Source organism: Bacillus pinisoli, from assembly GCF_023036475.1.
Lineage (GTDB): Bacteria > Bacillota > Bacilli > Bacillales > SA4 > Bacillus_BS > Bacillus_BS pinisoli.
The window spans coordinates 1-57,671 of record NZ_JAJQKI010000007.1 but is presented as its reverse complement, the minus strand read 5'-3'; the positions used below and the strand labels follow the sequence as shown (position 1 = coordinate 57,671).

56 protein-coding genes (1 of these 56 running past the window's edge) are annotated in these 57,671 nt (G+C 36.4%); 14 read left to right on the top strand and 42 right to left on the bottom strand.

The genetic code is table 11. From position 1 onward, the window contains the following. Positions 1-226: the 5' end (the start) of a phosphotriesterase family protein gene (locus LT143_RS11635; RefSeq protein ID WP_246943168.1), read on the bottom strand. It extends 719 nt beyond the left edge of the window; the window shows 226 of its 945 coding nt (coding positions 1-226); it begins with the start codon at positions 224-226; its stop codon lies beyond the left edge, outside the window. 335 nt (positions 227-561) lie between these two features. Further along, positions 562-1,548, bottom strand: coding sequence for a Gfo/Idh/MocA family protein (locus LT143_RS11630; protein WP_246943167.1), 987 nt, complete (start codon positions 1,546-1,548; stop codon positions 562-564). A gap of 128 nt (positions 1,549-1,676) precedes the next feature. On the opposite strand from LT143_RS11630, the gene LT143_RS11625 reads away from it, so the two are divergent. Next, positions 1,677-2,699 carry a DUF3231 family protein gene (locus LT143_RS11625; protein ID WP_246943166.1) on the top strand — a complete coding sequence of 341 codons (1,023 nt, stop codon included), beginning with the start codon at positions 1,677-1,679 and terminating at the stop codon, positions 2,697-2,699. A gap of 16 nt (positions 2,700-2,715) precedes the next feature. Here LT143_RS11625 and LT143_RS11620 read toward each other — a convergent pair whose 3' ends face one another. From LT143_RS11620 to LT143_RS11605, 4 genes are all read right to left on the bottom strand, one after another. Further along, a complete protein-coding gene (locus LT143_RS11620) occupies positions 2,716-3,165 on the bottom strand; it encodes a hypothetical protein (protein ID WP_246943165.1) in 450 nt (149 codons plus the stop codon). Between the two features lie 83 nt (positions 3,166-3,248). After that, positions 3,249-3,635: a hypothetical protein gene (locus tag LT143_RS11615; RefSeq protein ID WP_246943164.1), complete on the bottom strand. Its 387-nt coding sequence runs from the start codon at positions 3,633-3,635 to the stop codon at positions 3,249-3,251. A gap of 55 nt (positions 3,636-3,690) precedes the next feature. Next, positions 3,691-4,971 carry a sensor domain-containing diguanylate cyclase gene (locus LT143_RS11610; protein WP_246943163.1) on the bottom strand — a complete coding sequence of 427 codons (1,281 nt, stop codon included), beginning with the start codon at positions 4,969-4,971 and terminating at the stop codon, positions 3,691-3,693. After that, positions 4,972-5,157 (bottom strand): hypothetical protein, encoded by a 186-nt coding sequence (locus LT143_RS11605; protein ID WP_246943162.1) that lies wholly within the window; start codon positions 5,155-5,157, stop codon positions 4,972-4,974. It abuts the gene before it with no gap. A gap of 273 nt (positions 5,158-5,430) precedes the next feature. Here LT143_RS11605 and LT143_RS11600 point away from each other — a divergent pair, with 273 nt between their 5' ends. Together LT143_RS11600 and LT143_RS11595 are read left to right on the top strand one after the other, a co-directional pair. Then, complete coding sequence (locus LT143_RS11600) at positions 5,431-6,105, top strand: SOS response-associated peptidase (RefSeq protein ID WP_246943161.1); 675 nt, start codon at positions 5,431-5,433, stop codon at positions 6,103-6,105. A gap of 148 nt (positions 6,106-6,253) precedes the next feature. After that, positions 6,254-7,225 (top strand): CobW family GTP-binding protein, encoded by a 972-nt coding sequence (locus tag LT143_RS11595; protein ID WP_246943160.1) that lies wholly within the window; start codon positions 6,254-6,256, stop codon positions 7,223-7,225. 131 nt (positions 7,226-7,356) lie between these two features. On the opposite strand, the gene LT143_RS11590 is transcribed toward LT143_RS11595, so the two are convergent. From LT143_RS11590 to LT143_RS11580, 3 genes are all read right to left on the bottom strand, one after another. Then, entirely contained in the window at positions 7,357-8,331 is a 975-nt protein-coding gene (locus LT143_RS11590) for an HD domain-containing protein (protein WP_246943159.1), read from the bottom strand. 246 nt (positions 8,332-8,577) lie between these two features. Then, on the bottom strand, positions 8,578-9,555 hold the full coding sequence (locus LT143_RS11585) for a ring-cleaving dioxygenase (RefSeq protein ID WP_246943158.1): 978 nt from the start codon (positions 9,553-9,555) through the stop codon (positions 8,578-8,580). A gap of 215 nt (positions 9,556-9,770) precedes the next feature. Beyond that, positions 9,771-9,998, bottom strand: a complete 228-nt coding sequence (locus LT143_RS11580) for a hypothetical protein (RefSeq protein ID WP_246943157.1) — start codon at positions 9,996-9,998, stop codon at positions 9,771-9,773. 148 nt (positions 9,999-10,146) lie between these two features. Between LT143_RS11580 and LT143_RS11575 the strand changes: the two genes are divergently transcribed. Next, positions 10,147-10,440: a Dabb family protein gene (locus LT143_RS11575; protein WP_246943156.1), complete on the top strand. Its 294-nt coding sequence runs from the start codon at positions 10,147-10,149 to the stop codon at positions 10,438-10,440. 253 nt (positions 10,441-10,693) lie between these two features. On the opposite strand, the gene LT143_RS11570 is transcribed toward LT143_RS11575, so the two are convergent. From LT143_RS11570 to LT143_RS11545, 6 genes are all read right to left on the bottom strand, one after another. Continuing rightward, positions 10,694-11,401 carry an ABC transporter ATP-binding protein gene (locus tag LT143_RS11570; RefSeq protein WP_246943155.1) on the bottom strand — a complete coding sequence of 236 codons (708 nt, stop codon included), beginning with the start codon at positions 11,399-11,401 and terminating at the stop codon, positions 10,694-10,696. A gap of 3 nt (positions 11,402-11,404) precedes the next feature. Continuing rightward, on the bottom strand, positions 11,405-12,202 hold the full coding sequence (locus tag LT143_RS11565; protein WP_246943154.1) for an ABC transporter ATP-binding protein: 798 nt from the start codon (positions 12,200-12,202) through the stop codon (positions 11,405-11,407). Then, positions 12,183-13,478, bottom strand: a complete 1,296-nt coding sequence (locus LT143_RS11560; protein ID WP_246943153.1) for a branched-chain amino acid ABC transporter permease — start codon at positions 13,476-13,478, stop codon at positions 12,183-12,185. Before LT143_RS11560 ends, LT143_RS11565 begins: the two co-directional genes overlap by 20 nt. A gap of 9 nt (positions 13,479-13,487) precedes the next feature. Then, positions 13,488-14,474 (bottom strand): branched-chain amino acid ABC transporter permease, encoded by a 987-nt coding sequence (locus tag LT143_RS11555; protein ID WP_246943152.1) that lies wholly within the window; start codon positions 14,472-14,474, stop codon positions 13,488-13,490. Between the two features lie 138 nt (positions 14,475-14,612). Then, entirely contained in the window at positions 14,613-15,755 is a 1,143-nt protein-coding gene (locus tag LT143_RS11550; protein WP_246943427.1) for a branched-chain amino acid ABC transporter substrate-binding protein, read from the bottom strand. A 360-nt stretch (positions 15,756-16,115) separates the two neighbouring features. After that, the gene (locus LT143_RS11545; RefSeq protein ID WP_246943426.1) at positions 16,116-16,793 is read right to left on the bottom strand and encodes an NAD(P)H-dependent oxidoreductase; all 678 of its coding nucleotides are present in this window, start codon (positions 16,791-16,793) and stop codon (positions 16,116-16,118) included. 310 nt (positions 16,794-17,103) lie between these two features. Between LT143_RS11545 and LT143_RS11540 the strand changes: the two genes are divergently transcribed. Next, positions 17,104-17,535, top strand: coding sequence for a DUF4395 domain-containing protein (locus LT143_RS11540; RefSeq protein WP_246943151.1), 432 nt, complete (start codon positions 17,104-17,106; stop codon positions 17,533-17,535). Positions 17,536-18,000: 465 nt separating this feature from the next. Here LT143_RS11540 and LT143_RS11535 read toward each other — a convergent pair whose 3' ends face one another. Further along, the gene (locus LT143_RS11535; protein WP_246943150.1) at positions 18,001-19,200 is read right to left on the bottom strand and encodes a S8 family peptidase; all 1,200 of its coding nucleotides are present in this window, start codon (positions 19,198-19,200) and stop codon (positions 18,001-18,003) included. 309 nt (positions 19,201-19,509) lie between these two features. Between LT143_RS11535 and LT143_RS11530 the strand changes: the two genes are divergently transcribed. From LT143_RS11530 to LT143_RS11520, 3 genes are all read left to right on the top strand, one after another. Continuing rightward, entirely contained in the window at positions 19,510-19,647 is a 138-nt protein-coding gene (locus tag LT143_RS11530) for a hypothetical protein (protein WP_246943149.1), read from the top strand. A 14-nt stretch (positions 19,648-19,661) separates the two neighbouring features. After that, positions 19,662-19,820 carry a Fur-regulated basic protein FbpA gene (gene fbpA / locus LT143_RS11525; protein WP_246943148.1) on the top strand — a complete coding sequence of 53 codons (159 nt, stop codon included), beginning with the start codon at positions 19,662-19,664 and terminating at the stop codon, positions 19,818-19,820. Between the two features lie 164 nt (positions 19,821-19,984). Then, positions 19,985-20,290, top strand: coding sequence for a MerR family transcriptional regulator (locus tag LT143_RS11520; RefSeq protein ID WP_246943147.1), 306 nt, complete (start codon positions 19,985-19,987; stop codon positions 20,288-20,290). A 47-nt stretch (positions 20,291-20,337) separates the two neighbouring features. Here LT143_RS11520 and LT143_RS11515 read toward each other — a convergent pair whose 3' ends face one another. Further along, positions 20,338-20,715, bottom strand: a complete 378-nt coding sequence (locus LT143_RS11515) for a VOC family protein (protein WP_336296603.1) — start codon at positions 20,713-20,715, stop codon at positions 20,338-20,340. Positions 20,716-20,919: 204 nt separating this feature from the next. Here LT143_RS11515 and LT143_RS11510 point away from each other — a divergent pair, with 204 nt between their 5' ends. Continuing rightward, positions 20,920-21,822, top strand: a complete 903-nt coding sequence (locus tag LT143_RS11510; RefSeq protein ID WP_246943145.1) for a DMT family transporter — start codon at positions 20,920-20,922, stop codon at positions 21,820-21,822. A 312-nt stretch (positions 21,823-22,134) separates the two neighbouring features. Here the strand turns inward: LT143_RS11510 and LT143_RS11505 are convergent, their stop codons facing one another. After that, positions 22,135-22,890 carry an exodeoxyribonuclease III gene (locus LT143_RS11505; protein WP_246943144.1) on the bottom strand — a complete coding sequence of 252 codons (756 nt, stop codon included), beginning with the start codon at positions 22,888-22,890 and terminating at the stop codon, positions 22,135-22,137. A gap of 292 nt (positions 22,891-23,182) precedes the next feature. Between LT143_RS11505 and LT143_RS11500 the strand changes: the two genes are divergently transcribed. Then, positions 23,183-24,112, top strand: a complete 930-nt coding sequence (locus tag LT143_RS11500; protein ID WP_246943143.1) for a DMT family transporter — start codon at positions 23,183-23,185, stop codon at positions 24,110-24,112. A gap of 22 nt (positions 24,113-24,134) precedes the next feature. Further along, positions 24,135-25,073, top strand: a complete 939-nt coding sequence (locus LT143_RS11495) for a phosphotransferase enzyme family protein (protein ID WP_246943141.1) — start codon at positions 24,135-24,137, stop codon at positions 25,071-25,073. 23 nt (positions 25,074-25,096) lie between these two features. Here the strand turns inward: LT143_RS11495 and LT143_RS11490 are convergent, their stop codons facing one another. From LT143_RS11490 to LT143_RS11440, 11 genes are all read right to left on the bottom strand, one after another. Beyond that, entirely contained in the window at positions 25,097-25,873 is a 777-nt protein-coding gene (locus LT143_RS11490; RefSeq protein WP_246943139.1) for a TatD family hydrolase, read from the bottom strand. 153 nt (positions 25,874-26,026) lie between these two features. Then, positions 26,027-27,292 carry a metal-dependent hydrolase family protein gene (locus tag LT143_RS11485; protein ID WP_246943137.1) on the bottom strand — a complete coding sequence of 422 codons (1,266 nt, stop codon included), beginning with the start codon at positions 27,290-27,292 and terminating at the stop codon, positions 26,027-26,029. Positions 27,293-27,315: 23 nt separating this feature from the next. After that, complete coding sequence (locus tag LT143_RS11480; RefSeq protein WP_246943136.1) at positions 27,316-28,755, bottom strand: M20 family metallopeptidase; 1,440 nt, start codon at positions 28,753-28,755, stop codon at positions 27,316-27,318. Next, positions 28,755-29,603, bottom strand: a complete 849-nt coding sequence (locus LT143_RS11475) for an alpha/beta fold hydrolase (protein ID WP_246943134.1) — start codon at positions 29,601-29,603, stop codon at positions 28,755-28,757. The genes LT143_RS11480 and LT143_RS11475 overlap by 1 nt, the downstream gene beginning before the upstream one ends. Positions 29,604-29,725: 122 nt before the next feature. Then, positions 29,726-31,387 carry an ABC transporter substrate-binding protein gene (locus LT143_RS11470; RefSeq protein WP_246943133.1) on the bottom strand — a complete coding sequence of 554 codons (1,662 nt, stop codon included), beginning with the start codon at positions 31,385-31,387 and terminating at the stop codon, positions 29,726-29,728. A 46-nt stretch (positions 31,388-31,433) separates the two neighbouring features. Further along, on the bottom strand, positions 31,434-32,354 hold the full coding sequence (opp4C, locus tag LT143_RS11465; protein WP_246943132.1) for an oligopeptide ABC transporter permease: 921 nt from the start codon (positions 32,352-32,354) through the stop codon (positions 31,434-31,436). A 15-nt stretch (positions 32,355-32,369) separates the two neighbouring features. After that, positions 32,370-33,320 carry an ABC transporter permease gene (locus LT143_RS11460; protein ID WP_246943130.1) on the bottom strand — a complete coding sequence of 317 codons (951 nt, stop codon included), beginning with the start codon at positions 33,318-33,320 and terminating at the stop codon, positions 32,370-32,372. Positions 33,321-33,344: 24 nt separating this feature from the next. Continuing rightward, the gene (locus LT143_RS11455) at positions 33,345-34,355 is read right to left on the bottom strand and encodes an ABC transporter ATP-binding protein (protein ID WP_246943129.1); all 1,011 of its coding nucleotides are present in this window, start codon (positions 34,353-34,355) and stop codon (positions 33,345-33,347) included. Next, positions 34,352-35,365, bottom strand: coding sequence for an ABC transporter ATP-binding protein (locus tag LT143_RS11450; protein WP_246943128.1), 1,014 nt, complete (start codon positions 35,363-35,365; stop codon positions 34,352-34,354). Before LT143_RS11450 ends, LT143_RS11455 begins: the two co-directional genes overlap by 4 nt. A gap of 31 nt (positions 35,366-35,396) precedes the next feature. Continuing rightward, positions 35,397-36,611, bottom strand: coding sequence for a M20 family metallopeptidase (locus LT143_RS11445; protein WP_246943126.1), 1,215 nt, complete (start codon positions 36,609-36,611; stop codon positions 35,397-35,399). A gap of 45 nt (positions 36,612-36,656) precedes the next feature. Next, positions 36,657-37,103: an Lrp/AsnC family transcriptional regulator gene (locus LT143_RS11440; protein WP_246943125.1), complete on the bottom strand. Its 447-nt coding sequence runs from the start codon at positions 37,101-37,103 to the stop codon at positions 36,657-36,659. Positions 37,104-37,419: 316 nt separating this feature from the next. On the opposite strand from LT143_RS11440, the gene LT143_RS11435 reads away from it, so the two are divergent. Next, on the top strand, positions 37,420-38,826 hold the full coding sequence (locus LT143_RS11435; protein ID WP_246943124.1) for a hypothetical protein: 1,407 nt from the start codon (positions 37,420-37,422) through the stop codon (positions 38,824-38,826). A gap of 169 nt (positions 38,827-38,995) precedes the next feature. Here LT143_RS11435 and LT143_RS11430 read toward each other — a convergent pair whose 3' ends face one another. The 13 genes from LT143_RS11430 to glcT all read right to left on the bottom strand — a co-directional run bounded on the left by LT143_RS11430 (position 38,996) and on the right by glcT (position 55,904). Next, complete coding sequence (locus LT143_RS11430) at positions 38,996-39,415, bottom strand: universal stress protein (protein WP_246943123.1); 420 nt, start codon at positions 39,413-39,415, stop codon at positions 38,996-38,998. A gap of 107 nt (positions 39,416-39,522) precedes the next feature. Next, entirely contained in the window at positions 39,523-40,017 is a 495-nt protein-coding gene (locus LT143_RS11425; RefSeq protein WP_246943122.1) for a DinB family protein, read from the bottom strand. Positions 40,018-40,366: 349 nt separating this feature from the next. Beyond that, positions 40,367-42,154 (bottom strand): L-lactate permease, encoded by a 1,788-nt coding sequence (locus tag LT143_RS11420; RefSeq protein ID WP_246943121.1) that lies wholly within the window; start codon positions 42,152-42,154, stop codon positions 40,367-40,369. 209 nt (positions 42,155-42,363) lie between these two features. Further along, positions 42,364-43,143, bottom strand: coding sequence for an IclR family transcriptional regulator (locus LT143_RS11415; protein ID WP_246943120.1), 780 nt, complete (start codon positions 43,141-43,143; stop codon positions 42,364-42,366). Positions 43,144-43,168: 25 nt separating this feature from the next. Then, entirely contained in the window at positions 43,169-43,948 is a 780-nt protein-coding gene (locus LT143_RS11410; RefSeq protein WP_246943119.1) for a fumarylacetoacetate hydrolase family protein, read from the bottom strand. A gap of 74 nt (positions 43,949-44,022) precedes the next feature. Beyond that, a complete protein-coding gene (locus tag LT143_RS11405) occupies positions 44,023-46,203 on the bottom strand; it encodes a malate synthase G (RefSeq protein WP_246943118.1) in 2,181 nt (726 codons plus the stop codon). Positions 46,204-46,297: 94 nt separating this feature from the next. Next, on the bottom strand, positions 46,298-47,761 hold the full coding sequence (locus LT143_RS11400) for an FAD-linked oxidase C-terminal domain-containing protein (protein ID WP_246943117.1): 1,464 nt from the start codon (positions 47,759-47,761) through the stop codon (positions 46,298-46,300). Further along, positions 47,758-49,119, bottom strand: a complete 1,362-nt coding sequence (locus LT143_RS11395; RefSeq protein ID WP_246943116.1) for a (Fe-S)-binding protein — start codon at positions 49,117-49,119, stop codon at positions 47,758-47,760. The genes LT143_RS11400 and LT143_RS11395 overlap by 4 nt, the downstream gene beginning before the upstream one ends. Beyond that, a complete protein-coding gene (locus tag LT143_RS11390) occupies positions 49,120-50,439 on the bottom strand; it encodes an FAD-binding oxidoreductase (protein WP_246943115.1) in 1,320 nt (439 codons plus the stop codon). 242 nt (positions 50,440-50,681) lie between these two features. Continuing rightward, complete coding sequence (gene ptsP / locus LT143_RS11385; protein ID WP_246943114.1) at positions 50,682-52,400, bottom strand: phosphoenolpyruvate--protein phosphotransferase; 1,719 nt, start codon at positions 52,398-52,400, stop codon at positions 50,682-50,684. Then, positions 52,400-52,666 carry a phosphocarrier protein HPr gene (locus LT143_RS11380; protein WP_246943113.1) on the bottom strand — a complete coding sequence of 89 codons (267 nt, stop codon included), beginning with the start codon at positions 52,664-52,666 and terminating at the stop codon, positions 52,400-52,402. The genes ptsP and LT143_RS11380 overlap by 1 nt, the downstream gene beginning before the upstream one ends. 58 nt (positions 52,667-52,724) lie before the next feature. Further along, positions 52,725-54,788, bottom strand: a complete 2,064-nt coding sequence (gene ptsG / locus LT143_RS11375) for a glucose-specific PTS transporter subunit IIBC (protein ID WP_246943112.1) — start codon at positions 54,786-54,788, stop codon at positions 52,725-52,727. 255 nt (positions 54,789-55,043) lie between these two features. Continuing rightward, complete coding sequence (gene glcT / locus LT143_RS11370) at positions 55,044-55,904, bottom strand: glucose PTS transporter transcription antiterminator GlcT (RefSeq protein ID WP_246943111.1); 861 nt, start codon at positions 55,902-55,904, stop codon at positions 55,044-55,046. A 181-nt stretch (positions 55,905-56,085) separates the two neighbouring features. Between glcT and LT143_RS11365 the strand changes: the two genes are divergently transcribed. Both LT143_RS11365 and LT143_RS11360 read left to right on the top strand, forming a co-directional pair. After that, complete coding sequence (locus LT143_RS11365) at positions 56,086-56,853, top strand: DeoR/GlpR family DNA-binding transcription regulator (protein ID WP_246943110.1); 768 nt, start codon at positions 56,086-56,088, stop codon at positions 56,851-56,853. A gap of 1 nt (position 56,854) precedes the next feature. Then, positions 56,855-57,661, top strand: a complete 807-nt coding sequence (locus LT143_RS11360) for an HAD family hydrolase (RefSeq protein WP_246943109.1) — start codon at positions 56,855-56,857, stop codon at positions 57,659-57,661. The last annotated feature ends 10 nt before the right edge of the window (positions 57,662-57,671 follow it).

The window sequence follows — 57,671 nt, the reverse complement described above, 5'->3', positions numbered from 1 at the left end:
TATCACGACCCAGTTCCATTACCGTCGGGTCACAAATTGTTTTAACCCCAAGTTCCTTGACTCGTTTAACCTGTTCAACTGCTTTTATAAATTCTTTATCTTCATCATATAAATGCGGAAACTGTGCTACCACTGCTTCTGAGCGTACACGCATATGCTCGTGTATTAACGTGCACCCTAGCTTATTAGAATCAACTATTCCTGTTACAGTATTAATGAATACCATTCTTTCACTCCTTTAATTTGCTTAGATTATTCATAGAAAAGTGTCAAATCTTGTACTCATTTTTATATTTACGAATCTAGAATCTATTGATGACAAGTATTAAAATATATGCAAATGCTAACATTATAAGACCGTGTGAAAACTAGTGTAATTTTCTTGAATAAGAGTATTCTTCTATTTTTCTTGCTGCACTTTAGTAAAAGCCGAAGGTCAAAGCTTTTATAGAGGCACACGAACTATCACCTTACTTTTCTATCTTATAAAGATAGGAAATAGTTCCTATATACAAAAAAACTAGCTTTTGAGTAAAAAGCTAGTTTCTCATACAGTATAGATTATTTCATATCAGCAGGATAAATTAAGCCCAATTGCTTTCTTGCCATTTCCATTACTCTTGCAGTTTGAAGTGAATTCTTAAATGAATTGATTGTTGACATGGTACTTCCTTCTTTAATTAACTTGATAAACTCTTCTGCTTCATAATACATTTCTGGTTGTTCACGAACGATGCTAATCTTTTCAGTGGTTCCATCCTTATACTTGATTTCAACTTTCTCAGGTGAAGAAATATTATCGTAAATTAGCATGCTACCTAATTCACCTTGAATTTCTGATGGCAAGAATGAGTCATTAATTTTTGAATGCATAATGACTGCATCCATTTCCTCATACTGAGCAAGAATACTACCTGAACCATCTACTCCTGAACTAAGCATAATACCAGTTGCTTTTATGTCCTTTGGTTCTCCAAATAAGGCAATCATCGGATAGATACAATAAACCCCTAGATCCATTAACGAGCCATTTGAAAACTCTGGCTTAAAAGCATTTAGTACCGTTCCCTCTTTAAAGGCATCATAACGAGACGAATATTTACAGTAGCTAGCAAAATAACGACGAATTTTACCAATCTTATATAAATTTTCTTGGATCTGTTTGAAGTTGGGATGGACTGTTGTTCTCATCGCTTCCATTAATAACACTTTGTTCTGCTTTGCCACTTTTATCATTTCTTCTGTCTCTCTTACATTTGATGCGAGTGGCTTTTCACACAATACATGCTTACCATGATTTAAAAATACTTGAGCCTGTTCATTATGCAGTGAGTTTGGACTAGCAATATAAACAGCATCAATTACATTACTTTTTGCCATCTCGTTATAGTCAGTAAATGTATAACGGATGTTATATTTTTCAGCAAATTCGCTTGCTTTTTCTTTTGTTCTTGAATATACAGCCGTTAATTCAAATTCATCTAAATCTTTTACAGCTTCTAGAAAACGATCTGTAATCCAATTGGTGCCAATTACTGCAAATTTCATTCTTTAATTTTCCTTTCTATATAACAAAACTGTTCCTACTTAAAAGATGTATTACAAATAATCTTTTTCCAAATACTGAGATTAATATCCAAATTTATGGAAAATATAAACGTTAAGGAGGTGTTATCATGGTAACACATAATTCACAATTGGTATCAACGGAGATTTCTTTATTATGGACTACATATGTACAAGATTCCTTAGCTACGTATATTATAAAACATTTCCAATTAACGAGCGAAGATCCGGACTTAGATTCTATACTTTCTTACTCTTTAAAATGTTCAAATGAGCATTTAGAACAAATTAAATCCGTTTTTGATCAAGAGAAGATCCCAATTCCTAAGGCTTTTTCTAGTCAGGATTTATGTGAAGATGTACCTAAACTTTTTCCGGATACCTTTATGTATCGTTTCCTTGAACATATGTCTCGTGTCGGTCTATCAAATTATGGACTAGGAAAGTCCACTGTTGTCCGTAAAGATATTCGTAAATTGGCGGGAATTTGGCTTAATGAATCTGGCCACCTTTATGATATGATTATTGATGTAATGACAGAAAAAGGGATTCTAGTAAGAAGTCCTTCAATGGCTTATCCAACAGAAAACGAATTTGTACAGAAATCGCATTTTTTTACGGATGGCTTTCTTGATGAGGATCGACCGTTATTGTCAGTAGAAATTTCTCATCTTAGTACAAACATAGAAGCTAATCATACAGTATCATCCTTATTTTTAGCTTATGCACAAGTTGCTAGAGAACAAAAGCTCCGTTCCCTCTTTTTAAGAGGACATGAAATTGCAGAAAAACATGCTGAAATCTTATCATCAATATTAAAGAAAGAAGATGTTCGTGCTCCTTCTGGTTGGGACAGCAGTTTAACAGATTCCACTACACCTCCTTTCTCGGATTATTTAATGGCGAATAATATCGCAGCTATTATAAGTATAGGTATCAGTTATTACGGCACAGCAATGGGGGCAAGTTTAAGAAAAGATCTGTTAATCCACTACGGTAGACTTTTTGCAGAACTCGGACAGTTTGCTGAAGACCTTGCCGAATTAATGATTAAACATCAATGGATGGAAAAGCCACCTCAAGTGTTAAATAGGGAACAAATTGTAAAAAAAGCCCCGAGAAAGACCGATTAAAAAATCGGTCTTTCTACTATACTTCTTCTTGGTAAATATGAATACGAATAGGAGTTAGCTCTATGGGACGCTTAAACTCTTCTAATTTCTCTATTTGGTGAAAATACTCTATGATCTCACCTTCTGTATCAAAATACCATACTATGGTTTCTAACCCTTCTAAGATAGGTACAGCATCATAAACTAATTTACAGTGAAGTTGCTCCATATGTGAGTAATCGTCTTCATCGTAAACCGTAAATTGCCTAACGAAATCCATATAAAATTCCCCATTATCCATACCACATTGAAATAAAAGTTCTACATCATCCTCTTGTTCGATAGAGATCTCACCAAACTCTTTAAAGATCTCCCAAATTAAATGAGGATTTGTCGTTTCACCTATTTTTTCTTTTACGTATTGTTCTGTTTCTTGAACTGTCAACAATTTAATCACATCCAAATAAAGTAATATCTTTCTTTTCACTCATTCGATTGTAGCTTATCATTCTGCAATCTTAAGTTCAATACAACTAAAAAAAGAAGGGATGGCTTCTCCCCTCCCTTCAATTACATTGCTTTTGATTGTAATTTCCCTTGAGATAATTCTTTACTTAAACCAAACCATATAAACAAAATGCCACCTAAAACGAGTATTGGTTCTAACCAATTAGCCTCTGGACCATTCGTAATCCGATGCAATTGGAATACCCAATGAAACACAATAATGTCAAAACTCAAGAACAACCCAGTTGCTACGATAAAACCTTGAAAAAAGGAAGAAGAAAAAAAGCGAAATGCTATATACATGAACAGTAGAAGCACCAAGATTCCAAATCCTACCGCGCCAATTCGGTCAATCTGTGTTTCTGCCTTCAATCCTGCCGCTGCTGTATGAATGATATGAAAGAAGAAATCACTTAAAAAATATCCGGCAACAGCTCCTATTATTCTCATGATCTAAACACCAATCCTTTATAGACAACTCTTTCTCATTATATAAGATAATAGCCTAACTAAAGAAGGCGTAGTTATTTTTTCCTTGTTCCTTTGCAACGTACATTGCATCGTCAGCACTCTTCTTTAGTTCATGAAGTGTGTGACCATCATTGTGCAATTGTGAAAGACCGACACTAGCCGTAACCTCTAATTGATTTTTGTTGTAAGTCACCGGTTTCTTAAGCGCTTCAACAATTCTCCTTGCCATTATTTCTACTTCATTTCTGCTTAATTGAGTAACAATAACCGCAAATTCGTCTCCACCGAGCCTAGCTACAATTCCATTATCACTTATTACATTGACTAAGCGATTTGCGGTCTCCTTAAGAACATGGTCTCCTGCTAAATGACCGTATTCGTCATTAATAAATTTAAAACGATCTAGATCAAGAATCATAACAAATACATTCTCATCATTCGTTTTTGCCTGTCGAATAATTTCCTCCGCCCTCTCTCGGTAGTGCAAACGGTTGGCAAGTTTAGTTAACTCATCATGATAAGCCAAGAAATTTAATTTATCTTCAGTCTCTGCCTTTTCTAATGCAATTTCTGCTAAAGCTGAAAATTGATTTAGGATTTCCAATTCAGCCGTTGTTGGTTCATGTGATTGTAGACTGTATATGGCAAATGTACCTAAAACCTCTTGTTTTGAAGATAAGATAACTGTTGACCAACAAGATTTCAAATTATGTGCAATAGCTAAATCCCTATATTTTGGACCCCAAAGTGGGTTTGTAGATATATCAGATACAATAACGGTTTCTTTTTTAAATGCAGCAGTACCGCAAGAACCCTCACTCTCTCCTACTTCAACTACTTTTAGACATTCTTTGTATCCACCAGGAAGTTTAGGAGCAGCAACAAGCGTTAACTGATTTTCTTCTTTTTTATATTTTAAGATTGAACAATAAGTGTTGGGTATTTCATTTTCTACATAGACACATATTTCATTTAAGATTTGCTCAATATCACTACCTTTAGCTATGGAAGTAAGAATTTTATTTTGTTCATGTAAAAGCCTTTCTGCCTTCTCCTTCTTTTGAATCTGCTCATCTACTTCAATTAAGTTAGATAGATATTCTGCCATAGTTTGAATGAGTGTTATTTGCTTCGGAGTATAGTGATACGGTATAGAGTCTATAGCACAAAGCGTACCTACTACTTCTCCATCCTTCTTTAATAGCGGTGTCCCTAGGTAACTTTTAAAGAGATTCGTCATTTCCATATTTTTTGTCAAAGGATGTTGTGACAAATCCGGTATAGCGAGTGGTTCCCGACCACTAGTTGAGAACATTCAATAAGTATCTTGCAGATTAAGCAATGCCCCTTCTTTCACTAATTCCTTTTCTCTATTAAAAGCTTGTATAATTCTATTTGTTTTTCCATCATTTAAAGCTATATAAAACGTATTGGTGCCAACTATTTCAGCCATAAGTTCAAAAACATTCTTTGCTGTACTGTATAATTTATCAACGTTCATAATTTATACCTCTTTTACCTTGAGAGTTATTTATACTATAATAATACGGAATTTGTCGAATGGTGTAAAACTGATTTTATACCATTTTTATCAATTTTCATATGAGAACAGGTTCCTATATTACATTTCATATTCTATATACTTCAGTATATTCGTCGTGGATAGCGAGACCCATTGTTGAGGTATAAAGGGCCTAATAAAGCAAGATTGAAAAAGCTCTTTGATTTACTTTTACTTACTTGCTAATATAAGAGCAACTAAGGAGTGAATTTTATGTGTGGTCGATTTACTTTATTTGAAGATTTACATAAAATCTTGAAAAGATTTGAAATTAATTTATCCATAGAAGAAGAGCTTTACACGCAAAGATATAATATAGCCCCAACCCAGTCGGTCCTCTCAGTTATTAATGACGGAAAGAAGAATAGATTAGGCTATTTACGTTGGGGACTAATCCCACCGTGGGCTAAAGATGAAAAAGTCGGGAGTAAACTGATTAATGCAAGAGCTGAAACATTAGCAGAAAAACCTAGCTTTAAAAAGGCTTATAGTCATAAGCGTTGTTTAGTAATAGCCAATAGCTTTTACGAATGGAAAAAGGTAAATGGAAAGAAAACACCTATTTGTATTAAGTTAAAAAACAACGAATTGTTTGCTATGGCAGGTCTTTGGGAAAGCTGGATTTCCCCAACCGGGCAAAAGATACATTCTTGTTCTATAATTACAACGACTCCAAATGAACTAATGAGTAACATACATGATCGAATGCCAGTAATTTTGCCTCCTGAGCAAGAAAACATATGGCTTGACCGAAATATAACAGATTACAACACTTTAAACCATATGTTAAAGCCCTTAGAATCAAAACTAATGGAAGCTTATGAAGTTTCCACGCTTGTTAATTCACCTAAAAATAATACACCCGAGTTAATCCAAGCGATTTGTTAATGAATTTAGAAAAATTACGTAATGGCTAAGTTTAATGAGGGTTGTATTTTATTTTTAGATTTAATAAGATAAGTATTAAAATCGTAATCATTATTATTTAAATATAAAATATGTTATTAAATGATGTATTCCAAAGGAGATTTGTAGAATGCAGACAAAAATACCAACCTATATTATAAGTGGTTTCTTAGGCAGCGGGAAAACAACTGTTCTTAAAAGAATGGTTGAACATGCAAGACATCAACAATTAAAAGTTGGTCTCATCTTAAATGAACTTGGTGATGTACACGTTGAGAATTATATGTTTAAGCAAGAACAAATGGTTGAGCTGCTAAATGGATGCATTTGTTGTTCAATTCAAGATGACTTAAAGGATACCCTTCAGCAGTTTATTGACAACCCTATCGATCTATTAATCATTGAGGGAACAGGTGTTGCCAATCCCAATGAAATTGTAGACTCACTTGTAAGCCCTCCCTTTCATGAGCATTTTGATTTAAAGTCTATTATTAGTTTGGTAGATGCTAGTAATTATCTAGAATACCAAAGTATATTTTCTAGTTCTAAAGAGATTAGGCAACTTCTAAAGGAACAGATTAGCAGTGCTACTCTACTTGTGATTAATAAGACAGATCTTGTTTCAACTAAACAACTTCAAAAGGTTGAAGACTCTATAAAAAAGGAACTAAAAGATTCAACTCATGCTATAAAAACTGCGTTTGGGAACGTTAAGATGGAGGAATTGCTTTTACCAAGGATTCAAATGATTAGTTCCATTGAAAAAAAGAGTTGTTCATGCTCTAAGCATGAAGAGTGCCATCATCACACTCACCATGCTAATATCAAAGCTATTAAGGTAACTGAATTACCACAGTTTCATATAAAACACCTGCAAAAATGGTTAAGAGGCCTTCCACCTGAAGTTATTCGCGCTAAAGGCATTGTACAAATTAGCGGTGAATATGGACTTACAAGTTTTCAATTTGCAGCAAAGCGAATCACATTTGAAAAACTAACAGAAGGAACTTCTCAAGAACCCGTTATTATTTTAATAGGAAATAACCTAGACCAAAAAAACGTTATGGATTATTATGAAAATAATTTACTCTTAAAAACTTAAAAGCAAAATGAAAACGAGTATACAACGTAGTATGCTCGTTTTGTTTTTTACATTATAAAGCATTTGAATCTACTATTTTCTCAATATATATTACTTAAGCTTTTGAGATACGCTTCCCATAGATACTACTATTAATAACTATAATAATATGTTTTCTTTAATGAGCGTATGTGCTCAAGTATATCGTTCGCTTCTGGTAATAATTCGTTTAAAGGGGTGCCCTGTACTAGAGGGGATTTATCGTAAACCTTCTTTACTTCTATTTTTTCAGAACTAGGAAATTCTTCACAGCTTACTCTGATTCTTTCAGGATTCCATAATAGAAGTTCAAGTAATTGATTCACCTCACGTAGATTAGAGTGAATTAGTAACTGCAAGAGTTCATGATTTGTTAAATATTGAATTCTCTTTAACTCAATCTTCATATGGCTAGCATAGATAGAAATAGATTTTGCTAAAATGGCATCCAGGGCTAAGTGAATAGGTTTAAGGAAACTTAAATGATCAGCCAATATTGCTTCCATAATAATTCGACTTGTTGCAAGGTCTGCTTCTACATAATTCTCAGTAAAAGAAATCTTGTCTATGAAATTTGAAGGGTGCTCGTTTAACTTCCCTAACATATATGCATCTCGTAAGAAACTATCCAAATGGTCAGCACTCAAGAATGGTGTTTTGTGAGAAACAGGTGTGTCTATATTTAATAGATCGATTATCGCTGAAGGTGTAAAACCGTGATTCTTTAGAATTGATGAAACTTCTTCAGAAAGAATATATTCCTCTGTTATTATATGGTGATTAAACCCTAGTGTACGTTCAACAGCATGCGAGAATGGCAAATGGCCAATATCATGTAAAAGAGCAGCTATTCTTAGCTCTTCTTCTTTGGGAAAATGATTGGCAATAATAGTCCACACTCCCACCGTATGCTCATACCTTGAATGTTTAGCTGATGTCGTAAAAGAAGCGGTTCCATAATGAGATAAGAATTTTAGCCGTTTAACTGCGCTACTTTGTAATAACTCATATTCCCATGGATGTACTTGAGTTTCCTTTTGATAAAATGGATCATAGATCATTCTTGGATTCTTAAAAATATAGCTCATATTCCCTACTCCTTTTAATGAGGTAATAAAAGGCTCTTTTCATAAATTTTGTTTTCTACCCTACTTCTATAGGAAAACAGCCTAATAAAAAAAGCCGGTTCATATCTAAAAAGATACGAAACCGGCTCACTCTAATAAATGAGGGTGGTTTGCCCACGGTTTATCAGTTCGTAGTTTATTTCAAGTAAATTATACCAATATTATCCAACCTGTCAATGGTTTTATAATTGGCATTAAATGCTGAAATTACTCTTTGTTAAATTCAATCGTACTTCTAACAGTATCAATAGGACGAACTAACTTCTCAATCTGTTCTCGCTTAGGTTCTAAAAATGGTGGAAGAGACAGTTTCTCACCAAGCGTTTCATATGGTTCATCTCCCATGAAACCAGGGCCGTCAGTAGCAAATTCGAATAAAATTTGTGGGGCGACTCTTGAGTAAAGAGATTCAAAGAAATATCGATTCACATAACCTGAGGTTTGAAATCCAAAGCTCTGCAATCGCTTATTCCATTCATCAATTTGAGTCCGATCATCAACTCGAAACGCTACATGATGGACTGTACCATATCCTTGTTGAGCTTGTGGTAGTACATTATTATGTTCTGCAATGACCTGTGCTCCATTCCCACCTTCACCGACCTCAAATAAGTGGTACACCCCTTCGCTCGCGACTTCTTTAAATAATAACACCTTCTCCATCATTTCTTTAAAGTAATCGATATTAGCGACACGGATAAAGATTGGACCGAGTCCTGTGATGGCATACTCAAGTGGTATTGGTCCTTTTTGCCAAGGAGTGCCTGAATCAACACCATTGTTAAGTTCATCAGAAATTAATTGATACTGTTGATCATCAAAGTCAACAAAAGAAAGCGTCTTCTTGCCGAACAATTCTTGTATGCCATCGTGCTTTACTTCTAAGCGTTCAAATCTTTTTAACCAGTATTCAAGTGCAGCATCGCTCGGAACACGGAAAGAAGTCTTGGAAATCTCGTTTGTCCCATGAACACCTTTTGAAATCCCAGGAAAATCAAAAAAGGTCATATCTGTCCCTGGACTTCCCTTATCATCTGCAAAAAATAAATGATAGGTTTGAATATCATCCTGATTGACTGTCTTTTTAACTAAGCGCATTCCTAATACGTAAGTGAAAAATTTATAATTTTCCTCTGCACTGCTTGTAATGGCAGTGACATGATGGACACCTTTTAAACCATTCATTTCAATGACCTCCTACATAACTAATATGTTTTTATCTTTAATTCATTTATCTCAAATTCGAGATAAATATATCATAGTCATCTTTATATTGTCAATAAAAGAAAGGTCCAAAGATAGGAAATAAGTCTTAAAATGGGCCTCTCGTAAATAACGCTGCAGAAAACTTTGATCATCTTCATTTCCTATCTACGTCGGCCCCGGCCCAACTCATTTTCTTACAATTGATTCTTAATCTCATCTCTAATGGCATCAATTAAAGTATGTGACAAGTTAGCGGGAATTGTTTGATCTTCCTTAAAATACCAAGTGTTAACCAACTCAAGATCAGACTTTTTAAATGTAATACTATAATGGTTTTCATTGTACGTAAAATCCGCAGTTACTGATTCTTCTCCTAGAAAATCGTCATCTGCTATCAGATGATTAATGATAAAAGGCTGCATAGTTCCCCTCCTATTATATAAGTATGTATATAGAGTGAGCATAAATAGGAGCTTTATTCATGGAAAGCATAAAATCAACACACTTAAAAATTGCGATTACATGTTTCTAATTGTAATATAAATAGGTATACATAAAGGAGGAAAAAGAATGATTCAACGTACAGTTCTACTAAAATTTGCAGAAACAACTACAACTGAACAGCTTCAAGAAGTCATTAAGCGTTTTACTGATTTACAGAATGTTTTATCTGGTATCGTAGAAATTCATGCAGGATTAAATATAGCTGAAAAAAGCAAAGAGTTTCAGGTAGTTTTAATGGTGAGGTTTGAAAATCAAGCAGCTCTTGATGCTTATACAACTAATGAAGATCACCAGGCTGTTGCAAGCTTTATCCGTGAAGTCGGTAGAGTGGATAGCATCGGTGTAGATATTGAAATCTAAGTATTTAAGCAAAAAAAGTGATAAGGCATAAATCCCTTATCACTTTTTTCATTTAGGCTCTTTTCTAAAACTTTGTTGCTTTTCAATCTTATATTTCAACAATTTCGCCATATTTAATACGATTAAGCTGAATTCTTAAAGATTAGAAAAGAGCAACTCTCTAGATTTAAAGTAAAGACTTTGTACTACCAAGTAAAAATCCGGCTTTTGGGATTTTTACGAAAGCAACCTTCTATATGAAAACAGCCTCCATTTAAGCTAGATATGCTTCCTTAATCTGGTCATCACCAAGTAATTCAATATTAGTACCAGTCATTTTAATTTCACCCGTTTGAATAACATAGCCACGATGTGCTACTTGCAACGCCTGATATGCATTTTGCTCCACTAATAAGATCGTCATTCCTGAATCATTTAACTCTTTAATGATAGAAAAGATCTGATCGACAATAATTGGCGCAAGTCCCATGGAAGGTTCATCTAACATGAGTATAGAGGGGCCACTCATAAGCGCTCTTCCAATTGCTAGCATTTGCTGCTCTCCACCACTCATCGTCCCCCCGCGCTGGTGAAGACGTTCTTTTATTCGAGGGAAGTACTGGAATACCTTTTCCATCCTTTCAGCAATGACTCTTTTTTCATTAACAGAGAATGCACCCATTTCTAAATTTTCTTTAACCGTCAACCTAGGGAAGATTCTCCTCCCCTCAGGTACATGGGCAATTCCTGAGATTACTGTTTCATGAGGTGGCACATCTGAAATAGCTTGACCATTTAGTAATATTGTTCCTTCTTTGGGTTTTACGCCACCACTTATTGTCTTTAAAGTAGTAGATTTTCCCGCTCCATTGCTTCCAATTAGAGACACAATCTCTCCTTTATTAACATAGAGGGTAATTCCTTTTAATGCGTGAATTCCTCCGTAGTATGCATGGACATTATTTAGTTCTAGAAGTGGCATACGTTATCCTCCTATCGTCGAAACAGCTTGTGCAGTAGATGCCCCACTGCCTAAGTAAGCCTCAATTACTTTTGGATTTTTTCGAATTTCATCCGGATTACCCTCAGCAATTTTTTCACCATGATCTAGTACAAAAATATGTTCTGATATTTCCATAACGAGCTTCATATCATGTTCAATTAAAATAATCGTAACATCGAATTCTTTTCTAATTTTATGAATTAAATCTGTCAGTTCTTTTGTCTCCCTTGGATTCATACCTGCAGCGGGTTCATCTAAGAGTAAAACTTTCGGCTTTGTTGCAAGAGCACGTGCAATTTCTAGTCTCCTTTGAGCTCCGTAAGAAAGACTGTCAGCTTCATCGTTTAGATGATCCGCTAATCCAACATATTCAAGTAATCGAAAAGCTTCAGCCTGTGCCTGTAATTCTTCATCTTTAAATTTACGTAATTGCAGAATTGTACCGAGCACACCAACCCTGAGGTGATTATGCATGCCAACCATAACATTTTCTAAGACAGTGATATTTCCAAATAGACGAATGTTTTGAAAAGTACGAGCAATCCCCTTTCTTGATATCGCATGTGGTTTCATACCAACAATGGATTGGTCCTCTAATAAAATTGATCCTTCTGTTGGCTGATACACTCCAGTAACCATATTAAAAAAAGTTGTTTTACCGGCACCATTTGGACCGATAACAGCAGTAATTGAACCCTTTTCTACCGTAAGACTAATATCTTGGTTAGCCACTAGACCGTCAAATCGTTTAGTTAAATTCCTAACCGTTAGGATGGACATAGTTCGTCCCCTCCTTTTGTAGAGTAAGTTCCGTATTATGTTTAGATGTGTTCTTTAAAAGCTCCTTATTAAAAATTGGATTTTTAGCTGGTAAAAGACCTTGTGGTCGATATAGAGCAAATAATATGAGAATGGCTCCGAATATAAATCGTTGCATTTTAGCTGGTGATAGTGCATCAGGAATACTAATTACTCCACTAAGGCTTAATTGATTTAACCAGTTTGTCAATTCAGTTAGTACTTGTAGATTTAAAATAGTCATGATTGATGCCCCTAAAATAACTCCAGGCACAGAACCCATACCTCCAAGAATAACCATAACAAGAATAGTGATAGATTCTAGAAGAGTAAAGCTCGTTGGGTCAACAAATGTTTGTTTTGCTGCGAATACCACTCCCATCATTCCAGAGAATGATGCTCCTATAGCAAAAGCCAAAAGCTTCGTGCGAACTAAATGTATTCCCATTGATTGTGCTGCAATCTCATTTTCACGAACAGCTTTCCATGACCTACCAATCTTTGAATACTCAAGTCTTCTTACTGCTAGAAAGACTAGTAGTAAAATAGCTAAAACAATGAAATAAAACTGACTAGGATAAATAAAAGTTATACCGAATAATTTAGGAGGTGTAATGGATGATAGCCCCATCGCACCGTTTGTGATATTAACTGGACGATCAAGATTGTTAAATACGATTCTAATGATTTCACCAAATCCTAATGTAACTATAGCTAGATAATCGCCTTTTACACGCAGTACAGGAATGCCGAGTAAAACTCCAAATAGCGCTGCAACAAAGCAACCTAGTAAAATAAAAATCCAAAAACTACCACCGCCAAGTGGAAAATTCCCAAACGGCATAAAGTTAGCAGCCTGCGCCGTTGCAAAAATACCATAAGTGTAAGCACCCACCGCAAAAAATGCAACGAATCCTAAATCTAGTAATCCAGCAAGACCTACTACAATGTTAAGGCCAAGCGCCATCGCAACATAAATGCCAACCAGTGTTACTACTTCCATATAGGATTCATAAGCGACACCCTGGCTTGCAGATACAGGTAGGAACACAACTAATACTAACCCTGCTACAATCCATTTTGTTCGTTGACTTAAATGAGTAAAATGCAATAATAACAATGAGCTTAACAACATTAAAAACGCAATGACGGATTTTTGTGATAAATAGAGACTAAGTGTTGTGACGAGAATATAGCTCCCTAAAAGTATGGCCTGTGCTTTTTTGTTTTGTTTAAGGTTCTCAATAAATGTCTTCATTCCCATCACCTACACCTTCTCCGCAACAACTTTACCGAATATACCTTCTGGTTTGAAGATAAGTACGATAATCAAGATCCCAAACGCAAACACGTCTTTGTACTCTGCACCCAGCATACCATTAGACAAGACAGCTAAGTTGGCGGCTGCAAACATCTCTAATAATCCAAGCAGCATACCTCCAAACATTGCACCCCGAATGTTACCGATTCCACCTAATACAGCAGCTGTAAAAGCCTTTAAACCTAAGATGAAACCAATATAAGGATCAATTGTTCCATATTGAATCGCGAATAATACTCCTGTTGCACCGCCTAAAGCAGAACCGATAAAAAAGACTAAGGCAATAATTTTATTTACATTAACCCCCATCAATGCTGCTGTATCACGGTCTTGTGCAACCGCACGCATTGCCACGCCCCATTTTGTTCGATTTACAAATAAATCTAAACAAACCATCATAATAATCGCGACAACAAATACGATAATAAACGATTCTTTAAAAGATGAATTATTAAACATAGTACTAATTGAAGAAGTGTTTAGATCAATACGATCTGTAAACATGCTTGGTCCAGTAAGAATGTAATTACCACGCTTAAGTTCTGTAATAAACCTGACAATGTCCTGCAGTAAGAACGAAATACCTATTGCTGTGATTAATGTGATTAGCTTTGGAGCTTTTCTTAAAGGGCGGTAGGCAACTCTCTCAATCCCCATTCCGATGAAACCTGTAAGAACAGACGTAATCACTAATACAAGTAATAAAGAGAGTAATGCGGGCATCACTGCAATCCATCCAAGCCCAGTTAGTGTGATTAAAATAGCTGTACCTATAAAGGCACCGGTCATAAATATTTCACCATGTGCAAAGTTAATGAGTTCTAATGTTCCATATACCATTGTGTAACCAAGCGCCACAATGGCATAGACTGCTCCCAGTGTTAATCCGTCAATTAATACCTGTGGTAATGTGTATAGTACCTCAGCCAGCATTTCATGCACCTACCTTTTTAGTAGGCTCTTTTCTAAAACGATTTATATGAAAAGAACCTTTTAGTAAAAAGAGGGTATGACCATTGGCATACCCTCTTGCCATTATTTATTTAATAAGTTTATAGAATACTAGATTTCCTATTTACTAACTACTGACTCTTGCTTCGGAGGATACGCTACTTCATCAAACTTGTAGATGAAGATCTGAGCGTAGTCATTATCCCCTTTATCATCAAAAGTTACTTTTGTAACAGCACCTTGGAATTCAGAAACTGCACGAACCGCATCGCGAACTTGTTCACGAGAAGGAAGTTTTCCATCGTTAGCTTTTATAGCATCTTCAATTCCCTTTAGTACAACACCCATTGAGTCATAACCATACGCTGAATAAGATTCTACTTCTTTATTAAATTTAGCTTTATAGTCTTCAGCAAATTTCTTCCCTGTTTCCGTTGCAAAAGTGTCACCTGCAACAGAAGTAATATAAGTGTTCTTAACAGCCTCACCAGCAATTTCTACTAAAGTTGAGGAGTCTAAGCCATCTCCACCCATGAATGGTATCTCAAGTCCTTTTTCTCTACCTTGCTTAATTAATAGACCACCTTCAGAATATAACCCTCCAAAGTAAACAAGATCTGGTGATTTAGATAGAACTTGGTTTAAAACACCATTAAAGTCCTTTTCACCAACTGTAATTCCTTCATATCCAACAATCTCTGCTCCAAGTTTTTCCGCTGCACCTTTAAATGCATCAGCCAAACCAGTTCCATAAGCTGTCTTATCTTGAACAATGAAGATTTTCTTAGCATTTAATGTATTTACAGCAAAGTCCGCAGCAGCTGGTCCTTGGAAATCATCTCTAGCTACAATTCGGTTCGTAGTTTTTAAGCCACGGTCTGTAACTTCTGTAGCAGTATTGGCTGGTGAAACCATTGGGATTGCATATTTCTCATATGTCTCTGATGAAGGAATAGCTACCCCTGAGTTTAAATGTCCGACAACTGCTAAAATGCCCGTATCAGATCCAATTAACTGAGCGTTTGCTACCCCTTTCTTCGGATCTCCCTGATCATCATAAGGAACAAGCTGTAATTCAAAACCTAAATCTTTAAATTTCGCCTGTTGGTCTTCTAGCGAGAGTTGTGCACCAAGCTTAATAGCTTCACCTAAAGTTGCACTACCACCAGAAAGAGGAGATTGGGTTGCAATTTTAATAACGGTTCCTCCACCTTCACCTGATGAAGCCGTCTGACCTCCTCCACACCCTGCAAGTAATCCCATTGCTAACGACGCTGTAGCAAGTAAAGATAATACCTTCGTTTTCTTTTTAACCAATTGACCCACCCCTGTATCTATCTTTATTTTTTGAAACTTAAGAATAATATAAATATTTTTATATTTATTGACAACAATTATTTTTTATAATTTTACAAAAAATATAGTTGACAAAATCATCAACATCCAAACACTAAGATAATAGAGTTTAGTGCTTCGTACACCGTAATTTACACCAGTCGAAATGATTGTTAGATATGTATAAATATGCAAATTCGACAAGTGCCTGTCACCTGTCGATTCTTTTTTATATGGACGTAAAAAAAGCCTTGTTTAAAGGCTTTTGGATTGTCATTCAATCTATATTTATTTTATCCACTTAATGACGTCTTCGAACGGACGTCTAATTTTAGGGTTGGGTTCAATTACACGGTAACCAAAAGCGACCATTACGGAGATACTAAAATTACCGTCGTTTAGTAACCCTTCTTCTTGAAGCAAGTTATTCATTTTCTCAATATCAAATCCTTCGATCGGACATGAATCAATCCCTATTTGCGCAGCTGCCGTCATCATATTCCCTAATGCAATGTAGGTTTGTCTTGAAGCCCATTCATAAAGTAACCGCTCATCATCTAGTAGATTAAAATCTGATTTTTGAAACTCCTCAATTCGTTGTAAGTATTTTTCCATATGGTCCTTTGGAAGTTTTTTTACATTTTGCAAATGATCTCTTAAATAAGGCGAATCGTATTTGGTATCCTGCTTGGTTCTTGCTAATAGAACAACAAAATGACTAGCTTCCGGTAGTTTACCCGTTGCTCCCCATGATGTGTTCTTTATTCTCTCTCTGACTTTCTCATTTTGAATAACAAGAAATCTCCAAGGCTCTAGACCAAAGGAACTCGGTGAAAGATGTGCGATTTCTAGAATAAACTGAAAATCCTCTTCAGGGATTTTTTTATCGGGATCAAATTGCTTTGTTGCATGTCTAAAATGATATGCTTTAATAATCTCTCTTTTTAATTCCTCTTTATCACGCATAGTCATGACCATCACTCCTTATTAATTTTCACTAATTAAAATAGCATAAATATACAATGTACAAATAACAATAAGACTTCTACACATATTTAGAGTTACCTACTTTTAAAAATTGATGTTTGCAGGCAAGTTATTATGAGATGCTTGTTTAGTAATAAGAATAAAATTAAAACGCTGTAAAGTCCTCAATCTATAGGCTCTTTTCTTCTATATTTATTTTAATCCTTTACATTAACTAAACAAATTACTTCCCAACTCGATAAATAAAACGTAAAATACAAATATTACGATAGGAAAGGTTGGAATTAAAATGAGCAAGAAATACAGCTCAATTCCCAGACCGTTAGTTAGGTCAAATCAATGGTTTATTGTCATATCCGTTCTGCTCGCTCTTTTTAGTGGAAAGGTATTTATTTTGCTTTTTCCTCTGTTTGCAGGTCTTTTGGGGGTAATACTAAATTTCAATCCGGTTATGCGATTTGCGAAATTATTTTTAAAGAAGGATTATTCTGAGTATATCCCTGAGGATTCTGAACAACAACAGTTTAACCAGTGGATTGCTATAATATTTCTAACGACCGCTCTCGTTAGTTATTACTTAAACTGGATACAACTTTATTATCTCTTTTCTGTCCTTGTCGCATTAGCTGCCTTTATTGCCATACTCGGCTTTTGTATAGGATGCTATATTCGTTTTCAGTTTGTAAGATATCGTCACAAAAGAAAGCTAAGAAAAGTTTAAAAGTCGTTTCAAACGGCTTTTTTTATGGCTTTGTTAAGGCATGTTTAGAGAACGTGCTACTTAAACCGGGAACACCAGACGATATAATTCACACTCAGATGAGGTTTGAGCAGATATAAACATATATGGTTTCGTATAGACTGTCGCTTTCGTAAATATCCCAAAAAGCCGGATTTTTACTAGTTTTTAGAAAAAGATGCTTGTAAAGTAACAAAGTATTAGAATGGCTTTTTTCGTAAAGATTGTAGCTTTCGTAAAAATTCCAATAGCCGGATTTTTACTCGGTAGTACAGCGTCCAGTACTTTATATTGAGAGAGTTACTCTTCTCTAACAATGATCACTTTGATTTTACGTACAAGAAAAGGTGGGCTTTAGAAATATTAACTTGAAAAGCAATAAAGTTTTAGAAAAGAGCCTATTTAAAAAAGGCCGGTAAAGTCCGGCCTTTTCATGTATTTATAAGGTTAGTATCTTACAGCATCATTCGAATTAATTCTTCCATATGTTGAATACGTACCAGTTCCAGATACTGAATCAGCTGTTAACTCAATTGCTTGGCGAACCTGAACATTAGAGCGTCCTTGACCCTTTAAGAGTGCAGCGAGACCTGCAACATATGGAGATGCCATTGAAGTTCCAGACATATAAACATATCGGTTGCCTGGATACGTTGCGGCAATATCCACTCCCGGAGCAACAACATCTACCCATGTACCATAGTTAGAGAAAGAGGCTTTTCGATTCAAGCTGTCAACTGCTCCAACTGCAATAACATTTGTGTAAGAAGCAGGCTCAAAAGTTGTGCTCACTCCATCATTTCCCGCTGCTGCAACAAGAACTACCCCTTTGTTCCAAGCATAGTTAACCGCATTTTGGAGAGTGGTAGTTGAACAATCACAACCAAGTGACAAGTTTATAACCTCAGCACCAGCATCTGCTGCATAACGAATACCATCCGCAATATCCGTTACAGAACCACTTCCATTTGCGTCTAGTACACGAACTGCTAAGATTCTTGTGTTTGGAGCTGTACCTGCAATACCAGTAGCATTATTCGTTTCCGCTGCCGCTATACCAGCAACGTGTGTTCCGTGCCCGTTAAGATCCATTGGATTATAATCATTATCAACAAAATCATAGCCTTTTATGGTCTTACCATCTAGATCTGGATGTGTATAATCGACACCCGTATCAATAATAGCAATCTCTTGGCTACTGCTACCTTTAGTTACATCCCATGCTAAATTTGTATAGGTATTCTTAATACCATATTGGTAGTTATTATAATAAGTATCATTCGGTGTCCATGTTGTTGTAAATATATAATTTGGTTCCACATATTCTATATTCGGATTTTTTTCTAGATGTTTAATTGCTTTTTCAACATCCTTCACCTTTAGTACTTTAAAATCAGATTTAACTACTCCATCATGTAGGACTTCACCATCTACACTTTGAACAATGCTGGCCTCGTCTGATACCACTACTTTGTCTTTAAATTTAACAATAACTTCTCCACTTTTGTATCTTTTTTTATCCTCTTTTACCTGCTGAACCGGAATTCGTTCAGGATCTTTTTCCTTCGCACTAACAGATGAGCTTACTAGCGGAGAGAGAACAAGAGAAAGTGCCAGTGACATCGTAATCATTTTGTTGATTTTCATAACATCCATCCTCCTTATTCTTTTATCACTGTTAATGTATTTGAATAAGAGAATTTAGATGATTGGGAAAATCACAAAATAAAAAGTGCATTACACTGCTTTTTTATGTGTATTTTTCCCAAGTGAAGTACACAAAAAATAATTGTAACTGGTCACGTTTTGTGTTAATTATAGAGCTCCTACGATTTATTGTTAGAAATGCTAACAACTCTAATGAAACTCATAGATTTTTATAATAAGCTGATTTTAATATCTTACCAACAATTAAACAGATATAAAGATATCCAAAAAACAGAGGAGGTATATAAGGTGAATCAGTCAAAAGAATTAATAATTGCAGAAAAGATTATTGAGTTAGATTTAAAACGAGACGAATTATTTGAAGAATTAATGCTACTATTAGGCAGTAAAGCTTATGAGTTATTAAGAACTGTTCAAAATCATTAAGGAGGCCTGTATGAATGACTAAGCTCCTAATCGCCGTAGAAAGAATGAAAAATTATTATGCACAAAAGCTTGTTGATGCCGGTTTTTTACATGCTTCCGAGAGCAATCTTTACTCATACACACTAAAAGAACTAGAAGAAATGATGAAGAAAATAAATAAGCAAAAAAACTAACCATTATTTTGATGGTTAGTTTTTTTGCCCAAAACCACATTCCATGTGAGGTTTTCTAACATAAAGATTGAGAATATATTACAATAGTTAGATAATAAAAGTAACGTTGATTCTAAATTTTGTACTCCTATGTTGGAAACAGAGACTATTAAGAAGGAGGACAAATGTCTTCTTACAAAGATAAGAAAGTCATTACCATTGGGATTGTAAGTGAGTTAACTGGATTATCAGAACGAAAAATTCGTTATTATGAAGAACGGGGCTTAATATTTCCAGAAAGAACGAAGCGAGGTACTAGAGTGTATTCTTTCATGGATGTAGAAATCTTACTGAAAATTGCAGACAAACGCGAAGAAGGAGTCCAAACAGGAGAAATAAAAAAAGATATGATTAATGAGAAAAAGAAAAGCGATGTTAGAAACCAAATGCTCCGCGGCCAACTAAATGCACACTTTAAAATGAGAAAATAGCTTTGAGGACCAGAGCAAGGTCCTCAAAGCTATTTTCATCTTAGTACTTAGGCAAACAAACTCACTAAGTTACCATCTGGATCTACTATTACTGCATACCTCTGCCCCCAAAAAGCATCCCATGGTTCTCTATGTATCTCATAACCATTTTCAACGATCTTGTTATACAGCTTATTTAATTCCTCGGCATTATTACATTTAAATGCTAGTTCTACACGATGTCCAACAGGAGTTAGTAACTCACCATAAACCATCTTTGCTATTTCCACTGTATCAAACGCAAAGCGAACACCGTCTTGCTCAATCTCCACATGCTGTTCCAAATCGGCTTGTAAAGGAATATCAAAACCAAGCGTACGATAAAATTCTAGAGAAATCTTCATATCATTTACAACAATTCCTACCATATCAAGTTTAATACCCACCATACCCCTCCCTCTAAATTACTGTTTGTTTTACAACTTATATAGTAGCATTATTACCCTTCTCAAGATAAAAAGTTACTTTCCTAATAAACACGTCTATTCTAGAAACTTGTTTAGGAAGGTCCTTTCTTTTGTTAGAGAACATAAAATAAATAGTCTGATATAATTGATTATGAACAGAGTCAAAAGTAAAGGGGCTTAAGAATGGGGATTATATTTGCCATTGTTACTGCATTCGCTTTTGCATTTAGTAATATTTTTATTAAAAGGGGTATGGAAACATCTTCAAAAGATAACGGCTTTTTTATGACTGTATTTCTAAATGTACTAATTCTAGGATTGGTCGCCTTATTCTATCGCCTATTTGTGTCACAAGTCTCCATCTCAATTAATGGTGTAATCCTTTTTGGTTTATCAGGAATTTTCACAACATTCTTAGGCAGAATTACCCTGTTTAAGAGCTTTCGGGAAATCGGACCCTCTAGGGGAGCTGCCATAAAAAATAGTGCGCCTTTATTTACTATTCTATTCGCTGTTATTTTCTTGCAAGAAGTGCTCCATCTGTACCCACTAATTGGAGTTTTGTTCGTACTTTTCGGCTTGGGTATCCAAGGTTATTACTTACTTAAACAAGAAAGGTTACCAACCAATCATAAGAGCTCTAATTATAAAAAAGGGTACTTTCTTGCTTTACTTTCTGCATTTGTCTTCGGAATAGGTCAAGCTATAAGAAAGCCAGGCATGCAAGAAATGCCTGATCCATTTTTTGGTGCGTTTATTAGCTCTGTCGTTGCTTTAATCATCATTCTTTTATTTGAGTGGAAGAAAGGCACAGTTGTTAAAACAATTAGAAATCAATATAAAAATAGAAATTATAATTATTATCTTTCAGGTGTGCTAACAAGTGTTGCCATCTTATCTTTTTTTATTGGGATTACATATACCCAAGTATCATACGTCGCTGCAATTGCTGCTGTAGAACCATTATTAACCATTATTTTAAGCAAAATTCTCTTAAGGAATCAGGAAGCAATCACTCGATACACCGTTTATTCAGCATCGGCTGTTTTCTGCGGTGTAATAACAATTATATTATTTAATTCTTGATCGTCGATGGTTATGCCCTACCCAGTATTATTAAACGTCTGAACATACATAAATTATCTTCGAGATGATAAAAAGCCGTACGATTAGAACGGCTTTTTTTGTCATTTACTCAATTGAAACTACTGTTATTTGTTATCTTTATTTTTGTCCTTTTTGCGTAGTAATGAAGTTGAGATAGCACTAAAAAAGTCGCCAAGTATTGAAAAAATAGCTGCCATCATGATCACTCCTTCTTCTTGAAAATAATAGATTATCTCTATAATACGCTATCTTTAGCTATCACCCAAAGCCACAATCTTTACGGATAGAGAATTATAAATCTATTTCTATACAAACTGGACAATGATCGCTTCCTAATATAGATGAATGGATCGATGATTGTTTTAACTTTTCCTTTAATTTTTTAGAGATAATGAAGTAATCAATCCGCCATCCTATATTCTTTTCTCTAACTTGACTCATATATGACCACCAAGTATAGCGCTCTGCTTGATCAGGGTACAAATGCCTAAATGAATCAATAAATCCTGAATCGAGCAGTTTAGTCATTTCACCCCGCTCTTCTTCTGTAAAACCTGAGTTTCCTTTATTCGATTTATGGTTCTTTAAATCAATCTCCTGATGCGCAACATTCAAATCTCCGCAAAGTATAACAGGCTTATTTTGTTCTAATTTTAGTAAGTATGTTCGTAGCTCTACCTCCCACTGGAGTCTAAAAGGCAGCCTTGCCAAGTCTCTTTGAGAGTTAGGCGTATAAACGTTTACCAAGTAAAAATTTTCATATTCGAGGGTAATAATTCTCCCCTCTGATTCATCTTCATGTTCTCCGACTCCATAAGATACAGAGATCGGTTCTATCTTTGTAAAAATGGCAGTTCCCGAATACCCTTTTTTCTCCGCGTAATTCCAGAACTGAGAATACCCCTTTAGTTCTAGGTCAATTTGACCTTCTTGAAGCTTTGTTTCTTGCACACAGAAAATATCCGCATCCATTTCTTGAAAGTACTCAAGAAACCCCTTTTTTACACATGCTCTTAGACCATTTACATTCCATGATACTAACTTCATTTATTAAGACTCCTATTCTAGTTATTTCGTGGTGATTTAACAGTATAATTACAAATCTCTAAAAATTGCTTAAACAGTTAAGTCTGTTTATCTGTGCCAGTGATCCTCAACAATAATAGGGAAACTAGCAATCTATCTAGATCTTACATTAACTATAAGTTATCTATATACAATTCACAAACCTTTAAACAAGAATAGGAAAGAACTACCTTATCAAAATCAATTATTTCGCAAGTCGAAAAAAATGTTACAATACAACTAACAAAAATTTTAAAAGAATGAAGGTATGAAGATGCAAAAAAAACTATGGCTCACATATGTAATGTTAATTGTTGCCACAGCAACATGGGGTAGTGCGTTTATCGCTGGTAAAATTGCTGTACAGAGTTTTGAACCTTCGACGGTTGCATTTTTACGTTTCTTCGGTGCCACTATTCTTCTGTTTCCACTGATGTGGGTGATGGAAAAGAATCCCATTAAACCTTCACTAAAGGACTATGGATTGTTTGTGATCCTTGGACTGACAGGCATTGCTCTTTATAATATTTTCTTTTTCCTAGCAAGTAAGCATGCCCCTGTCATTAAAAGCTCCATCTTTATTGCGTCTAATCCAGTTCTGATTGTCTTATTATCAGGATTATTTTTAAAAGAGAAGATTACCAAAAATAACATAATTGGCATGTTAATTGCCTTAACCGGTGTAGCCATTATTATAACGGAAGGTCACTTCCTTACCCTTATTAAGATAGGGTTTGAGCCAATTGATTTTGTATTAATTGGTGCCGTAATAAGCTGGGCACTTTATAGTGTCATTGGAAAAATTGTATTAAAAAAGTTTAGCTCCATTGTTTCTACGACTTATGCTGTTGCATTTGGAACATTGATGCTGTTCCCTTTTGCAATTTTGGAGACGTCTTGGCAGGATGTTCAAATGGCAAGCCTTGATGCATGGATTGCCATCATCCACATGAGTGTGTTTGTGACAGTTATTTCATTTGTCATGTACTATAACGGTATTAAAGAGGTTGGTGCAGCAAAGGCATCTATCTTTATTAATGTTATGCCCTTATCTGCAGTCATAATGGCAACACTGTTTTTAGGAGAACAGTTTACTTTTGCCCATGGAGTTGGTGCAGCTTTTGTATTGTCAGGAGTATATATAGGAACCAATACGAAGAAATGGTTTATACGTAAGAGAAAACCTCAACACATTGCTAGCTGACAGAAAGAAAGGTACTGATAAATTGAAGGAAAATAGAAAGGAATTAGACCAAGATGTTTTATCAAGTGCCCTGGACTTGTATGGTATTCAATCCGAGACTTTAAAAAATTTGCATGGTAATGAGAGTTTTGTATATTCATACTCTTCGTCTAAAAAGGACTATATCCTAAAAATTATCCATCATCATCACCGATCAACAGAAGAATTACAAGCTGAAGTGGAGTGGCTATATTATCTTCATAAACATAATGTGCGTGTAGCTCTTCCTATACAATCCAAGCATGGGAATTTTGTAGAGAATAACTTTCACTATTCTATTATTTCCTATGAGAAGGCAAGAGGGATAGAAATCCAGACTAGTGAGCTAACCGAAGAACTTATCCAAAACTGGGGTTCAACCATGGGGAGAATGCATCAGGTAGCAAAAAAGTATCAACCCTTAAGTTGTAACGTCCGAAAACATTGGCATGAGAATCAACATCTAACCATGTTTTCCTCTGCTCCATCCTATATTAAAAATAAATTTGAAAGAGTAAGAAGCAAATTAATCCATTTACCAAAAACGACCGATACTTATGGGTTGATTCATTCAGATTTTCATCACAAAAATTTCTTATTAGACAAGTCAAACATTACCGTGATTGACTTTGATGATGCAGAATATAGCTGGTTTATTAATGATATTGCCAAAACGGTCTATAACGAGACTTTTAACTTTGGGGTACCACCAAAGAACCGGAATCAGTTTGCTTACCAATTCTTAGAAAGCTTTATTAAAGGTTATAAAAGAGAAAATAAGCTAGACCCTTATATGATGGAGCATTTCCAAGACTTCTTAGACTTGAGACAATTATTTGTATTTATGAGAAAATATCACGTATCAGAATACAACATCAAAAGATATCATGAAAAAAAGATACAGGTTAATCTTAAGAATGTTGTTAACGATTTAAAAATGTGACCTGCTAACTTTTGTATAGCGGGTCACTTTTTTGCTTTCTTTGCAAGTTGATAACAAGAAGTGGTATTACGATTAAGTTGTTCAATTAAGATATCTTTAGGTTGATCTCTAAGACAAGATAATGCATCAACAATTTCACTTAAAAATAGCGGAGAAGTTTGTTGAGTAAGAAATCTTTCACTAAAACTCCACGGTCCATCAGTTTCAATTAACAACTGACTTAAAGGAACTTTCGTGGCTAATTTCTGATCACGACTCCTATAGCACACTTCTGGAGTAACAGAGATAAAATAACCGGCATTTATAATTTGCTCCACTACAGGTATAGGTGCTTTTAACCAGTGAAAGTGTGCTGAAGTTACTTTACGTTCTCTAAGTAAATCATAAGCTAATTTTGCCTTATCATGAACCGCATGAAGAACAACTGGTAAGTTATATTGGGTTGAGACCTCCAAGCACTCTGATAAAAAGTCGAGATAATGATCTAATGAATGAGGAAGTTGATTTATTGAATAATGTGGTAGTCCTACTTCTCCTACAGCGACAATACGTTTTCTCTCTAGTCTTACTAAAGTCTTCCATTCTTCAATATCAACTGTTGATGGAAGCCGGCGCTCTGGATGAAAGCCGACAGCCGCATGAATAAATTCCGGAAACTTAGATTGTAGTTTAAGTGTACGATATGAAGAAGAGAGGTCAGTTGACACTGCTATCAAACCGCTAACACCTGCTAGCTTCCAGCTATCAATTTGTCGCTCGATGTTTTCGTATTGTTCCAGATGTATATGTGAATCGAACAAACCTATTCCCCCCTTTTGGTCATCAGCTATCTTATATTCATGTGGCTATTATTTATTCTACAACTCTACTAGGTAATCAACTACTCTATTAACAAATAAAAGAAGAGGTTTTGTCATCACAAAACACTCCTCCATAATGCTCCCTATTACTACTTACACAGTAGCTTGAAAAGCAGCTTGTGACTGTTTTAATACCTTCCCACCTTGAATAACCACTCTTATATTCTCCTGATTCTCTAACGACCGGATATCTGTTAGTGGATTTGACTTACAAATTACAATATCAGCAAGCTTTCCTTCTTCTAGCGTACCAACTTTATCCTCCCAGCCCATACATTCTGCAGCCACTTTAGTTGTTGCAACAATGGCTTCCATTGGAGTCATTCCAATTTCAGTCATTAATGCAAGTTCACGTAAATTTGTGCCATGGGCCATAACACCTGCATCTGTACCCATTGCAATTTTGACACCTGCTCTATATGCTTTTGCCATACTTTCTTTATGTGCATCAATAGCTTCCCTCGCTTTTTTTACTCCCCATTCTGGCATTCCTGCTTTTTCAGCAAGTTCTAACACTGAGACTGGTGCTAATAGGGTCGGCACTAAAAAGGTACCATTTTCAAGCATAAGCTCTATACATTCATCATCTAGGTAAATACCATGTTCGATAGAGTGAATTCCTGCTTTAATGGCATTTTTTATTCCTTCTGCCCCTTGGGCGTGAGCCATAACTTTAATACCTCGACGGAAACGTGCTTCTTCGACCATTACTTTTAGTTCTTCGATTGAAAATTGAGTAAACTCTGGATGATCAGTTGGACTTAATACTCCTCCAGTACTATGTACCTTCACCACATCTGCACCTGCACGAAGAACTTCTCTTACTGTTTTACGGACACTCTCCACGCCGTCACAAATTCCATTTGGCATCCCTGGATATTCATCCAGTAATAGTTTTACCGTTTGGCCTGAAGCTGTCCATGAATCACCGTGGCCACCAGTGGTTGTTAAAGCCGTGATGCTAACCTGCATACGCGGGCCAACAATTAAACCTTTTTCAACAGCCTGCTTTACTCCTGCATCCGTACCACCACAATCTCTAACAGAGGTAATACCTGCATTAATTGTATTTTTCATGTAATCAATAGCTTTATAAAAATTATAAGAAAAAGGTGTTGATAGTCTTTGTTCCACTGGTTCATATTCGAGCATCATATGTACATGTGTATCAATAAATCCTGGTAAAATGGTTCCACCTTCTGCATCAATAAACTCTACTTTCCCTCCAAAACTTGGAAGATCTTTCTCGCCGCCTACAAACAAAATTTTCTCACCTTCAAACGCTATTGCAGCATTAACAATTGGTTCTCCACCATTTCCATCTATTAATATTCCGTTTTTTAAAATTGTAACTGACATATGAATCTTCCTCTCTATCATTATTATTTTTGATTTAATGGAGATGGTTTTACATCAAGTGGAATTGGAGATACGTAAGGTACTCCATCTCGTTTCTCCAATAATTCATGCTTCGCATCCTCAATTACTTGTGGTTGTAAAAATAGATCAAGAGCTGTTTTTGCTAAGACTTTCCCTGAATAAAGCATCCCTTTATGTGCGATTGAAGTGGCTCCTTGTGACACAAGCTGCCATGAATGAAAAGGTGTACCAAATATAAAGCAAGGTCCCCAAAACTGAGCAGTAGGCGTGATCCAACTAACATCTCCAACATCGGTTGAACCAAACATGATTTCAGTAGATTCATAATAAGGTAACACTTCACGAAAAAATAATTCATCCTTCATTTGTTCAGGAAGCTCAGTTCTGTATAGTCGTCTTACTTCTGAAATCGTACTTCGCAAGTCATCCTCTGTAATTTTCTCCATCATTTGATTAGCAAACGTCATTTCAGCCTCATCATAAGATGGTTGTGAGAAAAGTGATAAATTTTCTTGCATGAGCTTCCCAATCGTGTGATTTGGTATGTAGTTTGAGCACGCTTTATCAAATTTCATGTTAACTTCTGTTTCCGTCATCATGGCTGCTCCTCTTGCTATTTTTGAAACTCGTTCGAAAATAGCATTCACCTCGTTCAGTTGTGGAGCACGTATTAAGTAAAGCACCTCGGCTTCAGATTGTACAACGTTAGGAGATAAGCCTCCGCTGTTGACAATAGCATAATGGATCCTAGCTTCTGGGATAATATGTTCCCTTAAGTAATTTACTCCTACATTCATGAGTTCCACAGCATCTAAGGCACTACGTCCTAAGTGTGGTGAATTCGCAGCATGTGACGCGGTCCCGGAAAACTTAAAATATACTTGATAGTTTGCAAGTGTAGTAGAAGTAAACATTCCTGTAAAATTGCCAGGATGCCAGGTTAATGCGACATCTACGTCATCAAACAGTCCCTCTCTTACCATGAAGGTTTTTCCAGAACCACCCTCTTCTCCTGGGCAACCATAAAAACGTATAGTTCCATAAAGATTTTGTTCAATCATCATTTTCTTCACTGCAAGAATCGCTGCAAATACTGATGCACCAAATAAATTATGACCGCATCCGTGTCCATTACCATTTTGCAAGATTGATTCTTTGTTGGAGCTTTGCTTCTTTTGACTTAAACCTGAAAGAGCATCATATTCTCCTAGTATTCCAACAACTGGGTTCCCACTACCGAAACTTGCTATAAAGGCCGTCTCAATCCCTCCAACACCACGTTCAACCTGGAAGTCTTCAGCTTCTAGAGCTTGACATAGAAGTTCAGCAGACTGATATTCTTCAAATCTAGTCTCAGCAATTGACCATATTTGATCACTTATTTTGATAAATTGGTCTCTGTTCTCTTCAATAAATCTGTCAATTTCGGTAACTGTTCTCATCAATTCACTTCCTCTTTAGATGTTTCATTGAGAAATTGACGGACATTTGTCAGATACAACTCATTCTCCTCAGCATGCGGAGAATGACCGCTGTTTTCATAGATAATTAGTGTAGAATTTGGGATTTCTGCCGCTATTTCTTGTGAGCATTCTACTGGTGTCACCCAATCATGTCTACCAACCGAAACGAGTACCGGCACGTTAATCTGTTTTAATTTTTCTTTTACATCGTATTTAGGCTGATTTACTTTAAAGGCATAGTTATGAGTTTCATAGTGGTAGAAGATTGAATTGATTCTTTCTTGAATTTTGTCAGGTTCATATTCAACCGTATATAGAGGAAGTAGAGCTCCAAAAATGTCTTTCAAACCCTGATTGGATTCTGTTTCGCCTTTCCAAAGACGCTCTAAAACATCTTCTGTTACTCCAGGTAGATTAGCTTTTAATGCTGTTTCAGTGGATAAATGGTGATAACCTTGATTAGCAGCGGTATCTCTTAATAAAACATGTGTTACATGCTCTTGATAACGTAGTACGTATTCAAGGGATAAAAAGCCTCCATACGATCCCCCGTGAATCATGATTTTATCAACTTTTAAAAGTTTTCTTAGCTCGTCAATATCTGATGTCCACTGTTCGTGAGTATAAGGAGGTTTATCCTCTGATCTTCCAGAACCTCTCATATCTAGAAATATCAGTTTATATTGATCTCCTAATGAGGAAAAAGCACTCAAGTCAGCACGGCAGTCTCCTAAACCTGGTGCTCCATGAATAAAGAATATTGGTTTCCCATCTTCTTTTCCATGTACTTCGTAATATATTTTGCAGTCATTTAATGTAGTGAACACAACTATTCAACTCCTTTTATAGATTAGGCACTATTATTAAGTCCATCGCAATATAGAAAATCATAGATTAATAGAAAAAACGTCGTAGGAACGACGTTTTTTCTCAATTTCAGGAAAAACGATTAGTTTGCTCCACTAACTGCCCATTTTTGTAGGTTGTGGTGCGTACCAAATGTCTTCGGTTTACCAAATTCAACACGCTTATTCACACCAGCAAAATCATGGTCAGAATATAAAGTTAGAACCGGTATCTCTTCAATGATTAACTTTTGTACATCACTGTAGATTGCTTTACGCTTTTCTGGATCTGCTTCTTGCTTACCTTTTAGAAGTAGTTCATCCATTTCAGAACTGCTATACTTCATAAAGTTATAAGTAGCTCCAGTTGTATATACATTTGAAACATCTGGATCAAGCGTTAAAGTGAATCCAATTAATAATAAGTCGAATTCTCCCGCTTTACCTTTTTGCATAATTGTTGGGAAGTCATAGTTTGTAATTTCTGTTTTCACACCGATTTGAGCTAAACTTTGAGCAATAATAGGAGCTGATTGCTCACGTACTTTGTTACCAATTGGAACAACAAGTTCTAATGGTTTACTGAAATCAAATCCAGCATCTTCAAGCATTTTCTTAGCTTCTTCAGGATTATAATCAATCGATCCAACACTCTTATCTAAGAACGGGTTAACAGAAGAATACGGCCCATCAATGTACTCACCATAACCTTTTAATAACTTATCAACTAATACCTGGCGGTCAACTGCCATTGATAAGGCTTTACGAACTTCTGTACTTAAACGTTCATTATTAAACATCATCGTTTGGAAACCAATTGTTGGCTCAATAGAAGTCTCTACATGATCAAAGCCACTTACTGTGTCATAATCTTGAACGGCAATCTTACCAATACCTTTTGATACGTTGAAGTCAAGCTCTCCTGTTTGAAGTTGAGCGACTAAGTTTGGAGCAGGCATAATCTTAATGAATAATTTTTCTAACTCTGGAGTACCACCATGGTAATCTGGATTAGCAACTAGCTCTACATACTGATCTTTTTCATATTTTACAAATTTAAATGTACCATTTGTTACATCCGGATTTTGCATATACGGATGAGTTGAAATCTCTTCAACTGGCACATCACCTAAAATGTGTTTAGGAAGAAGAAGAATATTCAGTCCAAACATTTCCTTCATATAGTTAGGATCAACTGGTACAGCTGTTGTTAATTCAACTGTTTTTTCATCTACAACTTTAACGGAAGATAACTCTGTTTGTCCCTCTGGTAATTTACCATTAGCCTCTAAACCAGCTAACATAGAGATATTAGCACCTTGAGATGTTTCAGACTTAGGGTTCGCAATTAAATTTACCGTAAACGCTAAGTCTTCTGCTGTTACAGGTGTTCCATCGGACCATTTTGCATCTTTGTTAATTTTAACTGTATAGTTCTGGCCATCAGTTGATTCAAATGACTCTGCTAAACGAGGTACAAAGTTTAACGGACCGTCCATTTCTAATAACGTATCTTGGAAAAACTTTTGAATGAACATTGCCGCAACGTCACCCGAGTTAATTGGGTTAAAACCAGTTGGCGGGTTTACTAACCCAATAAACATGGTGCCTGGTTCACCTTCTGTAGTAGTTGCTTCACCTGATTTTCCTTCACCTTCACTAGCGCCTTCACTAGTAGATGGTTCTGAAGTTCCACTACAAGCTGCCAAAAGTAGCAATGATAGAATTGCCATGAAACTAATTAACTTTTGAACTGATTGTTTCATTGATATTCCCCCCATTAATAAATTTGTTCTATATAAGAAGTGTTAACTACTTAAAGCTCTTTGGATCTACTGCATCACGAAGACCATCACCCATAAAGTTAATTGAAATGACAGCTAATACAATCATCAAGCCAGGCGGAAGCCATAACCACGGTTGTTGCGCTAGGACTGTTAACGATTGAGCTTCGGTTAACATATTTCCCCAGCTTGCTGTAGGTGGTTGTACACCCATTCCAAGAAAACTTAGAGATGCTTCCATAATAATTGCAAAAGCAATTCCAAAGGTTGCATTTACAAGTATTGGAGCTAAGGCATTTGGCAAAATGTGATTCAGTAGTATTCTAGGTGTAGAATATCCAAGTGCAACTCCGGCTTTAACGTAATCCATTTCTTTAAGAGATAACACACTTCCCCTGACGATACGTGCAATAGGTGGCCAACCGAGTAAGCCCAAAACCAATATAATATTAAATAAGCTAGGACCCATTACACTTACTAAAACAAGAATAACCATTAAGTAAGGAAATGACATAAATACATCAGTGATACGCATGATGAGCATATCGACCCATCTCCCCATATAACCAGCCATTGCACCTAAAATGGTACCTATTACTACATAGATAGCAACGGCGCCAACACCAACAGAAAGTGAAACACGAGAAGCGTAGATTAAACGACTTAATACATCACGACCTACTTGATCTGTACCAAGTAGATATTCTGCAGATGGCCTTGCTTCAAACTCGTATCCAACCTCATATGGATCCTGAGGAGCAATAAGAGGAGCAAATAAAGCCATTAAGACAAACAAAGTGAACAAAACCAATCCTAATACTGCGAGCTTATGTTTTAAAAACCTTGTCGTAACGACTCTTAAATAACTCTCTTCCTTACCTAAGCCCTCTTGGCTTTTGGTAGCATTAATGACAACTTGAGAATCTGCTTCTAACTTTGGTAATGACATCTATTCCCCCCCCTTTTAGTTGTATTTAATTCGAGGATCTACAACTGAGTATAGTACGTCCGTTATAAGGTTAGAAAATAACACCGTAAATGCAGCTAAAAAGTTCAGGGCCATTAGTGTTGGATAATCACGAGAGCCAATAGATTGGATAGTTAGCTGTCCTAACCCCGGCCATTGGAATATTTGTTCTGTTACGACCGCTCCACCTATTAGAAGTGGAATATCCAAACCAATTACAGTAACAATGGGAATAAGTGCATTTCTAAGAGCATGTTTATTGTTTACTAAGAATTCACGTAGACCCTTTGCCCTTGCCGTTCTTAAATAATCCTGTCCTAAGACCTCTAGCATACTTGAGCGAACATATCGAACCATATTTCCAGCAATTCCTGTACCTAACACGATGGCCGGCAAGATTAAATGCATTAACGTATCTATCACTCCACCGTCAGAACCTAATGTATTCATTCCACCAGTAGGAAAAATTTTAAATACGATGGAGAAAACATAAATGGCTCCTAGACCAAGGAAAAAGTTAGGGATAGAAATTCCTAAAAACGATACTGAGGTTGTCAAGTAATCAACAAATGAATACTGTCTAGTTGCACTAATAATACCGACAGGAATTGCAATTAAGTACGCAATGATGAGGGAAGCTCCCATCAGTAACAGAGTAGGTCCTAATCGATCTGCTATGTTACTCATGACCGGTTCATAAGTGGCATATGAAAAACCAAAATCACCCTGAACCATATTCCCCATCCATCTACCGTATTGCTCCCATAATGGATCATTTAATCCTAGTGCTTCTTTCTTTGCTTCCTTATCCGCTTCAGACATATTGGGGTTTACAAACATATCAACTGGATTACCAGGTGCTAGGTTAATAATAAAGAAGTTGAAGATCGTGACCCCTATTAATACAGGGATTGCAATTAATATTCTTCGTACGATATATTGGAACATGTTTTACCCTCCCCTCAAAAATAATTAATTTAATGGAAAATGACAGGCTACGGAATGAGTAGTACCGGTTAACACTGGCGCCTCCTCCATACATTTGCTCACTGCAAAAGGACATCGGGTATGAAATTTACAACCCTTTGGCGGATTTGCTGGGTTAGGTACATCCCCTTCGATTACCACTCTTTCGCGATTACGCATATGAGGATTAGGAACAGGATACGCACTTAGTAGTCCACTTGTATATGGATGTTTAGGATTTTTAAAGATTTCCTCCGTTGTCGCAATCTCAACGATGTTACCTAAATACATAACAGCAATACGGTCGCTTATATACTTAACTGCCCCAAGACCATGAGCTATGAATAAATAAGTTAAATGAAACTCTTTTTGTAAATCTTTTAATAGATTCAATACTTGCGCCTGGATGGAAACATCTAATGCTGATACCGGTTCATCACATACGATAAGTTTTGGATTTAGAATTAGTGCCCTCGCAATTCCAATCCGCTGGCGCTGTCCACCTGAAAACTCATGAGGGTATCTACTACTATAAGAGCTTGGTAATCCAACAATCTCTAAAATATCAGCTACTTTCTTCTTTACCTCCTCTGGCTTCGCCAGCTTATGAAACAAAAGCGGTTCACTAAGTAAATCTCCAATTCGTTTTCTAGGATTGAGAGAGGAGTATGGATCTTGAAAAATAATTTGCAAGTCCGTTCTAACTTTTCTCATTTCAGAGACAGATAGATTTGTTAGATTTGTTCCTTCAAAAAGAATGTCACCTTCTGTTGGCTTTTCTAACTGGACAATAGCTCTCCCTGTTGTTGACTTCCCACAACCAGATTCACCAACTAATCCAAGTGTTTCCCCAGGGAAAATATCGAATGTAAGGCCATCAACCGCTCTAACATGTCCGACTGTTCTTGAAAATATCCCTTTTGTTATAGGATAATGTTGCTTCAAATTTTTGACTTCTAATAATGGTGCTTTGTTAGTCTTTACTTCTTCCTTTTCTACTACTGGTTGCAAGCTCATACATGGATCTCCTTCCCCTGATGAGTTGTTTTACTTTCTTCTACTAACCAACATCTCACTTTGTGGTTTCCTTCTTGGTCAGTATGAATTAAATCGGGTTGTTCTTGTAAGCATCGCTCTGTTGCAAACTCACAACGAGTATGGAATCTACACCCTGTCGGCATATTTTGCAAACTTGGAACAGCACCTGGAATAGAAACGAGTCTCTCTTCTGCATCATATTCAATATGTGGGATAGAGCCGATCAACCCTTTTGTATAAGGGTGTTTCGGATCATCAAATAATGTGTAAACATCCGCCTCCTCCACAACCTGACCTGCGTACATTACGATTACCCGGTCAGCCATCTCAGCAATTACACCCAAGTCATGTGTAATAAGAACAATGGAGGTGTTAGATTGAGTTCTCAACTTCTTCATTAACTCTAGTATTTGCGCTTGAATGGTTACATCTAGAGCCGTAGTTGGTTCATCAGCGATTAATAGTTTTGGCATACAGGATAAAGCCATCGCAATCATGACACGCTGTCTCATCCCACCTGATAAAGCGTGAGGATATTCATCCATAATGGCTTCTGGTCTTGGGATTCCTACTTTACTAAGCATTTCAATAGCATACGTTTTTGCTTCTTGCTTTCCGAGCTTCATATGTAGACGAATACCTTCTGTCATTTGATTCCCAATAGTAAATACAGGATTTAGAGAGGTCATTGGTTCCTGAAAGATCATTGATATCTCATTTCCTCTAATGCTTCTCATTTCTGACTCCGGGATTTTTGCTATGTCTTTACCATTAAAATTAATAGACCCCTTTTTAACAACTCCATGCTTCCCTAGGAGTCTCATGATTGATAAAGATGTTACACTCTTCCCACAACCAGACTCACCAACAATCCCAATAGTTTCTCCTGGTTTAAGCTGAAAGCTTACCTCTTCTACTGATGTCACCTCTCCTTTTCCTGTCCTAAAAACAGTTTGAAGCTTGTCGACATTCAATAAGTAATCTCCCACTTTAGCCCCCCCTTTACAGTACTTCAATCTATTAAGCTTGTTCTGCCAAAAGCTTCTCCTCATTTGATTCCTGCTCACACAAATAATGGTGTGTGATAGAAAGCAATGCTTTTCCAGCTGTTAACATAGCTCTTTCATCAAAATCAAACTTAGGGTGGTGGTGTGGATAGCAAGCTCCAATTTCCTCGTTACCTGCAGAAGTAAAGAAAAACATTCCTGGCTTATTTTGGATAAAGTATCCAAAATCCTCACTACCCATAATTGGATCTATATTGATTAATTTTTCTTCTCCAACACTCGGTTTCATTACGTTAACAAATATATCTGTTTCTCTGTCATGATTAACGACTGCTGGATAACCTCGTGTGTAAGAAACCTCTGCACTTGCATGAAACGCTGAACAAACATTATCTACTATGTGCTTGATTTCATTTTCGATATGATCTCTTACCTCAGGGTCAAATGTTCTAACTGTCCCTTTAATCTCAGCAGAATCAGCAATGACATTTAGTGCTCCACCCGCATGGAATGCTCCCACCGAAACAACCGCAGGCTTTAGTGGATTAATTTGACGAGAAACAATATGTTGAAGTTGATTAACAACTTGAGTACCAATTGCAATGGCATCAATTGTTTCATGCGGAGAAGCTCCGTGACCACCTTTCCCTTGAACCTTAATAACAAAGGCATCACCAGCAGCCATCATGGCTCCCTTTCGATAGGCATAAACACCATAAGGTACATTCGACATTAAATGTGTACCAAAAACTGCATCAACGCCCTCTAGACATCCATCCTCTACCATTGCAATCGCACCACCTGGAGCTAGTTCCTCTGCATGTTGATGGAGGAGCACTACATTCCCATGGAGAAATTCTCTATTTTCCTGTAATACTTTAGCTACGCCCATTAAAGTTGAAGTGTGACCGTCATGACCACAGGCATGCATGACACCTGGTACTTTAGATTTATAAGCAACGTCTTTTTCATCTTGGATTGGCAGAGCATCGAAGTCTGCGCGTAGAGCAATTGTTTTACCTGGTTTTGCACCTCTAATTATTCCTACAACTCCATTCCCACCAACACCTGTTTTTACTTCAATCCCAAGACTTCTTAAATAATCAGCAATTTTAGTCGGTGTTCTCTGCTCTTGAAAAGATAGCTCCGGATTCATATGGAAATCTCGTCTCCATTCAACCATTTGGTCATAAAGTTCATCTAAACTTACCTTCCAACTATCTAACATATAAAACACATCCTTTTCTGGTTATTTTAAAATCAATGAGTGATTCTAAATATACTGAAATGTATTTTTATACACATTTAACTGTATAATACTATTCATTTCTATAATTCCAGGAATATCTCGTATTCGTTTAAAACTACTAGACAGGTCATCTTGAGATGGCACTGCGATTTGAGTCATTATTTGATATTTACCAGATGTAGTTGTGATAAATCTGACTTCTCGTAGATTTCGCAAACCCTCTATTACTTGCTCTAGCGCCATTAACTCCACCATCAACTCAATAATTGCTCCAGCCTTTACTCCAATCGCAGTTGGATTCACCACTCCTACAACTTGGAGAATCTCATGATCAATTAGATTTTTATATCTACTTCTAATTGTTTTCTCAGTAACATTTAACTGTGTTGCTATTTCTGTAAATGACATTCTTCCATCTTTTGATAGGCACCTAATTATTCCCCTATCCAATTCATCAATTTGCCCATTCATGGCCATTACCTCCTTTCGTCTAGAAGGCGTCATTCTTGGTTGTATTTCGTATCATATGTATCGTGTCTTCTCACAAATTAGTAAAATAGCTGGAAAAATTTACTGTAAAATGAAACTATTGTTAGTAATATAAAACAGAAAACTATAAAAATCAATTAATTTTTTAGAAAATTTATAATATTTACTAATTTATATTTATACATAATTCGACATAAACAACTTGTAAGCGTCACCATTATATTAAATGGTTAAACTGAGGTTTTTATTTCAGGAAAATATTTCAATTCGTGGTAAACTAATAAAGTAGCTTAGTTAAGTGGGAATAATAAAGGAGGGAAATAAAATTAAAAGAATCGTTAAAAAACTTCCTCAACTGTTAGGCATCCTTTGCTATGTAACGACTATTTTATATGTCGTCTCCAATTTCTTTCAAAGTGTATTCATCAATTATGCATACAGTATCTTAGGAGGCATCTTACTCTTTTTTTCATTTTTTTATATTTCTACAATAAACCGTATTGTCATAACAACATTATTAGTAGTTGGAGGTCTATGTTTTAAGTATTCTAACGTTACTTTCTTTGAAGCTTTAATAGGATTTGGAGAAAATATGAATCTGCTTTCATTATTCTTGCTGATCCCGTTAATTGGTACGTTTATGTCTTCTGCTGGCTACTTATCTGCATTAAAGGGAAAAGTACAGCAACGAGAAGCAACGGGAGTAACTCATCCTTATCGGCTTAGTTATTTCTTAACAGCAATGACTGGGATCATTTTAAACTATGGTGCCATAGCGATTGTAAAAAAGATATCTAATGAAAGTTTCTCCACCTATCATGATCAGAAATTAAGTTTAAATATTATGAGAGCGTTCGGTTTTTGTATGCTTTGGTCACCTTATTTTGTAAATATTGGTCTAATTCTTGTTTTATTTGACTTGTCATGGTTCGATATTGGGGGATATGGGTTTTTCTTGGCTATTATTTATTTGCTGCTTTCATGGCTCTTTTTTTATAGAATTACTTTTACTGATGACCCCATTTTAGGAAAAAAATCATACACTAAAGATCGATTATCTCAAGAATCCTTAAAACCATTTTTCTTTTTTTGTACTGTGTTAATCTGCTTATCTTTTATTCTTGACTATTTCTTAGCTGTAAACATGCTTACAGTAGTTACATTACTTTCAATTACTCTACCGTTTATTTGGGCGGGGTTCACTGGCGTTTTTAAGTCCTACACGCAAGACGTCGCTGAGCAGATTAAGCATTCCTTTGTTCGCTTAAAAAACGAGTTAGCAGTCTTTGTAAGTGCTGGATTTTTTGGTCTGTCACTGTCTTACACAGATATTGGATTGCATATTTCTAGTTTTTTGTTTAAAGCTTCCTTTGGTTCTATTTATCTATTAAGTATTTTCATTGTTGTTTTGACCATCCTATTGTCTCAAATTGGTATGCATCCTGTGATCATTGTCATTGGGATTGGTAGCGCACTTTCACCTCATAAATTTGGGGTCAGTGCAGAGTATATGGCTATGATTCTTCTGATTGCATGGACAACTGCCACTCAAATGTCTCCTTTTTCAGGACAGGTGTTAATGACTTCACGTCTAGTTAACCTTTCACCTAGTATAATTATAAGACAGAATGCAATGTTTGCAGCCAGTCTTGCCGGTTTATTAACTACCATTACATATGCCATACTTGTGCTTGGTTGGATATAGAATATTACTATAAAAAGACTCTTTTCTAAACGATAATTACGGCATTTATCGTTAAAAGTGAGCTTGACTTTATATAGTAGATCTGAAAAGCAACAAAGTTTTAGAAAAGAGCCTAAAAAAAGATGAAAAACCATAATGGGCTTTTCATCTTTTTTATGTTTCGTCTCCCTTATTTTACAATTAAGACCGGACAGTTTACTCTCTTTGCGACTTTATGACTGACACTTCCTAACACAAACTCTTGTAAACGATTTAATCCCCTACTTCCGATTACCACCAAATCAAATCGATTAGTATTAGCATATTCCACAATAGTTGGTCCTGCATCCCCATGAAGAATTTCCACTTGGAATGTAACGCCTGAGTGTTGTGCTGCCAACTCAATTTCTTTTATTCTTGCTTTTCTACTGCCAAGAACATCTAGAGAGTTCCAGTTTGTTAATACCTCTGACTTTGCTTTTCCTGGATCAATGACGTAAACAATTACAACACGTGAATCTGGTGTACAGCTAGCAAGATGAAATGCATGTTCGCCTGCACGTTTAGAATGCTCTGAACCATCAGCTGAAAGCAATATTTTCTTATACACTTGATTTCCCTCCTTAGACTTATTTACAATACTAAACCATTCACTTTAAATCTAAGATGAGAGATAGCCTTTCATCCAAACACTCATAGTCAATACCCCCGCTATTACTAACTGATCATTTTTAAGTGTTGTTTAATTTCTTCAATTTGTTCCAAGTGGCGTGCTTCATGATATCCAATAAATTCAACCCATTGCTTTAAACTTAACAAACCAAAGATGGGATGCTGAAATGATTTTTGCTCTAATATTTCATCGCTTACTTGTTCTTTAAGTGCTACTAACGAAATTCGAGATTCTATAAGTTTTTGATGTATGTCTTCAAATGATAAGAATTGACTGGATGGTTCAAGGACGGAAGGAGCCTTCACCTTTGTAGACCGATTTACTGTATAATGAATAGGCTTTTTTTCAGTGGTTGTACTAGAAGGGTTCTTCAACTCTTTTGTAATGGATTGAACCACCAGGCGTTCAATTAAATAGAGATGTTCCAAGTTTTCCATAATAGACCAGGTTCCCTCTCCAACTCGCTTATTTAACTGTTCATCCGTGAATCCGCTTACACTCTTAAGCAATCTTTCTCTAATTCGATGAATCTCTTGCATTTATTCTCCCCCTTAACTCATATATTTTTCTAAATTATACCAGAAAACTCACTTATAACTGCAACTTTCTTTTTGACCCACTTTACAATAACAGTATAATGGAAAAATTTTATATTTATGGAACAATCATTGAAATATAATGTCGAACTTGATTATTTATTAGCCAAATATGGCCTTTTATTGGTCATTTACTCAATTTTATTAGTCAACAGTAGAAAGACCACCTTCACAAAGGTGGTCCCCATCTATATATGAGATAAAACAATCAAAGAACACTAGAATCGTACTATTTACCTTGATTTAGTTTCCTTCCCCCATTAATAGGGATTGTACTCATCAATCTAGAACATTAACCTTTTAGTTTAGCAGACGGATTCGGAGGTAAATTGAACTGAGATCTTTTATCATTCGTAGTGATGATATAAATGGCTGTTGCAACAATGGCTAATGCAATGAAGGAGCCAATATTAAAGATTCCTTTTTGTGAATACCAAACAATCGAATAACCAATCGAACCTGCAAAAAGGGCATAATACGTAAAAGGTAATAACGTTTTTCGGATAACCGCTCCTTCTTTTCCAACTAATCCTACGACAGCCGATGCTGCAACAACATTATGAACACAAATCATGTTCCCTGCAGCTCCCCCCACAGCCTGTAAAGCGACAATCCAGGTTGGATCAACACCAATCTGTGAGCCTACGTCGTATTGAAATAAAGAGAACATCATATTACTTACCGTATTACTTCCAGCAATAAAGGCACCTAGTCCTCCTATAAAGGTTGAGATAAGTGGCCAGAAATCACCCGTAATAGCCGCGACTCCATTCGCAAGCTCAATTGGCATACGCTCAAAGCCGGCTGCTCCACCGCCTGAGTTTAAAAATACCTGAACCATTGGCACTGTAAATACGAGTGCAGTTGAAGCGGCAATCATCGTTTTACCTGATTGAACCCACGCACGCTTGTATGCGCTTCCATCCATTTGATGAATAAAGAAAGTGATGAGGGATACAACAATAAAGATCGTGCCTGGTAGATAAAGTGGTTCAAAACTTGATGATATTTCTGTACCAAATAGATTCTCAAATGAAACTTTCCAAGATTTTAGCCACCCCATAATAGGAAGCGTTTTCAATCTAGTTAATACAAGTAAGACCCCTACAAGTATATACGGTGTCCAAGCAAGGAACATGCTCATACTTCCACTTTTATGTGAAATATCTTTCATGACTAACTTTCCTGACCATTCAGGATCCCATGTTGATTTTTCATCAAAATCCCATGTTTCCTCCGACTTTGGCATTAGAAAGCCCTTCTTTGCCGCCGTGACTACGATAGCTAAACCAATGAGACCACCAATCATAGAAGGAAATTCTGGACCTAATAAATTAGCTACAAGAATATATGGGATGGTCATTGCAAATGAAGCAAATAAGGCAAACTTCCATACTTTAATACCTTCGGAAAATGACTTATTCTTACCAAAAAATTTAGTCATGAGTGCAACCACAAATAAAGGAACAAATGTACCTGCAATCATATGTAACAATGCTACTTTTGTTCCAATCATGGATAAAAAGGAAATCATATCGTTTGTAATACCACTATCTGCTGATAAACCCGTCTGTATTCCAACGAGGATAGGGGTACCTACTGCTCCGAAAGAAACTGGGGTACTTTGTATAACCATGCCTGCAACGACAGCTGCCATTGCTGGAAACCCGAGTCCAACTAGCAGAGGTACGGCTACAGCTGCTGGAGTTCCAAAGCCTGCTGATCCTTCGATAAATGAACCAAACAACCAAGCAATGATTATGACTTGGATTCTACGATCAGGTGAAATATCTGTAAACCCTTGACGAATCGTTTTAATCCCACCACTCTCTTGGAGAGTGTTTAGTAAAAGAATGGCTCCAAAAATGATAAATAATAATGTCCCAGCTACTACTAAACCATGAACCGACGCTGCTGCAACATTAGCCCCAGGAACTTTCCATACAAAAAGAGCGAGGACAACAGCAACAAAATAAGAAATCGGCATTGCTTTACTTGCTGGCCACCGAAGCCCCACGAGGAAAATGGCAACTGCTAGGATGGGAAGAAGAGATAAAAACGCTAACACCCCTGTACTCATGTAAATCTTTCCCCTTTCTATTCTCTAATATGAAACTATGAAAGTTCATTGTTGCGTATAAAGAAACACTGGTGTATAACTGTTGCAAAACTGTTATACAACAACAAACCTCCTTATATTATAGTTGTTTACGTTTCTATTAATTCTTGAAACTGACAAAACTCAAAAAAAATAATCTACTTCTAGTTGAAGTAGATCTGAAAAATTTTTTATTTTATTATGTCTTTTGTATATCCAAGTCTTGTAGATATTCTGTACCCGATTTCTCTCATTTTACCTTGTAGCTGCTCCATTCTTTCACCTGTCATTCTAATGGTCGGGCCTGAAATGCTGACAGCAGCAATAGCCCTTTCTAAATGGTCAAAAATAGGAACTGCGATACAAGAAATACCAGGTTCATTTTCTTCTAAATCAAGTGCATATCCCAATTTTTTCACATTGTTTAATTCCATTAAGAACGCTTCTTTTTCTGTAATGGTTTTATTTGTATGCATAGGAAGACCTTTTCTCTCCACAATATCTAAAACCACGCTCGAGGGTAGATTCGCAAGTATGGCTTTTCCTACCGATGTACAATGCATAGGTGCTCTTTTACCTACCTTAGAATGCATACGTAACGTTTCTGTTCCTTCAAGCTTTTCTATATATACTACTTCTCCTTGATCATAAACAACAAGATGAATAACCTCGTTCGTTTCTTGTTCAAGTTCCTGTAAATAGGGTCTAGCCTCTGCCCTCAGGTCAATAGATTCCAATAGCCTTGAGCTTACTTCTAGAAATTTATACCCTAGTTTATAACGTCCCGTTTCTACATCCTGTTCTACATACCCATATTGAACCAATGTAGATAATATTCTGTATACAGAACTTTTATTAATGTCGATTTGATTGGCAATTTCCGTGACGCCTAATCCACCTTTTTTCATGCTAACAAGATGAACAATATCTAATGCACGACTCACAGATTTGACCATATTTTCTCTTTCCATCACATCACCTCAAGCTACTACAAGCTTAATAAGCATTCACATTCTTCTTAACTTTAACAAATGTGTTTTTTAGATTACCTATTTCTTTGATCTCACATTCGATAACGTTACCTTCGCCTACCATTTCTGCCCCAACCGGGCTACCTGTTAAGATGACGTCACCAGGCTGTAATGTCATAACATTCGTTAAGTACGAAATCATCTTTTTAATGGGAACAATCATAAGTTCAGTGCCACTATTTTGTTTTTCTACTCCATTTAAATATGCCTCCACTCTTACATTAAGCGGATCAAGCTCAGTTTCAATGACTGGCCCTAAAGGGGTAAAGGTATCAAATGCTTTACCAACCGTCCAGTGACCCGCTTCATGGAAAAATTGAGAAGCCGTAACATCATTACCGATTGTATAACCAAAGACATAATCTAATACGTCATCTTCTGAAACTTGCTTCGCTTCTTTCCCGATTACAATGGCTAGCTCAGATTCAAATTTAACCTCGTCAATTCCCTCAGGTATTACGATTTCATCATGTGGACCAATTACAGAGGTAGTGGGCTTAAAGAAAAATACAGGGATACTTGGCAATTCAGCAGGCAGGTCCTCCACCTTCGTAACAAAATTGGCTCCGATCCCAATAATATGTTTTGGCTCTAATGGTGCCAGTAACTTCACTTCTCCTAAGTTATATGTAAGGTCTGTATATTCCCATTTACTAAAGATGTTTCCACTAATCACTTTGATTGTTTGATCTGTAAGTACTCCCGCAAGTGTTTCATTGTTCACTGAAAATCTTACAAATTTCATGGTCAAATCTCCTCTCAATACGTTCATAAGTAGAGGGCATTCCACAGAATGCCCTTAAGCATTTATTTATTAGGCTATTTATTCACAGCTTGCTTTGCCTTTGCTTCAATCCTTCTTCGGTGCAGAATCGGTTCTGTATACCCATTAGGCTGCTGATACCCTTCAAATACTAATTCACAAGCTGCTTGAAAGGCAACAGACTCATCATAATTAGCAGACATTGCTCGGTACTCAGAATCACCAGCATTTTGTTCATCTACTACTTTAGCCATACGTTTTAATGTTTCCAGTACCTGTTCTTTTGTACAAATTCCATGGTGTAACCAGTTTGCAACATGCTGACTTGAGATTCTTAAAGTTGCGCGGTCCTCCATTAATCCAACATTGTTAATGTCAGGTACTTTTGAACAACCTACACCTTGCTCAACCCACCTAACTACGTAACCTAAAATCCCCTGTGCATTATTATCTAATTCTTGTTGAATTTCTTCAGAAGTCCAATTGGGCGCAACTGCTACTGGAACTTCTAAAATATCATTTCTAAGGTCAGCTGATTGCTTTAGAAGTTGGTTCTGTACTTCTTTTACATCAACTTGATGATAATGAAGAGCATGAAGGGTAGCAGCAGTTGGTGATGGTACCCAGGCAGTATTCGCTCCTGCTTTTAGATGTCCTATCTTTTGTGTAATCATCTCTGCCATTAAGTCTGGCATTGCCCACATACCTTTACCAATTTGAGCTTTCCCTTGGAATCCACTTTCTAAGCCGACAAATACATTTGACCTCTCATAGCCTTGTAACCACTTTGTTGTCTTCATTTCATTTTTACGAATCATTGGACCAAGCTCCATGGAAGTATGAATTTCATCACCTGTTCGATCCAAAAATCCTGTATTAATGAAGACAACTCTATCTTTAACTTGGCTTATACAATTTTTAAGGTTTAAGCTAGTACGGCGTTCCTCGTCCATAACCCCAATTTTTAAGGTATTACGTTCTAGACCAAGTAGATCCTCAACTTGATTAAACAATTCATTTGCAAATGCTACTTCTTTTGAACCGTGCATTTTAGGCTTTACAATGTAGACAGAACCCTTTGCAGAATTTTGATAAGGTCCATTTCCTAATAATGAATGCTTGGCAATGAGAGTCGTCACAACTGTATCAAGAATGCCTTCCTGGATTTCTTGTCCATGTTCATCTAGAATCACAGAATTTGTCATCAAATGACCTACATTACGAACAAACATTAAGGAACGTCCTGGCAACACAAGCTCTTTACCAGTTGTAGTGGTGTATGAGCGATCTGGATTTAAAGTTCGGTTCATACTCTTACCACCTTTTTCAAAGGTAGCACTAAGATCACCTTTCATGAGGCCCAACCAGTTTCGGTACACAATTATTTTATCTTCTGCATCAACAGCTGTAACAGAGTCCTCGCAATCCATAATGGTCGTAATGGCAGCCTCAAGTAAAATATCTTTTACACCTGCATCATCATTTTTTCCAATAGGATGTTCTCTGTCCACCTGAATTTCAAAATGGAGACCATTGTTAAGAAATAAAACTGAGTTTGGTTCGTTCGAATCACCTTGATAGCCGATGAATTTAGATTCGACTACAAGACCTGTTGTGGTACCATTTGATAATGTAGCCTGAAGATTACCCTCCACAATAGCATACTTTATGACATTACGATGCGACTGCTCTTTTAAAGGAACAACTTCATCTAAAAATGTTCTGCCAAATTCAATAACTTTATTACCCCGAATAGGATTGTAACCACCTTCTCGAGTAGCACCATCATCTTCACTGATTACGTCTGTACCGTATAATGCATCATATAAGCTACCCCACCTTGCGTTTGCAGCATTAATAGCATAGCGTGAATTATTTACAGGTACTACCAGTTGTGGCCCAGCCTGTAATGTAACAGATTCATCTACATTCTTAGTTGTAATCTCAAAATCCGCAACTTCTGGTTCTAAGTAACCAATTTCAGTAAGAAAGCTCTTGTATTCTTCAAAATTAAAATTTGCTTTATTTTCCTTGTACCAACTATTTATTTTCTCCTGTATTTCATCACGTTGGGCTAATAATGCCTTATTTTTAGGTGTCAGGCCTGAGATTAATTTTTCTAATCCTGCCCAAAAATGACTGTGTTCCACTTCACTTCCTGGAAGAACTTCACGATTAATAAATTCATAGAATGCTGAATCAACTTGGATATTTCCTACTTTAACATATTGACTCATTCATTAATCCCCCTTTTGTTTGTTATTACAAAACAGCGTTTCTTATTTCTTATTAAAATCATATCATGACGTACGAACTTCCTACAATAAAAAGTTAAATTTTGGGTGCATTTTGTTCCTTCAATTCTTGTTTAATTTCAACACACCGTCCCGGGCTTGGGAATAATTTCCCTGCATTTAAAAGATTTTCAGGATTAAATACGTCACGAATATTCGTTTGGGCAATGATTTCTTCATCATTAAAGACAAATCTCATCTCTTCCCTTTTCTCAATTCCCACGCCGTGTTCACCAGTAATCGTACCTCCTGCATCTGCACATACTTGTAAACAAGCACTTCCAGCAGCCAGAGCCTTCTCTGTTTCTCCAGGTACTCTTGCATCAAATAAGACTAATGGATGCAGATTTCCATCCCCGGCGTGAAAGATATTGGCAATTCTTAAACCATAATCTTCGCTAACTCTATTAATCTTACGGAGTACTTCTGGTAGTTTACTTCTAGGAATAACACCGTCTTGAACTAGGTAGTCTGGGGAGATCGCTCCCATCGCTCCAAAACCAGTCTTTCTATTTGCCCACCATCTAGCCCGTTCCTCTTCATCTTTTGCTACCTTTACTTCACGAACATTTCTATTTTTACATACTTCTAGTATTTGATTAATTTGTTCTTCAATGCCGGCAGATATCCCATCGACTTCAATTAATAACAGGGCTTCGATGTCCTTCGGATGTCCAACTGGAAATGCGGCAGCTTCCACACCTTCTATTGCAATTTTATCCATCATTTCAAGTGCTGCCGGTACAATTCCTTGTGAGATAATGTCAGAGACTGCCTGACTGCCATCCTCTATTTGATCAAAATAGGCTAGTACAGTTTGCTTCGCTTCAGGATTTTTTAAGATTCGGACCGTTATTTTTGTTACAATTCCTAAAGTACCTTCAGAACCAGTTAAAAGTCCTAATAAATCATATCCAGGTGAATCTGGAATCCCATTTTGACCAATTTCAATAATGTCTCCATTAGGAAGAACAACTTCTAGGCCTAAAATATGATTAGTCGTTACACCGTATTTAAGACAATGGGCTCCACCAGCATTCTCTGCAACATTACCACCAATCGTGCAGCAGTATTGACTAGATGGGTCGGGTGCATAATAGTACCCCTTATGAGAAATTGAGTTTGTAAGCTTAAGATTTACAAAGCCTGGTTCAACAACAGCTCTTCTATTTTCTAAATCTACACGAAGTAATTTTTTCATCCTAACTAAGCTGATAATAACTTCTCCGTTTAAAGGAATAGCCCCACCGCTTAATCCAGTACCTGCCCCTCTTGCTAAGAAAGGTAGGCCATTTTCAGAGCAGTATCTTACAATATCGGAAACTTCCTTCGTATTCTGGGGGAAGACTACTGCTTTTGGCAAATGCTTATGAAGTGTAAAACCATCGCAATCATAGGCAATTAAGTCTTCTTTGTGATAGAGTATAGATTTTTTTCCGCCTACAATTTTAGCGAGGTTCTTAATATGTGAATCCTTTGTATTTACAAGGTTTCCAATCATTGATTTCCCCCCTCTTGTTCAGACTCTTTTTGATAGGCCCAGTCCAGTAATTGAACAGTATGAACGATTTTCTGGTTCCGTCCATATTTTTGAACTCCAATTGCCATTTGCAACATGCATCCGGGGTTCCCCATTGAGATCATTTCCACGTCATCCGGTACGTTTTGCATCTTACTTTCTAAGACTTCTCCCGCCATTTCGGGATTTGTGATATTGTATATACCCGCACTACCACAACAGCGGTCTGCATTAGGCATATGGACCATTTCTACACCCGGTATATTTATTAATAAGTCTCTTGGCTCTTTACGTACACCTTGGCCATGGGCTAAATGACATGCATCGTGATACGTAATTTTCGTTTTTATCTCCGCTTTCGGTTTATCATATCCGGTGTCATATAAATATTTAGAGATGTCTTTTACCTTCTTTGAAAATCCAAGCGCTTTTTCGTGCCAGATAGGATCATCTCTAAATAACTCCGGATAATCGTGGAGCATACAACCACATCCTGCTGCATTCACGATTACTGTTTCTGACTGTTCAAATGCCTCAATATTTTGCTTTGCGAGCTTTCTTCCAGTCTCTCGATCCCCCGCATGGACATGAAGGGCACCACAGCATGTTTGTTGATTGGGGATTACGACATCATTGCCATTTCTAGTCAATACATTGATCGTCGCTTCATTAATATCACTAAACATTACATCCATAACACAGCCTGTTAAAAATGCAACTTCATTCTTCGTCATTCCTTTCGCTTTAATAACTGGTTCATTTTTATATTTTTTTCTTACAGGCTCGTTTATTTCTGGCATAACAGATTCCATATCGACAAGATGGTCAGGCATGATATGGATTAAACCTGTCTTACGTACAACTTTCTGAATACCACTTTTTTGATAGAATTTTAGAAAGCTACCAAAGTTGTTTAATCGTGAAGAGTGAGGAAAGAGTTCTTGTAGGAAAAATTTATTTACAGCTGCCTTCCAGCCCTTTAAAGGGAGGGCCTGGCGAATTTGACCTCTTGCTTCTTCAATTAACCCGCCAACATCTACATCTGCAGGACATGCAGTCGTACACGCCCGACAATCTAAACAGGCAAATACAGGATCTGTAAAATACTCATTTACTTCAAGCTTTCCTTCAGCCACAGATTTAATAAGGTGAACCCTACCTCTTGGTGAATGCTGCTCTTGTCCGGTTATTTCGTATGTAGGGCATGACTCTAAGCACATACCACAATGTACGCAATCAGCCCATTTATTTTCATCTGGGTGGTCGCTCCATTTAAAATTACTCAAGCTATTTGTTGTACATGGGGGGTCCTGTTGTAACAATTTTTCACTTACACTCATTTAGATGCCTCCTACATAACGTTTATAATTCAACAAGTTATTAGGATCAATTTTTCCCTTTATCCCTTTTAACAGAAAGAAATAGGATGGTAGTTCTCCCCATACATTAATCGTCTTTCTGAGCTCATAAGGTAGATGTTTAATAACCGCATACCCACCTAGGTTATTTGCATATGTTCTCAATTGTTTTATAGTTTTTAGAACATCTTCCTCTGCCCCACTAATATGAAATATGCATAACCCATGACCTAACCCACCATGAGCTTCTATTCGTACATTATTTTTATCTTGAAGAATCTCTGACTCTCTTAAAATACTAATGACATCGAGATTAACAAGTCCTACTTTCAAAGTTGCATCCGTGATTTTCTTTTCAAGTGTTAAAGGTTCTGGACCAAGTTTATAAAATTTTGACCAAAATTTAGAAGCCTCGTTTTTTTCATAAGTAACCATTTTTACTCCTAATGGTAGTAGTGTAGAAATCTGAAAAACTTGGTAGTCTACAGAGTTTTCAACATCCTCAAAACTTATTGCTAAGCTGTAGGCTTTCTCTCCATACAACCTGTTTGATACTGTTGGATTTAACAATTCTAATGAAACTGGCTCGAGCATGGTATCTAGTATTCTACTAGCAAACTCCTTAATTTCTTGAAATGAGGATCTTTGAAAGCTAAGTAACACGAGCTTTTCATCCTGTGGTAATGGTCTAAGCTTTAGTGTAATCTCTGATAAAACGCCTAGCGTTCCCATTGATCCAATAAATAATTTATTCATGTCATAGCCAGCTACATTTTTTACTACTTTTCCACCTGAACGTATGACTGTACCGTCAGGATAAACGGTTCTTAAACCAATTATTGCATCTCTTGCTGAACCATAGCCCAACCGTTTGGGACCGCTTTCATTAGCAGCTACAATTCCACCGATTGTTGAAGAATCTGGCCAAGTTGGATCTAATGAAATTTTTTGGTTATGTTCAGCTAAGTATTGCTGTAACTCGCCAAAAGGTGTTCCTGCTTTTACTGTTAGTGTCATGTCGCCAATAGTATGTTCCACTATACCTCTGTAATCAAACAGAGATAGAAGTATATCTGCTGTTTCATTTACTCCGCCAAATCCTCTTTTTGTGCCTGCACCCATTAAAGTAATTTTGAGGTTTCTTTCGCTTGCAAACTTCAAGAGATGAATGATTTCATCTTCCGTCGTCGGGTACACCGTTAGACCACCACTGTTTCCTAACGGATGCTTTTCATAAGATTCTATAATTTTCTCCTCAGAAATGACGGACTTTAGATCCGATAAATATTCAGCCACAACCACTTCAAACACCTCCGTTTCTTAATAACAAACAGTGTTTCTAATTAAATTCAAAAAAAAGATTCCCCTACTATTACCTAAATTAAACCATTTGTCCCTGTTTATTTCAACTAATATTTAGAAAATTCTAACATAAATATGAAACCAACTAAGAACGACATTAACATTATATTCACTAAAATTCTGCTCATACCAAGTTAAAAAGAAAAAGAGCAGAAAACAAGAAGTTCTCTACTCTTAAAAATCTACTTCATAAAATGTTCACGAACAAACTCTTCAACTTCTTCAGTTGTACTCATGGATAAAATCGTATGCTTATGCTTCGAAATTTCTTCCTTAGATAAAGTTTTTAGCTGTGAACGTGCTGGTAAAATAGAGGTTGCGCTCATGCTAAATTCATCTAGGCCTAGTCCAAGAAGTAACGGAATAGCGATTGGATCCCCAGCCATTTCTCCACACATTCCTGCCCACTTACCTTCTTTGTGAGCAGCTTCAATGACCATATTTACTAAACGAAGTATAGCTGGATGATATGGTTGATACAAGTAAGATACTTGTTCATTCATACGGTCAGCTGCCATTGTGTATTGAATAAGATCATTTGTTCCGATACTGAAGAAATCAACTTCTTTTGCAAATTGGTCTGCAATAATAGCACTAGATGGAATTTCAACCATCATCCCAATTTCAATGGATTCTGAAACCTTTGTACCAGAAGCTACTAGCTTTTCTTTTTCCTCTAATAAGATTCCCTTCGCTTGACGAAACTCATCTAATGTTGCAATCATAGGGAACATTATTTTTAGATTTCCATATACACTTGCACGTAACAATGCGCGTAATTGTGTCCTAAAAATATCTTGCTCTTCTAGACATAATCGAATTGCACGGAAACCTAAGAATGGATTCATTTCTTTTGGTAAGTGTAAGTAAGGAAGTTCTTTATCTCCACCGATATCTAGCGTACGGACAACAACCGGTTTGTCACCCATGTTCTCTAATACTGTTTTATAAGCTTCGAACTGCTCATCTTCTGTTGGAAGTTGGTCGCGTCCCATATATAAGAACTCAGTACGGTAAAGTCCAACACCTTCTCCACCATTTTCGAGCACACCTTTTACATCTTTCGGTGTTCCGATATTGGCTGCTAGTTCAACATGATGTCCGTCACTAGAAACAGTTTTTTCTTCCTTTAATTTTGCCCATTCTTCTTTTTGCTTTTTATAAGCTTGTTGCTTATTTCTGTATTGAGCAAGTATTTCTTCAGTCGGATTAACAATGACATTCCCATCTAAACCATCGATGATTAATATGTCACCGTTCTTCGTATCACTTGTTACACTTTTCGTCCCTACTACTGCAGGTATTTCCATAGAACGAGCCATGATAGCAGAGTGAGAAGTACGTCCACCTATATCAGTCGTAAAACCTAGAACAAATTGGCGATTTAGTTGTGCTGTATCTGATGGCGTAAGATCCTCAGCTACAATGATAACTTCCTCTGTTACCAGGCTAGGATTTGGAATGTTTACACCTAAAAGATGTGCCAAAATCCGCTTTGTTACGTCACGAATATCAGATGCGCGTTCCTTCATATACTCATTATCCATGTTTTCAAACATGTTAATAAACATGTCTGCTACCTCTTGAAGAGCAAATTCTGGATTAACGTTTTCAGTCTTTACTTTATCTTTCACAGGTTGAATTAACTCAGGATCGTTTACTACTAATAAATGTGCTTCAAAAATAGCAGCCTTATCAGGACCAAGTTCCTTTAAAGTATGCTCTTTTATAGCTGTTAGTTCATTAGCAGACTCTTGTATAGCGTGGTCTAGTCGAGAAACTTCAGCTTCTACATCTGTAATCTCTTTCTTTTCAATGGTTAGGTCTGGATGAACTAAATGATACGCTTTAGCAATAGCAATTCCTTGAGATGCAGCAATACCGTTTATTGTGTTAGTCATTATTCTGCTAATCCTTCTTTTTTAATAGTTTCTGTTATTGCCTCTACTGCTCGCTCTTCATCTTCACCACTTGCATTTACTTTAATTTGTCCACCACTTGGAATACCTAAAGACATGACGCCCATAATTGATTTCAAATTAACAGAACGTCCATTGTATTCTAATGTAACATCACTATTGAACTGTCCAGCTGTTTGCACTAAAACTGTTGCTGGTCTTGCGTGAATACCCGATTCTGCTGTAATAGTAAAAGTTTTCTCTGCCATTTATAACATCTCCCTTTTTATTCCATGCAAGGTCCATAAGACCTTGCATAATTAATGTTTAACCTTCAATCTTAACTACTGTTTCTCCTCTAGTTACATTTCCTTGCTTTCCTAATGCAACTGTTTGACCTTGCTTTAAATTTGTAAAGATAATTGGTGTAATGAGTGAAGGTGCTTTTCCTTTAACAAAGTCAAGGTCAACTTTTAGTAACTCTTGTCCTTTTTTCACTTGATCACCTTGTGATACAAGGGCAGTAAATCCTTCACCTTTTAAATTCACGGTATCAATACCCACATGAATGAGGATTTCTCTTCCATTTGTTGATTCAATACCTATTGCATGCTTTGTCGGAAATAAGTTTACAATTGTTCCATCCACCGGTGAAACTACAACTCCCTCAGTCGGAAGGACAGCATAGCCATCACCCATCATACGTTGTGAGAACACTTGATCCGGAACATCGTCAAGTTGCATCACTTGTCCTGTCAACGGGGAAGAATACTCTTCTAGTTCAGGTTTCGTTTGTAATGCCTCTGGGTTTATCTCCTCAATTTGTTGTTCGACTCCTTTTTCTGGAGATTTAGCAACTATACGAGGTGCTTTTCCACTCATAATATCTTGCATTTGAGTTTTAAGATTATCAGATAATGGACCAAAAATAGCTTGAATATTGTTACCTACTTCAAGTACGCCTGAAGCCCCCAGTTTCTTCAATCGATCTTTATCCACTTGTTTTTGATCATTAACTGTTACACGAAGTCTTGTAATGCAAGCATCAAGATGAGCGATATTCTCTTTACCACCCATTGCCTCAAGTATATTGTACGGAAGTTCCCCAGCTTTAACTGGTGCATGAGTTGAACTCTCAGACACATCTTCACGTCCTGGAGTCTTTAAATTAAACTTCCTAATAGCAAAACGGAAACCAAAGTAATAGATGACAGCAAATACTAATCCTACTGGAATCACCAGCCACCAATCGGTTCTACCAGGTAAAACTCCAAATAATAAGTAATCAATGACTCCACCAGAAAACGTCATACCTATTTTGACATTTAAGAGATGCATAACCATGAATGAAAATCCTGCAAAAATAGCATGGATACCAAATAAGACTGGTGCAACAAATAGGAAAGAAAATTCTATTGGCTCAGTAATTCCTGTTAAGAATGAAGTTAAAGCTGCAGAGCCCATGATACCAGCAACAAGTTTTTTATTTTCTTTCCGAGCTTCATGATAAATGGCTAAAGCTGCAGCAGGAAGGCCAAACATCATGAAAGGAAACTTACCTGTCATGAAAGTCCCAGCTGTTAATTCAGCCCCTTCACGAATCTGTTCCATGAATATACGTTGATCTCCACGGACGATTTCCCCCGCAGTGTTCGTATATTGACCAAACTCATACCAAATCGGTGAGTAGAAAATATGATGTAATCCAAATGGAATTAATGATCTTTCGATAACACCAAATAAGAATGCAGATAAAGTACGGTTCGCATCAATCACGTAGTAAGAGAAATGATTTAAGCCAGTTTGAATGGGTGGCCAGATAATTAACATTAAAAAGCCAAGTAATACTGCTGTAGCTGCTGTCACGATTGGGACAAATCTTTTTCCAGCGAAAAATCCTAGATAAGATGGCAATTCAATATTAAAGTATTTTCCGTAAAGGTACGCAGCTATGATACCGACAATGATCCCGCCAAACACTCCTGTTTGTAAGGTAGGTATACCAAGAACTGTTGCATAAGCAGGATCACTTACTCCCTCAGCTAAAGGTAATTTACCTTGAATAACAAGGATTGTATTCATGGTACGGTTCATAATTAAGTAACCAATAATGGCTGCTAACCCTGCAACTCCATCGCCAGCCAATCCAATGGCTACACCGACAGCAAATAATAGAGGAAGGTTATCAAATACAATCCCACCTGCCCCCTCCATGACAACGGCTATATTTTGTAACCAACCAACGCCAATGTATGGTGCCTTTTCTAATGTTGCAGGATTCTGTAAGGCATTTCCTAGCGCTAGTAAGATACCAGCAGCCGGTAAAAGCGCAACTGGAAGCATTAGGGCTCTACCAACTTTTTGTAAGGTACCAAAAATCCTCTTAAACATTGTATCCTCCTTTAAGCCATGTTCTGTTAACGTTTTACTGTTCCATTGTTCTGATTAAGTCTATCTATGTAGACAGCTAATAAGGTTACTTTTCCTCAATGAAGCCCTAAGTAAACAGTATGAATCTACAATTTTCGCAAAGTAAACGAAAAAAAAGACATGAGAAAAGAAGCTATAGATTCACAATGGTATTATGCCCCACTTGTGTCCATCTATCACTCTTCTTCACTCATGCCTGATCGAATCAGTAACACGTTAGAAAGTAATTTGTTCACTTTTAGCTGAAAGCCTTTGCAAATGCAAAGTTAAGTAAACTGCCTCAGCATCTAGAACCTTTAGTTGTAGTTCTTGCTGAACTATCTTAATCAGCTTCCATGCGAGATTATAGCATATTGGATATTCGGTCTGCAATAATTTTGAAAAACTTGATGAAATTTCAACCTCTTCACCCGATTTCACCCGATCAATCATATAACGGATGTGACGAACTAGCCTAATATATTGAACACCTTCACGGTCAAGCTGGATTTTTAAAGTATTCTCTGTGATTTCAACTAGTACATGTGTCAGCCTTGAATATTGATTTACTTCTGATAAGTGTCGATCTGAGATGGCACTGTGAATATGTAAAGCTATAAAACCAATCTCACCTTCTGGAAAGTCTATTTCTAAGCGGTTATTAATCATCTGAACTACATTATCAGCAATACTAAATTCCTCAGGATATAAAGTCTTTGTTTCAAGAAGAAAAGGATTCTTAATCTCTAGCCCTTCTTGTAATCTTTTGATAGCAAAGGAAATGTGGTCCGTTAGAGAGATGAGTATTTGTTGATTTAACTCTTTCTTTAACCTGCTTTTAATATAATGAATACATTCATTCATACATTCTATAATCTCTTCACTGATGTATGGAAGAAGCTTTTTATATTGCTCTTGTTCTTTTGTATTTGTTAATACAAAAAGCTTCTCTACTGGGGAAAGGTCTAAAGGATCTCCCTTTGATTTATTAAAACCGATACCTTTACCTATTAATACAACTTCATTTTCATCAGGAAGACTACTAGCTATGACTACATTATTGTTTAATGCTTTTTTTACTGTATATGAAATGCTCATATCTAACACCTGCTAACCATAACGTATTGTGTTTATCGTATCGGAAAGTATTCTTTGTGGTCAATTATTTATTACAGTAATTATTTATATACTTACTTACACTTACATTTACTTATATTCACTTAATATATACTTGCTCACACTTACGAATACTTACTATAATACCAATAGGAGGTGGACAATGTTTCAAGAAGAACGACTGCTCGAAATCAAAAAAATACTTCAAGAAAAGAAACGAATTAGTATTGAAGATATCTGTGAGACCTTTACTGTTTCTAGAGATACGGCAAGACGAGATTTAGTTAAATTAGACGAACAAGGTCATATTATAAGGACAAGAGGCGGTGCACTATTACCTACAAACCAACTTCCTGTTCAAACGTATGAAGACCGTTTGCTTGCACAAAAAACATTAAAAGATAAAATAGGAAAAGCTGCAACGCAGTTAATTCGTGATGGCGAACAAGTTCTACTCGACTCATCTACCACAGTCCAATCGATGATCCATTATTGGCAGAGTACTTATAACAAGATTGTGACAAATTCCGTTGATATTGCCAGTATAGTAACAAATACATATCAAGCTGAAGTCCATATCCTTGGTGGAGTTATTCATCCAAAACAACGATTTATATATGGTGCAAAGGCTTTAGAACAGTTATCACAATTACATTTTCATAAGCTATTTTTAGGTGCGTGTGGTGTGTCACAAATTGGACTATCCAATCCATATGAAGAAGAAGCGACCCTCTTAAGAACAATGATTAAACAATCTGAACAAATTATCGTGTTGGCGGATCATAAAAAATTTCACCAACAGCTTTTTCATCATGTATGTCCTCTTGAGAGTATAGATATCATTATCACTGACCAGGTTCCAGACTCTGTGTATCAAGAGCTCCTTCATGATTTAGATATTCAGCTAATTATAACAAAAGGAGATGAGTAAGTTGATTAAACTATTTGTGAGTGATTTAGATGGTACTCTTTTAGATGAGAATAAAGTAGTGCGTCAACAGGATATGGACTGTATGGCTAAAGCAATTGAATCTGGGGTTAGTATTTGCTTAGCCAGCGGAAGAAAGGATATTGATATTTTGGCTGTTTCCGAAATGATTAACCAAACTTCTCACCGAATCAGTCAAAATGGTGCGTTTATTGTGATGGACGATGAAACTGACCTTCATAGTACATTTTTCACACCGGGTATTGCCAAGAAAATTTATCATCATGTAGTGGAAAAGGAAGTCTTAACTTTTGTATCAACGAGAGAGGATGAAATGATAGATCGCTCAAATGATATTGTTGAGAGAATTCAAAAAGTATTATTTTCACCACTCATCATTAATCCAAATCTTAGAGACGAAGTGGGAGTCTCTATTCAACCTTCTAAAATTGTAGTGACGGGAAAAGATGAAGTAATTGAAGAAATTCAAGAAGAGCTACAATTGCTTTTTCCAGATGAACTAGATGCTTTTATTTCAGCGAAATATACATTGGACCTTATGCCTAAAAATATCAGCAAAGGCAATGCAGTGAAGAAATTAGCTGATCAATTAGGGATTACGATGGATGAGGTCGCTTGTATTGGTGATTCGTTCAATGACGTACCTATGCTTCAAGTAGCTAAATATGGATTTGCAATGAGGGAAGCAAAACCAGGTGTAAAAGAACATGCTTCTTATGTTGTTGATACAGTTGGAGAAGCGATTGAAATAGTATTAGACATTAATAGTAAAGACCTTGCTACTAGATAATTTAAAAGAT

Excerpts from the sequence above, each read along its gene's own strand:
- LT143_RS11630 (WP_246943167.1), bottom strand. The coding sequence starts at position 1,548 with ATGAAATTTGCAGTAATTGGCACCAATTGGATTACAGATCGTTTTCTA.
- LT143_RS11625 (WP_246943166.1), top strand. The coding sequence starts at position 1,677 with ATGGTAACACATAATTCACAATTGGTATCAACGGAGATTTCTTTATTA.
- LT143_RS11615 (WP_246943164.1), bottom strand. The coding sequence starts at position 3,635 with ATGAGAATAATAGGAGCTGTTGCCGGATATTTTTTAAGTGATTTCTTC.
- LT143_RS11610 (WP_246943163.1), bottom strand. The coding sequence starts at position 4,971 with ATGTTCTCAACTAGTGGTCGGGAACCACTCGCTATACCGGATTTGTCA.
- LT143_RS11605 (WP_246943162.1), bottom strand. The coding sequence starts at position 5,157 with ATGAACGTTGATAAATTATACAGTACAGCAAAGAATGTTTTTGAACTT.
- LT143_RS11600 (WP_246943161.1), top strand. The coding sequence starts at position 5,431 with ATGTGTGGTCGATTTACTTTATTTGAAGATTTACATAAAATCTTGAAA.
- LT143_RS11595 (WP_246943160.1), top strand. The coding sequence starts at position 6,254 with ATGCAGACAAAAATACCAACCTATATTATAAGTGGTTTCTTAGGCAGC.
- LT143_RS11590 (WP_246943159.1), bottom strand. The coding sequence starts at position 8,331 with ATGAGCTATATTTTTAAGAATCCAAGAATGATCTATGATCCATTTTAT.
- LT143_RS11585 (WP_246943158.1), bottom strand. The coding sequence starts at position 9,555 with ATGAATGGTTTAAAAGGTGTCCATCATGTCACTGCCATTACAAGCAGT.
- LT143_RS11580 (WP_246943157.1), bottom strand. The coding sequence starts at position 9,998 with ATGCAGCCTTTTATCATTAATCATCTGATAGCAGATGACGATTTTCTA.
- LT143_RS11575 (WP_246943156.1), top strand. The coding sequence starts at position 10,147 with ATGATTCAACGTACAGTTCTACTAAAATTTGCAGAAACAACTACAACT.
- LT143_RS11570 (WP_246943155.1), bottom strand. The coding sequence starts at position 11,401 with ATGCCACTTCTAGAACTAAATAATGTCCATGCATACTACGGAGGAATT.
- LT143_RS11565 (WP_246943154.1), bottom strand. The coding sequence starts at position 12,202 with ATGTCCATCCTAACGGTTAGGAATTTAACTAAACGATTTGACGGTCTA.
- LT143_RS11560 (WP_246943153.1), bottom strand. The coding sequence starts at position 13,478 with ATGAAGACATTTATTGAGAACCTTAAACAAAACAAAAAAGCACAGGCC.
- LT143_RS11555 (WP_246943152.1), bottom strand. The coding sequence starts at position 14,474 with ATGCTGGCTGAGGTACTATACACATTACCACAGGTATTAATTGACGGA.
- LT143_RS11550 (WP_246943427.1), bottom strand. The coding sequence starts at position 15,755 with ATGGGATTACTTGCAGGGTGTGGAGGAGGTCAGACGGCTTCATCAGGT.
- LT143_RS11545 (WP_246943426.1), bottom strand. The coding sequence starts at position 16,793 with ATGCGTGATAAAGAGGAATTAAAAAGAGAGATTATTAAAGCATATCAT.
- LT143_RS11540 (WP_246943151.1), top strand. The coding sequence starts at position 17,104 with ATGAGCAAGAAATACAGCTCAATTCCCAGACCGTTAGTTAGGTCAAAT.
- LT143_RS11535 (WP_246943150.1), bottom strand. The coding sequence starts at position 19,200 with ATGAAAATCAACAAAATGATTACGATGTCACTGGCACTTTCTCTTGTT.
- fbpA (WP_246943148.1), top strand. The coding sequence starts at position 19,662 with ATGACTAAGCTCCTAATCGCCGTAGAAAGAATGAAAAATTATTATGCA.
- LT143_RS11520 (WP_246943147.1), top strand. The coding sequence starts at position 19,985 with ATGTCTTCTTACAAAGATAAGAAAGTCATTACCATTGGGATTGTAAGT.
- LT143_RS11510 (WP_246943145.1), top strand. The coding sequence starts at position 20,920 with ATGGGGATTATATTTGCCATTGTTACTGCATTCGCTTTTGCATTTAGT.
- LT143_RS11505 (WP_246943144.1), bottom strand. The coding sequence starts at position 22,890 with ATGAAGTTAGTATCATGGAATGTAAATGGTCTAAGAGCATGTGTAAAA.
- LT143_RS11500 (WP_246943143.1), top strand. The coding sequence starts at position 23,183 with ATGCAAAAAAAACTATGGCTCACATATGTAATGTTAATTGTTGCCACA.
- LT143_RS11485 (WP_246943137.1), bottom strand. The coding sequence starts at position 27,292 with ATGTCAGTTACAATTTTAAAAAACGGAATATTAATAGATGGAAATGGT.
- LT143_RS11480 (WP_246943136.1), bottom strand. The coding sequence starts at position 28,755 with ATGAGAACAGTTACCGAAATTGACAGATTTATTGAAGAGAACAGAGAC.
- LT143_RS11470 (WP_246943133.1), bottom strand. The coding sequence starts at position 31,387 with ATGAAACAATCAGTTCAAAAGTTAATTAGTTTCATGGCAATTCTATCA.
- opp4C (WP_246943132.1), bottom strand. The coding sequence starts at position 32,354 with ATGTCATTACCAAAGTTAGAAGCAGATTCTCAAGTTGTCATTAATGCT.
- LT143_RS11460 (WP_246943130.1), bottom strand. The coding sequence starts at position 33,320 with ATGTTCCAATATATCGTACGAAGAATATTAATTGCAATCCCTGTATTA.
- LT143_RS11455 (WP_246943129.1), bottom strand. The coding sequence starts at position 34,355 with ATGAGCTTGCAACCAGTAGTAGAAAAGGAAGAAGTAAAGACTAACAAA.
- LT143_RS11445 (WP_246943126.1), bottom strand. The coding sequence starts at position 36,611 with ATGTTAGATAGTTGGAAGGTAAGTTTAGATGAACTTTATGACCAAATG.
- LT143_RS11440 (WP_246943125.1), bottom strand. The coding sequence starts at position 37,103 with ATGAATGGGCAAATTGATGAATTGGATAGGGGAATAATTAGGTGCCTA.
- LT143_RS11425 (WP_246943122.1), bottom strand. The coding sequence starts at position 40,017 with ATGCAAGAGATTCATCGAATTAGAGAAAGATTGCTTAAGAGTGTAAGC.
- LT143_RS11420 (WP_246943121.1), bottom strand. The coding sequence starts at position 42,154 with ATGAGTACAGGGGTGTTAGCGTTTTTATCTCTTCTTCCCATCCTAGCA.
- LT143_RS11415 (WP_246943120.1), bottom strand. The coding sequence starts at position 43,143 with ATGGAAAGAGAAAATATGGTCAAATCTGTGAGTCGTGCATTAGATATT.
- LT143_RS11410 (WP_246943119.1), bottom strand. The coding sequence starts at position 43,948 with ATGAAATTTGTAAGATTTTCAGTGAACAATGAAACACTTGCGGGAGTA.
- LT143_RS11405 (WP_246943118.1), bottom strand. The coding sequence starts at position 46,203 with ATGAGTCAATATGTTAAAGTAGGAAATATCCAAGTTGATTCAGCATTC.
- LT143_RS11400 (WP_246943117.1), bottom strand. The coding sequence starts at position 47,761 with ATGATTGGAAACCTTGTAAATACAAAGGATTCACATATTAAGAACCTC.
- LT143_RS11395 (WP_246943116.1), bottom strand. The coding sequence starts at position 49,119 with ATGAGTGTAAGTGAAAAATTGTTACAACAGGACCCCCCATGTACAACA.
- ptsP (WP_246943114.1), bottom strand. The coding sequence starts at position 52,400 with ATGACTAACACAATAAACGGTATTGCTGCATCTCAAGGAATTGCTATT.
- LT143_RS11380 (WP_246943113.1), bottom strand. The coding sequence starts at position 52,666 with ATGGCAGAGAAAACTTTTACTATTACAGCAGAATCGGGTATTCACGCA.
- ptsG (WP_246943112.1), bottom strand. The coding sequence starts at position 54,788 with ATGTTTAAGAGGATTTTTGGTACCTTACAAAAAGTTGGTAGAGCCCTA.
- glcT (WP_246943111.1), bottom strand. The coding sequence starts at position 55,904 with ATGAGCATTTCATATACAGTAAAAAAAGCATTAAACAATAATGTAGTC.
- LT143_RS11365 (WP_246943110.1), top strand. The coding sequence starts at position 56,086 with ATGTTTCAAGAAGAACGACTGCTCGAAATCAAAAAAATACTTCAAGAA.